42 protein-coding genes and 1 pseudogene (1 of these 43 cut by a window edge) are annotated in these 46439 nt (G+C 68.1%); 21 read left to right on the top strand and 22 right to left on the bottom strand.

Annotated features, from left to right (window positions below):
* Positions 1-55 precede the first annotated feature (55 nt).
* Positions 56-664, bottom strand: a pseudogene (locus SBI80_RS25990) (LLM class F420-dependent oxidoreductase); the annotation flags it as partial.
* Positions 661-1059, bottom strand: coding sequence for an amidohydrolase family protein (locus SBI80_RS25985; RefSeq protein ID WP_318977797.1), 399 nt, complete (start codon positions 1057-1059; stop codon positions 661-663). The pseudogene SBI80_RS25990 and the gene SBI80_RS25985, both read right to left, overlap by 4 nt.
* Positions 1060-1461: 402 nt before the next feature.
* Between SBI80_RS25985 and SBI80_RS25980 the strand changes: the two genes are divergently transcribed.
* From SBI80_RS25980 to SBI80_RS25970, 3 genes are read left to right on the top strand one after another with little or no spacing between them, the layout of a single operon-like run.
* Positions 1462-2931 (top strand): MFS transporter, encoded by a 1470-nt coding sequence (locus SBI80_RS25980; protein WP_318977795.1) that lies wholly within the window; start codon positions 1462-1464, stop codon positions 2929-2931.
* Positions 2928-3572, top strand: a complete 645-nt coding sequence (locus tag SBI80_RS25975; RefSeq protein ID WP_318977794.1) for a cysteine hydrolase family protein — start codon at positions 2928-2930, stop codon at positions 3570-3572. Before SBI80_RS25980 ends, SBI80_RS25975 begins: the two co-directional genes overlap by 4 nt.
* Positions 3569-4291 carry a cysteine hydrolase family protein gene (locus SBI80_RS25970; protein WP_318977793.1) on the top strand — a complete coding sequence of 241 codons (723 nt, stop codon included), beginning with the start codon at positions 3569-3571 and terminating at the stop codon, positions 4289-4291. Before SBI80_RS25975 ends, SBI80_RS25970 begins: the two co-directional genes overlap by 4 nt.
* A 27-nt stretch (positions 4292-4318) precedes the next feature.
* On the opposite strand, the gene SBI80_RS25965 is transcribed toward SBI80_RS25970, so the two are convergent.
* Both SBI80_RS25965 and SBI80_RS25960 read right to left on the bottom strand, forming a co-directional pair.
* Complete coding sequence (locus SBI80_RS25965) at positions 4319-4756, bottom strand: MarR family winged helix-turn-helix transcriptional regulator (protein WP_318977792.1); 438 nt, start codon at positions 4754-4756, stop codon at positions 4319-4321.
* A 537-nt stretch (positions 4757-5293) separates the two neighbouring features.
* A complete protein-coding gene (locus SBI80_RS25960) occupies positions 5294-5665 on the bottom strand; it encodes a winged helix-turn-helix transcriptional regulator (RefSeq protein WP_318977790.1) in 372 nt (123 codons plus the stop codon).
* Between the two features lie 154 nt (positions 5666-5819).
* Between SBI80_RS25960 and SBI80_RS25955 the strand changes: the two genes are divergently transcribed.
* On the top strand, positions 5820-6782 hold the full coding sequence (locus SBI80_RS25955; protein WP_318977789.1) for an NmrA family NAD(P)-binding protein: 963 nt from the start codon (positions 5820-5822) through the stop codon (positions 6780-6782).
* Positions 6782-7762 (top strand): NmrA family NAD(P)-binding protein, encoded by a 981-nt coding sequence (locus SBI80_RS25950; protein WP_318977811.1) that lies wholly within the window; start codon positions 6782-6784, stop codon positions 7760-7762. The genes SBI80_RS25955 and SBI80_RS25950 overlap by 1 nt, the downstream gene beginning before the upstream one ends.
* Positions 7763-8294: 532 nt before the next feature.
* Here the strand turns inward: SBI80_RS25950 and SBI80_RS25945 are convergent.
* Positions 8295-8576, bottom strand: coding sequence for a winged helix-turn-helix transcriptional regulator (locus SBI80_RS25945; protein ID WP_318977787.1), 282 nt, complete (start codon positions 8574-8576; stop codon positions 8295-8297).
* Here SBI80_RS25945 and SBI80_RS25940 point away from each other — a divergent pair.
* On the top strand, positions 8563-9987 hold the full coding sequence (locus SBI80_RS25940; RefSeq protein ID WP_318977785.1) for an amidohydrolase family protein: 1425 nt from the start codon (positions 8563-8565) through the stop codon (positions 9985-9987). The genes SBI80_RS25945 and SBI80_RS25940 overlap by 14 nt on opposite strands.
* Positions 9988-10068: 81 nt before the next feature.
* Here SBI80_RS25940 and SBI80_RS25935 read toward each other — a convergent pair whose 3' ends face one another.
* Positions 10069-11058 (bottom strand): LysR family transcriptional regulator, encoded by a 990-nt coding sequence (locus tag SBI80_RS25935; RefSeq protein WP_318977784.1) that lies wholly within the window; start codon positions 11056-11058, stop codon positions 10069-10071.
* On the opposite strand from SBI80_RS25935, the gene SBI80_RS25930 reads away from it, so the two are divergent.
* Positions 11033-12967, top strand: a complete 1935-nt coding sequence (locus SBI80_RS25930; RefSeq protein WP_318977782.1) for an SDR family NAD(P)-dependent oxidoreductase — start codon at positions 11033-11035, stop codon at positions 12965-12967. The genes SBI80_RS25935 and SBI80_RS25930 overlap by 26 nt on opposite strands.
* A gap of 13 nt (positions 12968-12980) precedes the next feature.
* A complete protein-coding gene (locus SBI80_RS25925; RefSeq protein WP_318977780.1) occupies positions 12981-13745 on the top strand; it encodes an SDR family oxidoreductase in 765 nt (254 codons plus the stop codon).
* 90 nt (positions 13746-13835) lie between these two features.
* Here SBI80_RS25925 and SBI80_RS25920 read toward each other — a convergent pair whose 3' ends face one another.
* The gene (locus SBI80_RS25920; protein WP_318977778.1) at positions 13836-14495 is read right to left on the bottom strand and encodes a TetR/AcrR family transcriptional regulator; all 660 of its coding nucleotides are present in this window, start codon (positions 14493-14495) and stop codon (positions 13836-13838) included.
* 202 nt (positions 14496-14697) lie between these two features.
* Here SBI80_RS25920 and SBI80_RS25915 point away from each other — a divergent pair, with 202 nt between their 5' ends.
* Entirely contained in the window at positions 14698-15123 is a 426-nt protein-coding gene (locus SBI80_RS25915) for an MmpS family transport accessory protein (RefSeq protein WP_318977776.1), read from the top strand.
* Complete coding sequence (locus tag SBI80_RS25910) at positions 15120-18035, top strand: MMPL/RND family transporter (RefSeq protein ID WP_318977775.1); 2916 nt, start codon at positions 15120-15122, stop codon at positions 18033-18035. Before SBI80_RS25915 ends, SBI80_RS25910 begins: the two co-directional genes overlap by 4 nt.
* Here SBI80_RS25910 and SBI80_RS25905 read toward each other — a convergent pair.
* Both SBI80_RS25905 and tap read right to left on the bottom strand, forming a co-directional pair.
* Positions 18032-19396 (bottom strand): FAD-binding oxidoreductase, encoded by a 1365-nt coding sequence (locus tag SBI80_RS25905; RefSeq protein WP_318977774.1) that lies wholly within the window; start codon positions 19394-19396, stop codon positions 18032-18034. The two genes, SBI80_RS25910 and SBI80_RS25905, sit on opposite strands and share 4 nt — an antisense overlap.
* A gap of 43 nt (positions 19397-19439) precedes the next feature.
* Complete coding sequence (gene tap / locus SBI80_RS25900; protein ID WP_318977773.1) at positions 19440-20699, bottom strand: multidrug efflux MFS transporter Tap; 1260 nt, start codon at positions 20697-20699, stop codon at positions 19440-19442.
* 71 nt (positions 20700-20770) lie between these two features.
* Between tap and SBI80_RS25895 the strand changes: the two genes are divergently transcribed.
* Positions 20771-21598 (top strand): uracil-DNA glycosylase, encoded by an 828-nt coding sequence (locus SBI80_RS25895; protein ID WP_318977771.1) that lies wholly within the window; start codon positions 20771-20773, stop codon positions 21596-21598.
* Between the two features lie 75 nt (positions 21599-21673).
* Positions 21674-22726 carry an LLM class flavin-dependent oxidoreductase gene (locus tag SBI80_RS25890; protein WP_318977810.1) on the top strand — a complete coding sequence of 351 codons (1053 nt, stop codon included), beginning with the start codon at positions 21674-21676 and terminating at the stop codon, positions 22724-22726.
* Here SBI80_RS25890 and SBI80_RS25885 read toward each other — a convergent pair.
* Positions 22723-23169: a nitroreductase family deazaflavin-dependent oxidoreductase gene (locus SBI80_RS25885; protein WP_318977769.1), complete on the bottom strand. Its 447-nt coding sequence runs from the start codon at positions 23167-23169 to the stop codon at positions 22723-22725. The genes SBI80_RS25890 and SBI80_RS25885 overlap by 4 nt on opposite strands.
* A gap of 156 nt (positions 23170-23325) precedes the next feature.
* On the opposite strand from SBI80_RS25885, the gene SBI80_RS25880 reads away from it, so the two are divergent.
* Positions 23326-24285: an amidohydrolase family protein gene (locus SBI80_RS25880; protein WP_318977767.1), complete on the top strand. Its 960-nt coding sequence runs from the start codon at positions 23326-23328 to the stop codon at positions 24283-24285.
* 31 nt (positions 24286-24316) lie between these two features.
* On the opposite strand, the gene SBI80_RS25875 is transcribed toward SBI80_RS25880, so the two are convergent.
* Together SBI80_RS25875 and SBI80_RS25870 are read right to left on the bottom strand one after the other, a co-directional pair.
* Entirely contained in the window at positions 24317-24742 is a 426-nt protein-coding gene (locus tag SBI80_RS25875) for an HIT family protein (protein ID WP_318977765.1), read from the bottom strand.
* 21 nt (positions 24743-24763) lie between these two features.
* Positions 24764-25231 carry a VOC family protein gene (locus tag SBI80_RS25870; RefSeq protein ID WP_318977763.1) on the bottom strand — a complete coding sequence of 156 codons (468 nt, stop codon included), beginning with the start codon at positions 25229-25231 and terminating at the stop codon, positions 24764-24766.
* 27 nt (positions 25232-25258) lie between these two features.
* Between SBI80_RS25870 and SBI80_RS25865 the strand changes: the two genes are divergently transcribed.
* Positions 25259-26086, top strand: a complete 828-nt coding sequence (locus tag SBI80_RS25865; protein WP_318977762.1) for an AraC family transcriptional regulator — start codon at positions 25259-25261, stop codon at positions 26084-26086.
* Positions 26087-26104: 18 nt separating this feature from the next.
* Positions 26105-27493, top strand: coding sequence for an amidase (locus SBI80_RS25860; protein WP_318977760.1), 1389 nt, complete (start codon positions 26105-26107; stop codon positions 27491-27493).
* Here the strand turns inward: SBI80_RS25860 and SBI80_RS25855 are convergent, their stop codons facing one another.
* Positions 27494-27976: a DNA-deoxyinosine glycosylase gene (locus tag SBI80_RS25855; RefSeq protein ID WP_318977758.1), complete on the bottom strand. Its 483-nt coding sequence runs from the start codon at positions 27974-27976 to the stop codon at positions 27494-27496.
* A gap of 39 nt (positions 27977-28015) precedes the next feature.
* Between SBI80_RS25855 and SBI80_RS25850 the strand changes: the two genes are divergently transcribed.
* A complete protein-coding gene (locus SBI80_RS25850) occupies positions 28016-29155 on the top strand; it encodes an adenylate/guanylate cyclase domain-containing protein (RefSeq protein ID WP_318977756.1) in 1140 nt (379 codons plus the stop codon).
* Between the two features lie 45 nt (positions 29156-29200).
* On the opposite strand, the gene SBI80_RS25845 is transcribed toward SBI80_RS25850, so the two are convergent.
* Genes SBI80_RS25845 through SBI80_RS25830 form a run of 4 tightly spaced genes read right to left on the bottom strand, consistent with a single transcriptional unit; the run spans position 29201 to position 34054 of the window.
* On the bottom strand, positions 29201-31339 hold the full coding sequence (locus tag SBI80_RS25845) for a heavy metal translocating P-type ATPase (protein WP_318977754.1): 2139 nt from the start codon (positions 31337-31339) through the stop codon (positions 29201-29203).
* A complete protein-coding gene (locus SBI80_RS25840) occupies positions 31336-31539 on the bottom strand; it encodes a cation transporter (protein WP_318977752.1) in 204 nt (67 codons plus the stop codon). The genes SBI80_RS25845 and SBI80_RS25840 overlap by 4 nt, the downstream gene beginning before the upstream one ends.
* A 38-nt stretch (positions 31540-31577) precedes the next feature.
* On the bottom strand, positions 31578-33173 hold the full coding sequence (locus tag SBI80_RS25835; RefSeq protein ID WP_318977750.1) for a class I adenylate-forming enzyme family protein: 1596 nt from the start codon (positions 33171-33173) through the stop codon (positions 31578-31580).
* 5 nt (positions 33174-33178) lie between these two features.
* Positions 33179-34054, bottom strand: coding sequence for an AIM24 family protein (locus SBI80_RS25830; RefSeq protein WP_318977748.1), 876 nt, complete (start codon positions 34052-34054; stop codon positions 33179-33181).
* 134 nt (positions 34055-34188) lie between these two features.
* Between SBI80_RS25830 and SBI80_RS25825 the strand changes: the two genes are divergently transcribed.
* On the top strand, positions 34189-34743 hold the full coding sequence (locus SBI80_RS25825; protein ID WP_318977746.1) for an ATP-binding transcription factor AbmR: 555 nt from the start codon (positions 34189-34191) through the stop codon (positions 34741-34743).
* A gap of 19 nt (positions 34744-34762) precedes the next feature.
* On the opposite strand, the gene SBI80_RS25820 is transcribed toward SBI80_RS25825, so the two are convergent.
* Positions 34763-36664, bottom strand: coding sequence for an ABC transporter ATP-binding protein (locus SBI80_RS25820; protein WP_318977745.1), 1902 nt, complete (start codon positions 36662-36664; stop codon positions 34763-34765).
* Positions 36661-38397 (bottom strand): ABC transporter ATP-binding protein, encoded by a 1737-nt coding sequence (locus SBI80_RS25815; protein ID WP_318977743.1) that lies wholly within the window; start codon positions 38395-38397, stop codon positions 36661-36663. The genes SBI80_RS25820 and SBI80_RS25815 overlap by 4 nt, the downstream gene beginning before the upstream one ends.
* Before the next feature lie 130 nt (positions 38398-38527).
* Between SBI80_RS25815 and SBI80_RS25810 the strand changes: the two genes are divergently transcribed.
* Positions 38528-39103: a DUF3558 domain-containing protein gene (locus SBI80_RS25810; protein WP_318977808.1), complete on the top strand. Its 576-nt coding sequence runs from the start codon at positions 38528-38530 to the stop codon at positions 39101-39103.
* A gap of 62 nt (positions 39104-39165) precedes the next feature.
* The gene (locus SBI80_RS25805; RefSeq protein ID WP_318977807.1) at positions 39166-39663 is read left to right on the top strand and encodes a DUF3558 domain-containing protein; all 498 of its coding nucleotides are present in this window, start codon (positions 39166-39168) and stop codon (positions 39661-39663) included.
* Here SBI80_RS25805 and SBI80_RS25800 read toward each other — a convergent pair whose 3' ends face one another.
* Positions 39664-40170, bottom strand: coding sequence for a SixA phosphatase family protein (locus tag SBI80_RS25800; RefSeq protein WP_318977742.1), 507 nt, complete (start codon positions 40168-40170; stop codon positions 39664-39666).
* A gap of 140 nt (positions 40171-40310) precedes the next feature.
* Between SBI80_RS25800 and SBI80_RS25795 the strand changes: the two genes are divergently transcribed.
* Entirely contained in the window at positions 40311-41465 is a 1155-nt protein-coding gene (locus SBI80_RS25795; protein WP_318977741.1) for a metallophosphoesterase family protein, read from the top strand.
* Positions 41462-44080: an AAA family ATPase gene (locus SBI80_RS25790; RefSeq protein WP_318977740.1), complete on the top strand. Its 2619-nt coding sequence runs from the start codon at positions 41462-41464 to the stop codon at positions 44078-44080. Before SBI80_RS25795 ends, SBI80_RS25790 begins: the two co-directional genes overlap by 4 nt.
* On the opposite strand, the gene SBI80_RS25785 is transcribed toward SBI80_RS25790, so the two are convergent.
* Positions 44077-45438, bottom strand: coding sequence for an LLM class flavin-dependent oxidoreductase (locus SBI80_RS25785; RefSeq protein WP_318977739.1), 1362 nt, complete (start codon positions 45436-45438; stop codon positions 44077-44079). The two genes, SBI80_RS25790 and SBI80_RS25785, sit on opposite strands and share 4 nt — an antisense overlap.
* 68 nt (positions 45439-45506) lie before the next feature.
* Positions 45507-46439: the 3' portion of an acyl-CoA dehydrogenase family protein gene (locus SBI80_RS25780; RefSeq protein WP_318977737.1), read on the bottom strand. 291 nt of this gene lie beyond the right edge of the window; the window shows 933 of its 1224 coding nt (coding positions 292-1224); its start codon lies off the right edge, out of view; its stop codon occupies positions 45507-45509.

The following is a 46439-nucleotide window of genomic DNA, read 5'->3' as shown; positions in this document are numbered from 1 at the left end:
GGTCCATCTCTACAATCACCATCGACCCCACACCGGCATCGGCGGCAAGTCACCCATCGAACGCCTCAGCGTTCACAACCTGCCCGTGAAGAACAACTAGGCGCAGCGTCTTCTTTTCGCCGTCACCGCCGATGATGACCGGTGGGTGCCGGATGGGTTGGGGTTGGCAGATCGTCTCGGCCAGCTGGTAGTGCTTGCCGCTGTACGGCCCGTCGTCCTGGCTCCACATCTGTGCGCAGATCTGCAGCGTTTCTTCGAGCATTTCGAAGCGCTGCGCCAAGGAGGGGTAGGGGATGCCCAGACCCCGATGTTCGCGCTCGTACCATGCGGCGCCGATACCGAGCATGGATCGCCCCTGGGACAGCACGTCCAGGGTGGCTACGGTCTTGGCCAGTATGCCTGGGTAACGGTAGGTGACTCCGGTGACCAGCAAGCTCAGGTCGATCGTTTGTGTCTGTCCGGCAAGGAAACCCAGTGAGGTGTATCCCTCCAGGAATGGGTTCTGTGCTGGGGCGTCCACGGCCTCCATCTGGAAGAAGTGGTCAGCCAATGTGATCAGCGATGCGCCGGCCTGTTCGGCGGTCCTGGCCACGGCGAGTAGCGTCGGGCCCAGTTTCTCGGGGGCGCCGGGCAGGAAGTCGACGAAGTGTATAGCTGTCTTCATTCGGTTTGGGTGTCCTTTCTTCGTGTCTGGTGGTTGTCGGCTTGGCGGACTGCCTCTTCCCCGGCCCGACCTCGTCCCCGTTCATGGGGCCGCGGGCGCGGGGGATCTGGGGACGCCCAGTTCAATAGCTTTCGGGCGGTGCGTCCGAGGATCCACTCCTTGTCGTCCTCGGACAGCGATGGGCAGTGGCGAATGCAGAACAGGCTCTCGGCCCAGTTCACCCGCGTGTGGGTGGCCGTGTAGTCACTGGCCCACATGACGCGGTGCGGACCGAAGGCGTCCACCGCGCGGCGAAGCGTGACGTCCAGATCGGGGAACGGGTGGGGCGCCGCCCCGTCGTGGTCGGCGCCCACGTATTCGTCGAACAGCAATCCGGTGATCCCCAAGGCGTCCATGATCGCGAGCGTGACGTCGGTACCAGCACGTTGGCGTGCACCTGCGTATCGACGACTTCCATACCTCGTACCCTCCATCGACTCGATGACACCGGACGCTAGCCTGCGCACGACCGATATTGACAACCTAGATTGCGCATTCTAAGTTGTCAATCACGAGGCTGCGGAAGGAGTCAGCCATGTTGGTTCGTTGCCGTGGCAGAGCGGTTTTGGCTGTCGCGGAACATGTTCGGACGCGGATGCCCGATGCAGTCACGGCGATGTTCGGAGTTTCCGGCAACGCGTGCGGTGTTGGATTCTGTCGAGACACGAGGCGACAACGGTCCGAGATGGACTGCACGTCGGGGCCGTGCGGCGTGCCGTCAACGGCCGGTGGACGCCGCGCGACTGGGCAGTCCGGCGATGAATGAATCGACGACCCAGGCCACGCGGGGTCAGTGGTCGGTTTCGGGGCGGTTTCGACGGCGCCTGCGCCTCGACGGCGGGTTCAATCCCAAGCTGATCGCGCCGCTGGTTACCGGCGCAGCATTGAATCCGATCAACTCCAGCGTGGTGGCGGTCGCGTTGGTGCCGATCGGGGTGGCCTTCGGTGAGCCGCCGTCGGCGACGGCGTGGTTGATCTCGGGGCTGTACTTGGCGACCGCGGTCGGCCAACCGGTCGTCGGCCGCTTGATCGATACCCATGGACCCCGGCGGTTGTTCCTGCCTGCGACCGCCCTGGTTGGGCTCGCGGGCGTCGTCGGCACCGTGGCCCCCAACTTGGCCGTCCTGGTGGTCGCCCGAACCCTTCTGGGGTTTGGCACCTGCGCAGGCTATCCGGCGGCGATGCGGCTGATCCGCGACGAGGCCGACCGGACCGGCAGGGACAGTCCCGCCACCGTGTTGACCATCCTGGCCATTGCCACCCAGACCGTCGCCGTGATCGGACCCGCGCTGGGTGGGCTGCTGATCGGGCTGGGCGGATGGCGAGCCACATTGGCGATCAACATCCCCCTGGCCGGCGTGGCCTTCATCCTCGGGTGGCGACGCTTCCCCAAGGATGAACCACGGCCCCCGGCGGTGGGCCGTCGGGCAGATATCGACGTCGTCGGGATGGTGCTCTTCGCTGGTGCACTGGTGGCGCTGCTGCTGATGATGATGAACCCGCGGGACGGCGCCTGGTACCTGATGGTGACCCTCGCGATCACCGCGGCCGGATTCGTGGTGTGGGAGCGTCGTTGCCGCGAACCCTTCATCGACCTGCGCGTGCTGGGCGGAAACCGGCCGTTACTGACCACTTACGCCCGCGCGCTACTGGCATATGTCGTGTCCTACAGCTTCCTCTACGGCGTCACGCAATGGCTGCAGGCCGGACGCGGGCTCACCGCCATCCAGGCCGGCATGGTGACGCTGCCGATCTTCGCGACTGGCCTGGTGGTCTCGGCCATCACCGGACGCCGCGAACGAATACGAGGCAAGCTCATCGTGGCGGCATTGGCACAGCTCCTCGCGTGTGTGTTGCTGCTGAGGCTGGACCCGCAGAGCCCGGTGTGGATGCTCGTCGCCGTCATGATGATCTTTGGCCTCCCCCAAGGGCTCAACAGCATTGCCCTTCAGAACGCGGTGTACCGGCAAGCGGCACCCGAGGACATCGGCGCCTCGGCCGGCTTGCTGCGGTCCTTTGGCTACCTCGGGGCCATCGCCGCCTCGGCTGCGCAGGCGGGCTTCTACGGCGACCGCGCCGATACCGACGGAATGCACCGCCTGGCAGTACTTCTCGTCGGAGCCAGCGCCGCGTTCCTTCTACTCAACGTCCTCGACCGCTCACTGACCCGTGGCCCTGGACCGGTCGCCGACAGCGAGTCGTCCAGATCAGCAGGGGTGACCCGGTGACCAACCCGATCCGCGTCGACCCCGCCCGAATGGCCTTGGTGGTCGTGGACTACCAGGTCGGTCATGTCGACCGCCTGCCGGCCGCGGGCTCGGCGCTCCCACGAGTTCAACGCGCGGTCGACGACGTTCGTATGAGAGGTGGGCAGGTTGCATGGGTTCGAATGGGGCTGGACGACAGGCAATTCGAGGCGATTCCAGCGACCAGCGTCCTGGCGGGCATGGTGACGCCCGCACGCCGCGACGAGCTGCACGCCAATTCTGCGGCCACCCGGATTCACGAAGCCCTCAGTCCACGCTCGTCTGACATCATCGTCCGCAAGATTCGCGTGGGAGCCTTCAGCACCACCGACCTGCACCAGCAGCTCAAAGCCCGGGGGATCACGATTCTCGTCTTGGCTGGCATCAGCACGAGCGGGGCGGTCCTGAGCACCGTGCGCGAAGCCATGGATCTCGACTACCGGGTCATCGTCGTCGGGGACGGCTGCGCCGACCACGACGCGACCGCACACGCCTTCCTCACTGGAGTCCTCTTCCCCCGACACGTCACCGTCATCGACGCCGCGCACCTGCGCGATCTGATGCCACCCCCAGACCCTGGACGTGGTTCCGCCGCCCGAGGTTGGACAGCGCCCGCACCATGACTGCGCTGACACGGGTCGTTCGCCGCAGCGTCCGCTACGGACTATTGGCCGTCCTGATCTCAGCGTGCGGCCACACCCCGACCCAATCACCGCCGCCTGCCCTGGCCACGGCGCCCGCAAGGTCCGCTTCACCCGGCATCCCGCTTGCCGTCGATCCCGAGCGCACCGCCCTGCTGGTGATGGACATGCAGCAGGCCATCACCGACATGGCCGGTGCGTCTGCCGAGGAGCCCTTGACGCGCACGGCCGAGGCGGAACGTTCCAGCCGCCGCGCCGGTGTCCGCGTCATCTTCGTTGCGACCGCCTTCACCCCCGGCCATCTCGACATCTCGCCCAACGACAAGGCCTTCGCGCGCTTCCGAGAAGGCAACGAGATGCTTATCGGCAGTCCCGAGACTCGGCTAGATCCCCAAATCGCACCTCTCGACGGTGAACCCGTCATCGTCAAACACGAGGTCGGCGCCTTCAGCGCACCCCCGCTGCAACAGGAGCTGCGAGCCCGCGGCATCGACACCCTGGTGCTGACCGGCATTGCGACCAGCGGCGTCGTAGTGGCGACGGCAGAGGCGGCCGCAGACCTCGACTACCGAGTGATCGTGTTGTCCGACTGCGTCGCCGATCCCGACCCGGAGGTGAATCGCGTCCTGCTGGACAAGGTTCTGCCCATCGAGGCCGACGTCGTGGACTCCACCAAATACGAGACGGCCTTGAACGCGTAGGGCCACACCGCGGGACGTTGGACCCGTCTAGAAGCGTGCACCCAGCCGTTCGATGAGTGGCGCAGCCCGTTGCAACGTCCGCAACTCGGCGACACTGAACTCCTGGGTGAGGATCTCGGCGAAGCGTTGGGCACGTGCATCGCGGTCACAGTGCACCCTCGCGGCACCTGCCGGGGTCAACGACATCACCTGGCGCCTGCCGTCGTTCGGATCGGACGCCCGCCGCAACAGGCCTCGTGACTCCAGCGACGCAAGCGTCACGCGCATTGCCTGCGGGCTGATCTGCTCGACCCGTGCCAATTCCGCCGCCGAGGTCGGGCCGCCACGGTCCAATCTCGCGAGCGCTACCCGCTCAGGCAACGTCAACTCACCGGCGGCCTGCAGGTGCTTGGCCCGGCGCGAGATCAGCGAGACTGCTTGATAGATCACCGCGGCGAGCGCGTCCACGTTCGGCTCAGTATCCACGATTGACAACCTAGATTGCCTGATTTCGAGCGTCAATGACGCCGACGAGGTGCGAGGAAACTACTTCAGGTCCCGCCGGATCCGTAGCACGTCTATTGCGGCGGATCACATTCCAGCAGGGTTTCGAGAGCCGCGAGCAGTCTGGCGGCATCGTCGCCGGGAAGTGTGTCCAGGCGACGCTGCAGCGAGGGTCGGATCTCACGACCGATCCGTTCGACCGCCGCGGCTCCGTTGGGTGTGAGCGTCAGGATGATCTTGCGGGAATCGACGGGGTCGGTGACGCGCGTGACGAGTCCAGCCTTCGCAAGGCCGGTGATCGTCCGGCTGGATGCGAGTGGAGGTCGCGTGACAAGTCCCCTGGCGAGCGCTTTCCTGAAGCAATTGCTCGAAGCGCGATGAAATCTCCGAGATCGAGCGTTGCGACTTCTCGCACCCGACGGGCGCCCGCCCGATGGATCACGCACTTGGCTCAGCGGAGACTCAGCGTGTTTCCCTTCCGCCGGCGTCCTGCGGCCATATGGCGGAAACCGTGACTGCTCAGAGGAACCCGCGGGTGTGCGGTATGTGGGCGACTCCCCATTGCGCCATCGATTCGAGGACTGGCACGAGGGCGCTGCCCTTGCTCGTTAGTTCGTAAGCGAACCGCTCGGGATGGTCTTGGTATTTCTCGCGGTTGAGTATCCCGGCCTCTTCGAGAAGGCGAAGCCGCGCGGCCAGGGTGTTGGTGGGGATGGATTCTTGCCCAACCATGGAGGCGAAGTCCTGAAACCGCAGCCTTCCGCGCAGCCACAGATCGCGCACGATGAGCAGCGACCAGCGGTCGCCGACGATGTCGAGGACACCGGCGATTGCGCACTCGGACCGCCTTGCATGCGGTTCATCTCGGGACCCCGGCCGCCTGGCAGACATACTTCAAGTTTACAAGTGAACTCGTCACAAGTACATTCACAGTGACTTGCGAACCACAAGTAACTGGCTGCGACACGGTGGACGCGGGCCGCGCGACACGCTGCGACGGCCCGCCTGGCCACATGTCGCCATGGATGGATAGGGAGTCGACACCGTGAGCGAGCAGGACGGTCAAAGCGACGTGATCTTGGTATTCGGCGCCACTGGCAGGGCCACGGGGACCGCCGCCGCCGTGGTCACGCTGCTGCGGGAGCGTGGCCGTCGGGTGCGCACGCTGGTTAGGCATGACGACGATCGTGCCCAATCATTGCGGGAGCAAGGCGCAGAGGTGGTCTTCGGAGACTTCGCCGACCGTCGCACCTTGGTTCCTGCGCTCGAGAACGTCGGCGCGGTGCAGTTCGCTCACCCGGTGGCCGCCGGCGTGATCGGTGCGGCAGCCAACCTCGTCTCGGCGATCCGGGAAGTCGGAAGCGACCCTCACGTCGTGGTCTGCTCGATGGGAACGGCGAGCGAGGCCGACAGCCCAAGCGGTTACGGGCGCGACCAGTACGTGGCCGATGAGCTGATCACCAGTGTGCTGCGCAGCGCGGTGGCCCTGAAGTTCGCCGCCCACTTCTATGAGATGGTCAACGTGTTCTTCGGCTCTGCGATCCGGGAGACGGGCGAGTTCGCCAGTTACCACGGTGACTCTCCCATCCAGTGGATGGCTGGAGGGGACGCCGCAGAAGTATGCGTTCGGGCCCTGATGGATCCGCAGCTCTTCGGCGACGAGCGCACCCCACTCATCCCCAGTGCCGAGCTCATGAGCCACGCCGAGGTCGCCGCCGTGATTGGACGTGAGACATGTCAGTCGATTAGCTATCAGCCGCTGTCAGAGGACGAATGGAACCAGCAGTTGGCGATTTTGGGCGAGGTCGCCGACACCACTACGGTGCAGCACTTGTCGGCGACGACCAAGATGTGGCGTGAGGATGGCGACAGGTTCCGAGCGATGGCCGAGACGGACCCCGACCGGCTGACCCACTTGCTCGGTCGGCCACCCATCCGTTTTGCCGATTTCATCCACGAGCATCGCAGCGACTTCTTGGCCACCGTGACGTCAAGCGGCCAGGCGTGATGACCCGGGAAGCAGCGGTCCTGGTCACCGGTGCCGGCGGAGACGTCGGCGCGGTAAGCCCACTGATCGTCGAAATGATGATTTCCAAGGGCTATCCGGTTCGGGCTTTCGTACGGCGTGATGACGAGCGCGCCGACTCGTTGCGCCGCATCGGCGCCGAGGTGTTCGTCGGCGATCTTCTCGACGTCGCCGACGTCAGCGCAGCCTTAGCTGGATGCCGCCGCGTGTATTTCAGCATGAGTTTGTCGCGCTACTACTCCGATGCGGTGATGCTGATGGCCGCCGCGGCGCGGGCACGAGGAGACATCGAAGTCTTCGTCAACATGTCCGAGTACGAGCAGGCGGTCATGACCTTCGATCTGATGACTGCCCCGCTCGCCCAGCGGCGACAAGCATTGGGCACCAACGTTACTCAATGGTCGCCGCAGCAGCGGGCCCACTGGGTCGCCGAACAAGTCCTCGACTGGTCGGGGTTGCCGGTCGTCAATGTTCGAGCCACCGTCTTCGTCGAGAATCCTCTCCTGTCGCGATTCCCAATGCAATCAATCGTCGACGACGGCGAGCTCCGCCTGCCCTTCGGGACGAAACGCATCGCGCCGATCGCGGGTTACGACGTCGCGGCCGTGTGCGCCAACATCCTCGCCGAACCGTCGGATCACGTTGCGCATTCGTATGCGCTCACTGGTGCGCATGCGATCGACATGTACCAACTGGCCGAGGACTACGCGGCGGTACTCGGGCGGCCCGTGGCCTACGCTTCGCAAGACGCCGACGACTGGATCGAAACACACATTCGCTCAACGCTTTACGAGGTAAATCCGCACGCAGCTGAACACCTCATCACCTTGGTGCACATGGTCGCCGACGGATTCTACGAGAACGCGACGGGTGAACTGGAGACATTGCTCGGCCGTCCCGCCAGAACGGTCCGATGGGCGCTTTCCACGCTGATGAGTCCACCGCCGCGAGAGTTGCGGTGACACAGTGAGTTCGAGGTACCCTGCCTCGACGCATGAACCAACTCGTCGGCATTGGGACCCCGAGACCAGTGCGTGTAAGGCGTTTCGGGGAAGGTGACAAGTCCCTGGCCACGCTGACACTGGTGGTGTCACTCAAGGGGGCCGGCTGCTGGAGGCCAGGTCCGAGCCCGCGGTCCGAGGCCGGGTGAATTTCCTCCCTACTCATCAAGATGTCGGTTGGGGAAACTCGCGCTGACCGCTCTCATCCTGGCTCGGGCGGTAATCCAAGCGCGGTCTTGCTTCCATTCACCTATCCGTTGTTCGTGACCAAGGTTCTCGATGACGTTGGCCTGTAATGATTCACCGGTAAGTGCCGCGGTGCTCTGCGTACATGAAAGAGCCAGGAGCAGTATGCAGACCCTGTACTGATTTGAGCCGATGACGCCCCGGACGCCTGAGCGACGTAGCAGCTGTCATGGCGGGCCTCGGCGTTACCGGCCCGTGAACAGCGAACTGCACCTAATGCACCGCGCGGTTGAGCGAGTAGGCCCCGTCAGCGCGCGGACGGGGGAATGGGTCGGCCGTCCGCGTCTGCCGGAGCGCCGGCCCACACCCGGAGCGCGTCCATGACCGGTCCGAGTCCTTTGCCGCGCTCGGTGAGTCGGTACGTCGCCGCAATTGGAGGGCCCGGATCGACGTCGCGCTGCACCAGTCCGACCGACTGGAGCTCGGTGAGCCGTTCGCTGAGGACACGCTTGGACAGAACGGGCAACGCGGCATGGAGTTCGTTGAAGCGAGCGGGGCGCTGCAGGAGCAGGTCGATGAGCAAGCCCATCCAGCGCTTACCCAGGACGCTGAAGGCGTCCTCGGTGTATCGGCACGACGTGAGCGGCGGTCGGACCTCTGCCATCGGGAAAGAATACCTGGCGCTATTTGCATACCAGGTAATATTTTGTAACCTAATGGGCGCGATTCGCCCGTGCCGGGTCGCGCGGCCTCGCCCGTCAACCGATTGGAGTACCACCGTGGCCGTCGTTCGTGAACGTGCCGCCGATGTCGATCTCGTCCTGCGCGGCGCGCACCTCTTCGACGGACTGCGCGTACACGACGGCCTTCGCGATGTCGCGATCGCCGGCGGCGGCATCGTGGAAGTCTCGCCAGAACCCCGGCGTGGCAACCGGATCATCGACGTTGCCGGTGGCTGGGTGCTGCCAGGGTTGATCGATACCCACGTACATCTCTACGACGTGCGGTCGATTACCGACGAGGGATCTCTGCGCGCTTTCCAGGAACATGATCTGCCCAGGCATCTCGATGATTTCCTGCAGCACGGCGTTACTACCGTCAAGTCTGTCGGTGATCCCACCGAGCACATCCTGCAGACACGAGCAGACCTGGCCGACGGCACGCTACAGGGGCCGAGGTTGCTCACCACCGGTTGCGGAATCACCGCAAGCGATGGGCACCCCGCCTCGACCGTGTTCGCCGAAAACCCCTGGGCGCGTGCACGGTTCACTGGTGAAGTTTCCAACCCCCAGGAGATGCGCGCCCTGGTACGCCGCCTTGCCGACCTGGGTGTCGATGCCATCAAGCTGCTCTCCGAAGGCGCGTGTGAGAGCCGCGGAGCATCGCCGTATGTCTGGCAGAACGTGGCCTTCGACCGTACTGTCGAGTTGGTCCGCCTTCCGCTGGAGCTCTTGCGGGCCGGGATCGAGACCGCGCACGAGCAGGGTCTGCGGGTGACGGTCCACACCACCCAGCAGGATGCCGCCAGGGAGGCGATCGACGCGGGTGCCGACGGCCTCGAGCACGGTGTCACCGTCGAGCCGGTCACCGATAGCGCGTTGTTCGACGTGATGCGTCTGGGTGACGTCACCTATACGCCGACGCTGTGGATCCACGACGCGATCCATCCCGCCGCCCGAGGGAATCTGAAGAAGGCCGGCGATGCGGGTGTGCGCTTGGCGCTGGGAAGTGATTCTTTCTGCGGACGTGGGCAGTTCGGCAAGAACACCCTCGACGAGGCCAAATTGATGGTGGCTGCCGGGCTTGATCCGATCCAGGTCCTGGTCGCGGGAACCAGTGCTGCGGCGCGGCACTGCGGGCGCCCTGATCTGGGTGTCATCGAGCCTGGCAGGCGCGCTGATCTCTTCGTGGTGGGGGCCGACCCCACCAAGGACATCCAGAACCTCCGCGGGCTGGCGTTGACCATCGTCGACGGGCGGATCACCGTCGACCGGCGGTAGACCGATGCATCTCTTCATGGGAAGGAGTGGACGACGATGAGCACCTGGCTCGTGCCCTCGAACCCCGCCGCGCGGCCTCGACTAGCCGGCAGCCGCCCGCACGACGTCGCGCAGCCAGGCGTGCCGATGATCGTTGTCCAAGACGCGGTTCCAGATCATGTGATACGGCAGGGTGGCGACTTCGGTAGGCGCGGGCTGCGCCCGCAGCGTGTGTGCACCGTTCCAACCCTCGCGCAGTCGAGCGGGAAGTGTTGCGATCAAATCGGTTCCGGGTAGTAGGGCCAGTGCCGACGAGTGGTACGGCACCGTGACGGCGGCGTTGCGCGGGCACCCCAGCGACGCCAGGGGACGGTCGACGGCGGTCTGCCGTCCATCCGCAGTGTCGATGACGATATGCGGGAACCGCAGATAGTCGTCGAGCGTGATGCTGGCGGCACCGTCGAGTGGGTGATCATGGGCCAGCACGCAGACGAAGTCCTCGACGAAGAGGGTTTCGGCCTGCAGATCCGGCGGTAGGTCCCCACCATACAGTCCGATATCAACTGCGCCACTGCGGATCTGCTCGATGACTCCGTCCAGCCGCAGATTGTGGAAGCGGACCGCTGTAGCGGGGGACTGGGTGCGCACCTGCAGGCAGATCGCGGGACCCAGCGTATGCACGGCGTAGTCACTACCGGCTACGTTGACCGGCGCGCTGGACTGACTTGGGTCGAAGTCGTTGGGCGACAACAGATGTTGTAACAGAGGGACGACCGTGGTGAGTTGGTCATAGATGTCCTCTGCCCGAGCCGTGAGCCGTGAGCCGTCCGGGTCGCGCACCAACAGCGGATCGTCGAGCACCCGGCGCAACCGTTGCAGCGCGCGGCTCATCGCCGGCTGGCTCAGGCCCACCCGCGCGGCGGCACGGGAGACCTGGCGTTCCTCGGGCAGGGCGACCAGCGGCGTGAGCAGATTCAGGTCCACTCTGTCGATATGCGTGGTGAGCATGTAGATCATCATAGATATGCATGTGACAGATGGTTGCTGGTCAGGCACGCTCATTCGCATGGACCATGACGTCGTCTTGATCACCGGAGCCTCCAGCGGTTTCGGCCAACTCATCGCGGAGGCACTCGCCCGGGCGGGACACACCGTGTACGCCTCCATGCGCGATGTCGCCGGCCGTAATGCGCCCCGTGCACGGGCCTACGCCGAGCTATCCCGCACCGAGGGCATCGATCTGCGCATCGTGGAGATGGATGTGCAATCCCAGGAGTCCGTCGACGCCGCGGTCGCGGAGATTCTGGCGGGCGGCGGGCGCATTGACGTCGTGGTCCACAACGCCGGCCACATGGTCTACGGCCCCGCCGAGGCCTTCACGCCCGAGCAGCTCGCGCAGCTGTACGACGTAAACGTGCTCGGCACCCAGCGCGTGAATCGGGCCGTACTGCCACATCTGCGCGCGCGCCGCCGCGGCCTGCTGGTGTGGGTATCCAGCAGCAGCTGTGCCGGTGGTACACCGCCGTATCTCGCGCCGTACTTCGCCGCCAAGAACGCCATGGATGCGCTCGCCGTCTCCTACGCCAGGGAACTGTCCCTGTGGGGTATCGAGACGACGATCATCGTGCCGGGCGCATTCACCTCGGGCACGAATCATTTCGCGCATGCGGGAGTCCCTGCTGATCGCGCCGTGGCAGCCGCCTATGAGGACGGACCCTATGCCGGCTTCGAGGCCCGGGTGCAGGAGGCATTCAACTCCATCGTGCCGACCGATGCCGACCCGGGTGCCGTCGCCTCCGCGGTGGCGGACGTGGTGGCCGCGCCGTTCGGCGCCCGGCCGTTCCGTGCACATCGACCCCAGCCAGGACGGTGCCGATGTCGGCTTTGCCGTGCTGGACCGGCTGAAGGCCGAGATGCTGCACCGCGTCGGCCTCGGCGAGCTACTCACCCCGGTGTCCCGGAGGGTCGACTGATGTCGCATCACCTCGACTCGCCGCTGGCGCGTCAGGATATCCGGCTCGACATCACCGACCTGTACCTGTTCGCCGGTCAGACCGGCACCGTCCTGGTGATCAACGTCTGCCACTCGTTCGGCGGTGACATCCCCGTCCCCGGATTCCACCCGGAGGGCCGCTACGAGTTCAAGGTCGACCTGGACGGCGACGCGGTCGAGGACCTCACCTACCGGGTGACCTTCGCTCCCGCGGAAGAACAAGGGCAGCAACGGTTCTCGGTGCAACGGCTGTCCGGCGCCGCCGCCACGGAGCCGGCGGCGACGGGGATCGAGTTGCTGCATGGGTGCACCGGGACCGCCGTCACCACGGCGGGCGGGGTTCGGGCGTGGGCCGGCCGGGCGGGCGATCCGTTCTGGATCGACGCAGACGTCCTGCACGCCGTTGGGCACGCGTTGCTAGACGGCACCACCATCGACGCCTGGTTGGGGGCGTCGGAGCGCCGCGCCAACCTGTTCGCCGGCGCGACGGTACATTCGCTCGTGCTCGAGCTACCCGATGCCGAGTTCACTCCGCGTCGTGCGGACAACCGGATCGGGATGTGGGCGGTGGCCACCCTGGCCACCGACGCCGGGGGCTGGCGCTCGATCAACCGAGTCGGGCTGCCGATGATCCACCCGCTGTTCACCCAGTACGACGAGCATCTCGGCGACGCCCTCAACGCGGGCGTCCCGCGCGACGACTACGCCACCTACGGTGAGCCGGTGGCAGCCCGGATCGCTGCCTGTGTCGGGGCGTACGGCACCGCGCACGACCCTGACCGGTACGGTGAAACCGTTGCGCGGCTGATCTTTCCGAATGTGCTGCCCTACACGGTGGGTACCGCCGCGGCGTTCGGCTTCGCGGGATTCAACGGTCGCTCGCTGATCGACAACGCTCCCGAGGTGATGTTCAGCCTCGCCTTCAACGCGCCCGTCACCGTCGGTGTGGGCGCCGAATCGGTGACGGCCAAGCCAACACCGGTGTTCCCGTATGTCCCAACCCTCTGAGGAGACAACCAACATGAAGATTTCCGGCAACACCGTCTTCATCCCTGGCGCCACCAGTGGTATCGGCCTGACCCTGGCACTCGCCCTGCGGGACAAGGGAAACAAGGTCATCGTCGGCGGACGCCGGCAAGAGCTGTTGGACCGGATCGTGGCCGAGCATCCCGACGTGTATGCGGTCCGGATCGACACCGCCGACCCGGACGACATCACCACCGTCGCCGCGCAGGTGTTGGCCGCGCATCCCGACCTGAACGTGTTGATCACCATGGCCGGTGTGATGAGCATCGAGGATTGGCACCACCCCGAGACCTTCCTGGCGTCGGCTGAATCGACCATCACCACCAACGTGCTCGGCCCGATCCGGCTGATCGCCGCGTTCATCGAGCACCTGCAGAAGCAGCCGGCGGCCACGGTGATGACCGTTTCCTCAGGGCTGGGGTTCACCCCGTTGCGGGTCACCCCCAGCTACAACGCTTCCAAGGCGGCGATCCACCTGCTGACCGAGACGTTGCGCCTGCAATTCGCCGGCTCGTCGGTGGAGTTCCAGGAACTCGAACCGCCCGCGGTGCGGACCGACTTGGTCCCCGGGCAGCGCGACAGCGAGTGGGCAATGCCGCTACAGGATTTCGTCGACGAGGTGGTGGACATCCTGGAGAACCAGCCCGATGCCAAGGAGATCCAGGTCGAGAACGTCAAGTTCTTGCGCTACTCGGAGGCACGCGGGGACTACGAGCACGCCGTCGCGGTGCTCAATTCGGCCGACCCGCACGGGAACTAGCTCATTCGTGGCAATGAGTGAAGTTCGCGCAACCACATGGGCCTAGTCTTGTCGTTTCGGCAATGACTTCGAGGATCCACGTCCGGATGGTCACCCCGCCGGGTGCCAGCCCTTCATCGCGGCATCCATTTGCTCGTCCTCGAGCGCGTCGACGGTGACCGGGTCTTGACCGGGGTGACAGCGCATGCCGTCGAGGAGCAGGGCCACGTAACGGCGCCAGAGATCGGATTTGACCTGACCGGCCCACTCGACGACGGAGCCGGCCAGCAGGCTCACTATTGGCATGTCGGTGGGGCCGATGCCGGGCCGCAGGTAGCCGTCGTTCCTGGCTCGCTCCACGAGTTTGGAGACGGACGGATCGAGCCGTAGCCGGGCGCACTCGACGCGGTAGCCGCCGTAGGCCTTGCTGTAGAGCATCTCGCGCAGGCCGCGGTCGGTGGCCGTCAGCTCACACGACTGCTCCACGAACCAGACGAAGCCGGCCCACGAATCATCGTGCTGCAGCGCGGTTTCGGCCAGTGCCGCGATCTGTTCGATGCCGTCCTCGAAGATCGCCTCGAGGAGCTCCTCCTTGGTGGCGAACCGCCGGTAGACGGTCCCGACCCCGACGTTGGCGTAGTGGGCGACGTCGTTGAGCGTTGCCTCGAGCCCACGCGCAGCGAAGAGCGAACGCGCGGCGGTGAGCACGCGCCGGCGATTGCGCTCCGCGTCCTTGCGGAGTGCTCGGCGGGGTGTCTCGCCCTCGGTCACGTCCAAGAGTCTAAGTGATCGCCGTCATAAGTGGATTGTGCTTATCCACTTATGCGTTTAGGTTGACTACCTACACGACCGGCTGTGGCTGGTCGGCGGGTCCACTCGGAAAGGCTCGACTCTTGATCGCCGTCACCGCGCGTCACTCGACGCTGGCCAACTCGCCTTCACGCTCTGCTGATACGCCGCTGGGGCGGCAACGATGATCGCCGTGCTGAAGCGCGTGTGGCTGCCCGTGTTGGTGGTCGTGGCGATTGCCGTTGGGGCCGTGAGCGTGTCGTACTTCCGCTCGGTGTTCGGCTCCAACGGGGCGGTGGTGACGCCGGTGGGTTCGGACACCGCCCAGAAGTTCAACCCGAAGGTCGTGACCTACGAGGTGTTCGGATCGGGGTCGACCGCGATCGTCAACTACGCCGACCTCAACGGATTGCCCCAGCGCACCGGTGAAGTCAGCCTGCCATGGTCGCTGACGCTCACGACGACGGTGCCGTCGGTCATGCCCAATCTGCTTGCCCAAGGCGACGGCCAATCGATCGGTTGCAGAGTCACCGTGGATCACGTGGTGAAGGACGAAAGGACGGCCGAGGGCGTGAATGCCGCGACGTACTGCCTGGTGAAGGCCGCATGAGCATCTTCAAACGGTCCGGTGCCGGTGACGCCGTCGACGACACCCCGACGGACGCCATTCCCACCGCGCGCCACGCCGCCCGCCCCGGGCTCCCACGCTTCATCCGAGCCTTCGCCATCCCCATCGTCCTGGTGTGGGTCGCGATCGTCGCGCTGCTGAACACCGCCGTGCCCCAGCTCGAAGAGGTGGGGAAGTTGCGGGCGGTGTCGATGAGTCCCAAGGACGCTCCGGCGCTGATCGCGACCAAACGCGTCGGTGAGGTGTTCGGCGAGTACAAGACCAACAGCTCGCTGATGATCGTCCTCGAGGGTGAGGACCCCCTCGGTGCGGATGCGCACGCCTTCTACGACGACATGGTGCGCAAGCTACGAGCCGACACCCAGCACGTGCAGCACGTCCAGGACTTCTGGGGTGACACCCTGACCGCGGCCGGCGCGCAGAGCATCGACGGCAAGGCCGCCTACGTCCAGGTGTACATTGCCGGTGACCAGGGCGAGGCGCTGGCCAACGAATCCGTGGAGGCCGTGCGGCACATCGTCGACGCCGAACCGGCACCCCCGGGCGTCAAGGCGTACGTGACGGGGCCGGCCGCGACGTCGACCGACCAGAACGCCGTCGGCGATGCCAGCATGAAGACGATCGAGGGCCTGACGTTCGCCGTCATCATCGTCATGCTCCTGCTCGTCTATCGCTCCGTCGTCACGGTGGTGATCACCATGTCGATGGTGGTGGTCGGGCTGCTCTCGGCCCGCGGCATCGTTGCGTTCCTCGGCTTCTACGACGTCTTCAAGCTGACGACGTTCGCGACGAACATGGTGGTGACCCTCGCCATAGCGGCGGCCACCGACTATGCGATCTTCCTGATCGGCCGCTACCAGGAGGCCAGGCGGTCTGGCGAGGATCGAGAGTCGGCCTACTACACCATGTTCCACGGCACGGCGCACGTGGTGCTCGCCTCGGGCATGACCATCGCCGGGGCGACGGCGTGCCTGCACTTCACTCGGTTGCCGTACTTCCAGACCATGGGCTTCCCGCTGGCGGTCGGCATGACGATCGTGGTGGCCGCCGCACTGACCCTCGGGCCCGCCGTCATCTCGCTGGTCACCCGGATCGGTCGCGTGCTGGAACCCAAGGGCAAGGCCAAGTCTCGCGGTTGGCGCCGCGTCGGCGCCGCCACCGTTCGCTGGCCTGGCGGGGTGTTGATCATCGCCGTCGTGCTCGCCCTCGTCGGCCTGCTGACGCTGCCCGGCTATCACACCACCTACAACGACCGCATCTTCCTGCCGGCCGACATCCCGGCCAACGTCGGCTATGCCGCAGCCAATCGCCACTTCTCCGAGGCCAAGATGAATCCGGAGCTGGTGATGGTGCAGGCCGACCACGATCTGCGCAATCCGGCCGACTTCCTGATCATCGACAAGATCGCCAAGGCGATGGTGCACGTGCACGGGATCGCTCAGGTGCAGACGATCACCCGTCCCGACGGCAAGCCGATCGAGCACGCCTCGCTGGCCTACAACGTCGGCCAGAGCGGCACCGGTCAGTTGATGAACAACGACTATCAGCAGACCGTCCTGGCGAATACCCTCAAGCAGGCCGATGAGATGCAGACCACGATCGACTCACAGCAGAAGCTGTACGAGATCACCCTGCAGCTGGCCGACGTCACCAGCAAGATGGCCGCCAAGATGAGCAAGACCTCGGACGACATCAAGGAGGTGCGCGACCACCTCGCCGACTTCGACGACTTCTTCCGGCCGATCCGCAACTACCTCTATTGGGAACCGCACTGCTACGACATCCCGATGTGCTTGTCGGTCCGGTCGGTCTTCGACTCCCTTGACGGCATCGCGAAGATGTCCGATGACTTCCAGGACATCGTGCCGGATCTCAACCGGATGGCCGAACTGACCCCGCAGATGGCGTCGGTGATGCCGGCGATGATCCAAACGATGAAGAACCAGAAGCAATATCTGCTGAACCAGTACCAGGCGCAGAAGGCCCAGCAGGATCAGAACATCGCCCTGCAGCAGGACTCGACGGCGATGGGTCAGGCCTTCGACGCCGCCAGGAACGACGACACCTTCTACCTGCCGCCGGAGGCGTTCCAGACCGCGGACTTCAAGCGAGGCATCAAGCTGTTCCTCTCGCCAGACGGCCACGCGGTCAGGTTCACGATCTTCCACCAGGGCGACCCGTTGACCGAGGAGGGGACCTCGCACATCGAGCCGCTCCGGGTCGCCGCCGCGGACGCCATCAAGGGCACCCCGCTGGAGGGTTCGACCGTGTACGTCGGCGGCAGCGCGGCCACCTATGTGGACATGCAGCAGGGGGCCGACTACGACCTGCTCATCGCGGCCGTCGCCGCGCTCATCCTGATCTTCCTGATCATGGTGCTGCTCACAAGGGCGGTGGTGGCCGCGGCCGTCATCGTCGGGACCGTGGTACTGAGTCTTGGTGCCTCCTTTGGCCTTTCGGTTCTACTGTGGCAGCACGTCATCGGAATACCGCTGCACTGGATGGTGCTGCCGATGTCGGTCATCGTGCTGCTGGCCGTCGGTGCCGACTACAACCTGCTGCTGGTGTCCCGGATGAAGGAGGAACTCCATGCCGGGCTGAACACCGGCATCATCCGGTCGATGGCGGGCACGGGTTCGGTGGTCACCTCGGCTGGCCTGGTGTTCGCGTTCACCATGATCGCGATGTCGGTGAGCCACCTGATCGTGATCGGTCAGGTCGGCACCACCATCGGCCTCGGGTTGCTCTTCGACACCCTGGTCGTGCGTTCGTTGATGACGCCGTCGTTGGCGGCGCTGCTCGGAAAGTGGTTCTGGTGGCCGCTGCACGTGCGCAAGCGCCCGTTGCCGCAGCCTTGGCCGAGTCGCGAACCCGCCGAGGCCCCGGCGAACTAGATTGCGGCGCCGGGGTTGAGGATGCCGTCGGGATCGAGGGCGTTCTTGATCCGCTGGTTGAGCGCCATCACGTCGGGGCCGAGGTAGCCCTCGAGCCAGGGCCGCTTGAGCCGGCCGACGCCGTGCTCACCGGTGATGGTGCCGCCCAGTCCGACGGCCAGATCCATGATCTCGCCGAATGCCGTCTGGGCGCGTTCGGCCTCCGCCTGGTCGGACGGGTCGAACACGATCAGCGGGTGGGTGTTGCCGTCGCCCGCATGAGCGATCACCGAGATCATCAGCGCGTGCTGCTCGGCGATCTTCTCGACACCGGCCACCAGGTCGGCGAGCGAGGGCAGCGGCACGCCAACGTCCTCCAGCAGCAGCGAGCCCTTGGCCTCCACTGCCGGGATGGCGAAACGCCGCGCGGCGACGAATGCCTCGCCCTCCTCGGGGTCAGAGGTCGAGAACACCTCGGTCGCACCGGCTTCGGTGAATACCCGGGCCATGTATTCGGCGTCCTCGGAGCCGGCCGGACCGCGGTCGTCGGAGGCCGCCACCATCATGGCCGCGGCGTTGCGGTCCAACCCCATCTTGAGCTTGTCCTCGACGGCGTTGATGGCGACGGAGTCCATGAACTCCAGCATCGAGGGCCGGATCTTGCCGGTGATCGTCACGACCGCGTCCGCGGCCGCCGCGACGTCGGCGAACGACGCGACCACCGTGCAGCCGCGGTGCTGGGCCGGAAGCAGTTTCAGCGTCACCTCGGTGACGATGCCGAGCGTGCCCTCGCTGCCGACGAACAACTTCGTCAGGCTGAGGCCGGCGACGTCCTTCAACCGGGGACCGCCCAGTCGGACCGCCGTGCCGTCGGCGAGGACCACCTGCAGGCCGAGCACGTAATCGGTTGTCACGCCGTACTTCACGCAGCACAGCCCGCCGGCGTTGGTCGCGATGTTGCCGCCGATGCTGCAGATCTCGTAGGACGACGGGTCCGGTGGATACCACAGTCTGTACTCGGCGACGGCCTTCTTCACCTCGGCATTGAACAGGCCCGGCTGCGTGACGGCGGTGCGGGTCACCGGATCGACGGTGATGTCGCGCATCCGCTCCGTCGACAGCACGATGCCGTCGCTCAGCGCCGTCGCCCCGCCGGAGAGCCCCGTCCCCGCGCCGCGCGGCACCACCGGGACGCGGTGTGCGGTGGCCCACCGCATGACGGCCTGCACCTCCTCGGTGCGGCGTGGCCGCACCACCGCGAGCGCGGCGCCGGCGTCGGGGTCGTGAGCTCGGTCCTGTCGGTAGGACGCGACGATGTCGGGATCGGTGACCACCGTGCCCTCGGGCAGCTCGGCGATGAGCGAGTCCAGCGGGGAGTCCATCACCCGATCGTAGGCGGTGAAACGACCGCCCTCGTGACTGCCGTCACCCGGTCGCGGCGTTCGGCGACGTCGCAGCGCCGTGCTCCGGTGCCGCGTCGAGGTGACGAAGGGCCGGCAGGAAGATGGCCACCGCGCCGAGCACCAGCATCGGCAGCGACAAGGCCAGGAACGTCGCGTGCAGGCCCGCGGCATCGGCGAGCGGACCCGCCACGATGAGGCCGAGGGGACCCGCCGCGTAGGCCAGTGATCCCATCACCCCGACCACCCGGCCGCGCAGGTGGGCGGGCGCGCGGGTCTGCATCACGTAGTTGTAGATCGGCGCCATCGGTCCATACACCAATCCGACGACGGCACTGAGCGCCAGGATCACCGGCAGCGGCGGCAGGAATGCGATGACGGTCATCGCCACGCCGAGCACCACCACCGCGGTGAGCATCACCGTGCGCCGGTTGGCGTACTTGGACAGCGCCGCGTAGCCGAGCGCACCGATGAGCCCGCCGACGCTCAGCGCCATCAGCACCCAGCCAAGCTGCGCTGGCTCGTTGCGGTCGGTGAAGTACTTCGGGAAGAGCACGCTCTCCATCGGCATGTACAGGCCCGTGGCGGCCAGGTCGACGAAGGCCAGCGTGCGCAGCACCGGCGTGCGCCACACGAACTTCAGTCCCTCCACGATGCCCGCCCACACCTGCGGAAGGTGGTCCCGGTTCGGCGTGCCCGCGCCCTCGAGCCGCAGCACCGCGACCGCCACGATCGACAACACGAACATCGCTGCGGTCACCCACATGGTGTCGATGCCGCCGAGGGTGGTGATCAACAGGCCGCCGATGCCCGGACCGACGATGTAGGCAAGGTTGAACACGGCCTCGTAGACGCCGTTGGCGTGATCGAGGGTCCACCCGGCGCGCTGGGACGCCTCCGGGAGCATGGTCTCGCGGGCCGTCATCCCGGCTGGATCGAAGAACGCGCCGAGTGCGGCCAGGCCCGCGAGGACCGCGACGTTGATGGCCTGCACGCCGAAGACCAGCGCGATCACCGGCACCGCCGCCACCGACAGCGCCGAGAGGGCATCGGAGATCATCGACACGCGGCGGCGCCCCAGATAGTCGACCGCCGCGCCGGCGATGAGCGTGGCCGCCAGCAACGGCAGCGTTCCCGCCATCGCCACGATCGAGGCGTCGACGGCAGAGCCGTTGCGCTGCAACACCAGCCACGGGAACGCGACCATGGAGATGCCGTTGCCCGCGCCCGCGGCCAGCGCCGCGAAGAAGATCAGGAACAGCGGGCCGTTCTTCGTGATGGTCATGGGTATCGGCTGGAATCTAACAGCGGCCATGCCCTCGCGCGAGCGAATTTCGGCCCGGGCACAGTGGGGGCATGACGCTGCCGCATCCGCACACGGGTGAACTCTTCGACTCGCCCGTGCCCCCGGGCTCGGGCTGGCCGGGAGACCCCGCACTGCCGGACACCCCGGTGGCGACGACGGCGGCCCGGGTACGGAACCTGGCAAGGCGGACGACGACCGTCGAGGACCTCGACGCCGAGATCAGCGTGTGCCGCGGCTGCAAGCGGTTGGTGGCATGGCGCGAGAAGGTGGCCGTCGAGAAGCGCCGGTCCTACGCCGGGGAACCCTACTGGGGGCGACCCGTACCCGGCTTCGGCTCGGCCACGCCTCGGATCCTGATCGTGGGTCTGGCGCCGGCGGCCAACGGCGCGAACCGAACCGGCCGGGTGTTCACCGGCGACCGCAGTGGCGACGTGTTGTTCGCGGCGCTGCACCGCGCGGGGCTGGCCAGCTCGCCCCGCAGCGTGGACGCGGCAGACGGGTTGGCGCTCATCGATACTCGCGTGGCGGCTGCGGTGCGATGCGCACCGCCGGACAACGCCCCGACCCCCGCCGAACGGGCGACGTGTGCGCCTTGGCTGGAGGCGGAGTGGCGCCTGGTCGCTCCCAGCGTGCGGGTGATCGTCGCGCTCGGCGGGTTCGCCTGGCGGGTGGCCATCGACATGGTGCGCGCGGGAGGTGGTTCCGTCGGCACGCCGCTGCCCAAGTTCGGTCACCTCGCGACCGCGACGCTGAGCACGGCGCACGGTCCGGTGACACTTCTGGGCTGCTATCACCCCAGCCAGCAGAACACCTTCACCGGCCGTCTCACCCCGGCAATGCTCGACGAGGTCTTCACCCTTGCGACGTCGGCGCGCTGAGCGGCTCACCGCCGGTGACTTCACGAAATCGTGGGGACGGGGAACGATCGGGCGGACTCGGTGGTTGAACCACACGTGCGCCTATCGGTATTGGACCTCGTCCCGGTCCGCAGTGACCAGACCAGCTCGGATGCCCTCGCGGCGACGGTGGGGCTCGCCAAGACCGCCGACGATCTGGGCTACACCCGCTTCTGGGTGGCCGAACACCACAACATGCCCGCCGTCGCGGCGACCAGCCCGCCGGTGGTGATCGCCTACCTCGCGGCCCAGACCACCCAGCTGCGGCTCGGGTCCGGCGGGGTGATGCTGCCCAACCACGCGCCGCTGGCCGTCGCCGAGCAGTTCGCGCTGCTCGAGGCCGCCGCGCCGGGTCGCATCGACCTTGGCATCGGTCGCGCGCCGGGATCGGACCCGGTGACGTCGATGGCGTTGCGTGGCGCCGCGGGCCGCGACGACTCGGACATCGAGAACTTCCCGCAGTACCTCGACGACGTCGCCGCCCTGATGAGCACCACCGGGGTCAAGGTGTCGCTGCGTGGCCGCAGCCTGCTCGACCAGAACTACGTGCTCAAGGCGACGCCCGCGGCCGCCGGTGAACCGCGGCTGTGGCTGCTCGGCTCGTCGATGTACTCCGCGCACCTGGCCGCCGCGAAGGGGCTGCCGTACGTGTTCGCTCACCACTTCGCCGGGCAGGGCACCGAGGAGGCGCTGGCCACCTACCGTTCGGAATTTCGCCCCAGTGACGTCGCCGCCGAGCCCACCACCTTCATGACGGTCAACGCCTCCGTCGCGCCGACGCGCGAAGAGGCACTGGACCTGATGCTGCCGAACCTGCACATGATGGCGTTCCTGCGGACCGGTCAGCCGCTACGCGCGCTGGACCTGGTCGAGGACGCCAGGGTGCTGGAGCTGACCTACCAGCAGCAGGCCATCGTCGAGTCCGGGGTCGAGCGGGCCGTCGTCGGATCGCCGGCCGAGGCCGCCGACCAGGTCCGTGCCCTGGCCGCTCACTTCGACGTCGACGAGGTGATGATCAACCCCGTGGGGTCGGCCTTCCGCGGCGTCGATCCGCAGACCGCGCCCGCCCGCAATCAGACGCTCGAGCTGCTCGCCAAGGAGCTGCTCTAGGGCGTCAGTGCGATGATCGGAATCGGTCGCGTGGTGCGCTTCTGGTAGGCGTCGTAGCGGTTGGCGTTGTTGTCGTTGACCAGCTTCCACAACCGCGGGTACTCGGGATCGTCGGCGCCGATGATCCTGGCCGTGGCCGGCATCCGCTTGGGCCCGACGTTGATCTCGACCTGCGGGTTGGCCTTCAGGTTGTGGTACCACCCCGGCGCCTTGGGATCCCCGCCCTTGGAGGCGACGACCAGGTAGGCCCCGCCGTCGACGGCGTAGCTCAGGGTGTTGGTGCGCGCGATCCCGGTCTTGGCGCCGACGGTGTGCAGCAACAGGCTCGGTGGTGCACCGGGGATGTGATGCCCGATGCGGCCGCCGGTCTTCTGGTAGATCGCGTCGTGCACCCCTAGCAGGCGCATACCGATGTACTTCTCCCACAGGGGTACGCCGCTCATGTGCGCCAGTGTGCCACGGCCGGCCTCGGTGTCAGCCGAGCCACGACGTGGCCGGAAGTATGTGGCTGCCGACATTGTCGCTACGCAGCGCGCGCAAGCATGGTGGATTCGTCGCCGACGGCCGTCGCGCGGCGGTGATCAAGGAGGATCCTCGGCATGACATCTGGACCCATCGACGTTCACGCGCACTGGCTGCCCGAGGAGTTGTTCGGTCTACCGCCCGGCTCTCCGCTACCGCCCCTGCACGGCCGTGACGGCCAGCTGCACCTCGGCGAGTTGGCGCTGTCCATCGAGACCGCCGCGATGAGCGATCCGCAGCGGGTCCTCATCGACACCGACGCCGCCGGGCTGGGCGCCAGGGTTCTCTCGGCGCCGCCATTCGCCTTCCCGGTCGTGGACGACCCGGGGGTGGGTGACTACGTCGGCAGCTTCAACGACGCCCTCGCCGGGGTGTGCCGGGACAGCGGTGATCGGCTGCTGGGGCTTGGCCTGGTGTCGCTGCACGACGTCGACGCGGCACGCGAGCAGATGGCGCGGATCTCGGCCAGCGGAGTGCTGCGCGGCATCGCCGTGCCGCCGCTGCTCGGATCCACCTCGTTCGACGCGGCGCCGATGCGGGAGCTGCTGACCGTCGCCTCCGAGCGCAACCTCGCGGTGCTGGTGCACCCGATGCAGCTGCCGCGCCCGGAATGGGCGTCGCACTACCTGACCAACCTGATCGGCAACCCCGTCGAAACCACCACGGCCGCAGCGGCTCTGGTGCTCGGAGGCGTGCTCGACGAACTGCCCGGCCTGCGGGTCTGCCTGCTGCACGGCGGTGGCTGCGCCCCGGCCCTGGTGGGGCGCTGGCAGCACGGCTGGCAGCAGCGTGCCGACGTGCGGGGCACGGGCACGCGGTCGCCGCGCGAGGCCTTCACCGACCTGTGGTTCGACACCCTCACCCACGACGGGCCGACGCTGGAGCTGCTGCGGGCGCAGACCGATCCGACACACCTGATGTGCGGCAGCGACTATCCGTTCGACATGGGCGTGGCCAAGCCGCTGGACCTGCCCCACTCCGTCGGCATCGACGATGCCACCCTGGAGCGCAACGCGCGGGCGTTCCTGGGCCTCTAGAGCGAGCCTCCGGCCCGGCGGTCCTGCGTGCCTAGGCGTCGAGTTCGGCCAGCGCGTCGCGCAGGATCAGGGCGGTGGCCTCGCGGTCCGGGTCACGCCGCACCACCAGGCCCTTGGCGAACGACAGCTTGTCGCCGACCTTGCGCGGGGTCACGTGCAGGTGGACGTGGAAGACGGTCTGAAATGCCGCCCGCCCGTCGTTGACGACCAGGTTGTTGCCGTCGGCGTGCAACTCGGACTGGCGGGCGGCCCTTGCGACGCGCTGGCCGATCCGCATCAGCCCCGCAACCGTGTCCGGCGGCGTATCCGTCAGGTCGACGGTGTGCGCCTTGGGGAGCACCAGCACGTGGCCCCGGACGATTGGCCGGTGGTCGAGGATGGCGAGGTGCTCGTCGTCTTCGTAGACGCGGATTGCCGGGGCCTCACCGGCGACGATGGCGCAGAACACGCAGGACACCAGACCACCGTAGTGGGAACGTCAGACGTTCTGGCCGGCCCATTCGGCGAGCCGGCGTTCACGTTCGGCGGCATCGACCTCCTCGACCCTGGTCATCACGGCCCAGCGTTGGCCGAAGGGGTCGACGATCGAGGCGAACCGGTCACCGGTGACGAACGTCGTCACCGGCTCCCTAATGGTGGCGCCCGCCTGTTCGGCGCGGGCCACCACGGCGTCGGCGTCGGCGCAGTACAAGACCATCGAGTGCGTCACCGACGCCGAACTCGACACCGCCTCGAGCCCGTGGTCGGGGTTGGGGTCGGACAGCTGCAGCCGCCCGTTGCCGAAGTCCAGCTCGGCGTGGGCGATCGCGCCGTCGGAGGTGGGCATCTTCTCCACCAGCGTCGCCCCGAACACCGAGACGTAGAACTCGATGGCCGCCGCGGCGCCGTCGACGACCAGGAAGGGGGTGAGGCTGGTGTAGCCCTCCGGAATGGGTGTGATGGTCATGTCTGGAAGTTTCGTAGGGTCGTCCGCATGGACGCTTGGAAGAACGCGTCACCGCAGGGCCCGCAGCTCGGCGTCGTGGGACGGGCCGCCGCCGCCGCGCAGTTCGACATGCACCGCTGGGCGCCGTCGGAGGACACCGCGCGCTGGGTCGAGCACCTGTGGACGGTGTCCTGGGATCTGCGCGGTCAGCCGCCGTTCACCAGCACCGTCATCACCTTCCCGAGCGTGCACCTCACCCACGAGTGGGGCGCCGATTCCCCGCGCCACGGCTGGCCGCTGCCCGCCACCCTGGTGCACGGCGTGGTCGAGCGGGTCTTCACCACCACGCTGCGAGAACGGGGCGCGGTGGTCGGAGCCCGCTTCCGGCCGGGTGGCTTCGCGGCGCGCTTCGATTGCGATGCAGGTGCGCTGACCGGTCGCGTGGTTTCCGCCATCGATGAATTGCACTGTCTTGAAACGCCTCTCGACGACGACGTGATGACGGCGGCGGGGCGGATGGACGAGGTGATCGCCGGCGGTGGCGAGCCGGACCCCACCTTCGTCGCGCTGACGGCGCTGCTGGACCGCCTCCGCGACGACGAGGGGATGCGTCGCGTCGGCCAGGTGATGGAGTACTCGCCGTGGAGCGCCAGGACAACGCAGCGGGTGTTCCGCCGCTACGTCGGCGTGCCGGTGAAGTGGGTACTCTGCCGCTACCGGTTGCAGCACGCGGCACTGGAGATCGAGACGGACCCGTCGGTCGACTTCGCAGATCTGGCCGTTCGGCACGGCTGGTACGACCAGCCGCACTTCATCAACGATTTTCGCAAGATGCTGGGATGCACCCCTGGCGAATACGCGACCAGGCACGGTTGAGTCACTACCGTTGGGTGCGTGGACCCTCGCGATCTCGCCTTCACCGGAGCGGCCGAGCAGGCGCGCCTGCTGGCGGACGGCACCGTCACTGCGCCCGCCCTGCTCGACGTATACCTCGACCGGATCGCGCGCCTGGACCGCGAATTGCGGTCCTATCGAGTGGTTCTCGCCGATTCGGCCCGGAAGGATGCGGCGGCCGCGCAGGACCGAATCGACGCGGGGGAACGGGCTCCGCTGCTGGGTGTTCCGGTGGCGATCAAGGACGACGTCGACGTCGCCGGCGAGGTCACGACGCAGGGCAGCAGCGCGCACGGCCCGGCTCCGGCGCAGGACTCCGAGGTGGTGCGCAGGCTGCGCGCGGCGGGTGCGGTGATCCTCGGCAAGACCTGCGTACCCGAGTTGATGATCTGGCCGTTCACCGAGACGCTGACGTTCGGCGCCACCCGCAACCCGTGGCACACCGACTTCACCCCCGGTGGCAGCAGCGGTGGCAGTGGTGCGGCCATGGCGGCCGGGCTGGCCGCGCTGGCGCTGGGATCCGACGGCATGGGTTCGATTCGGATTCCGGCGACGTGGAGTGGCCTGTTCGGGCTCAAGCCGCAACGGGACCGGGTGCCGCTGGCGCCGCACGACGGCGCCTGGTGCGGGTTGAGCGTCTACGGCCCGCTGGCCAGGACGGTGCAGGACGCGGCGCTGTTCCTCGACGCCACCGCGTCGTCGGCGCCCGATGGGGGTTTCGTGACGGCAGCGGGCCGGGATCCGGGGCGGCTGCGAATCGCGTTGAGCACCAAGGTGCCTCCACCGTTGATGGCACGGGTGGGAAGGGTGCAGCGCGACGCCGTACGGCAGGCGGGTGCGCTCCTGCGCGAGCTCGGACACGTCGTCGTCGAGCGTGATCCCGACTATCCGCCGGGTGCGGTGTTCACCCAGGCGCTGCCGCGGTACTTCCGCGGCGTCCACGACGCGGCGGCGGCACTGCCACGGCCCGAACGGCTGGAGCGGCGGACCCGTGCGTTCGCCAGGGTCGGTGGCCTGGTGTCACCGCGGCGGGTGGCGGCGATGCGGGCCGCCGAAGCCGAGCTCACCGCGCGGGTCACCACGATCTTCGACGACGTCGACCTGGTGCTGACGCCAGGAACCGCCACCGGGCCCTCCCGGGTCGGCGCCTACCAGCGCCGCGGTGCGATCTCGACGCTTGCCCTGGTCGCGGCCCGGGTGCCGTTCCAGGCAATGTTCAACGTGACGGGTCAACCAGCCGCCGTGGTGCCATGGGGTCTGGACGGCGACGGCATTCCTACGTCGATCCAGTTGGTGGGAAGGCCCTTCGACGAGGCGACGCTGCTCGCGCTGGGGGCGCAGCTCGAGGCGGCAAGGCCGTGGCTCGGGCGTAGGCCGTCGGTCAGCTGACTAGAGCAGCGCCCGCCATTGGGTCAGCTTGTCCGCCAACGACATCGGCAGCGCACCGCTGCTGGAGGGCAGTCGCGTGCTGGGCAGCTCGGTCGTGACGTGTCGCTGGAGCAGCTCGTAGGCCGTCGACCCATTGACGAAGATCCGCTCGATGCCGGGATTTTGGGCTAGGAAGGCATCGAAGTCATTGACCACCAACGTCTTCCGATCGATCTTGGCGTCCAGGCTGCCCGCCCTGCGGCAGCTGTGCACGACGTCCCACAGCGCGACGCCGTGACCGGTGAGCGCGGTGATGCGGTGCTCGTAGGGCAACTCGGCGTCGACGCCGAACAGCGCGGCCATCAGCGGCCAGAACTGATTGCGCCGGTTGGCGTAGTACTGGCCCGCCGTCAGCGATCGCTCGCTGGGGAACGATCCGAGCAGCAGTACGCGCGCCCCGTCGGCGATCACGGGGGCCAGGCCTTCACGCATCGGTTCGGTCATCGCAGCGAATCCTCTCAGATCCTCCGATACGTTGACACGGTGGGAGAAGTCGTCGACATCGAAGCGTCGGGCCTGCTGGACGGTCTCGACGGCACGGCGCGGACCGAGCGCATGGAACTCGTCGAGTGGCTGCTGGCCGAGGGTTTCACCGTCGAGCAAATTCGCGAATCCTTCGCACCCATGCTCCTGGCCACCCGCCGCGCCATGGGTGACGATGGAACGCTGGTGTCGGCGCGCCAGATCTGCGAGGAGTCCGGGCTCGACCTCGCCCTGCTCGAGCGCATGATGCGTGCGGTGGGGTTGCCCAGGGTCGACGATCCCGATGCCGCCTCCATCCTGAAGTCCGACGGCAGGGCCGTCGCCAACGCCACGAAGTTCCTCGAGCTGGGCATCAACCCCGACCAGCTGGTGCTGGTGCTGCAGGTGCTGGCGGAGGGTTTGACGCGGACGGCCGACGTCATGCGCTACGCCGCGCTGGCCGCGGTGCTGGAACCCGGTGCCACCGAACTGGACACCGCCAAGGCCTCAGAGGCGTTGGTCGAGATGGTCGCGCCACTGCTGGGGCCGATGGTCGAAGACGTGTTGCGCATGCAGTTGATGCACACCATGGAGGCCGAGGCGGTGACCACGACCGAACGCGCCGAAGGACAGCCCCTTCCCGGTGCGCGGCTCGTCACGATCGCGTTCGCCGACCTCGTCGGGTTCACCCGCCTGGGCGAGGCCGTCCCGCCAGAGCATCTGGAGAAGCTGGCCCACCGGCTGGCCGACCTGGCGCGTGAGGTCGCGGTGCCGCCGGTCCGCTACGTCAAGAGCATCGGCGACGAGGTGATGCTGGTCAGCAGCGATCCCGCCGCGATCCTGAAGGCGGTGCTGGATCTGGTCGACGCCACCGAGGCCGACGAGGACTTCCCCCGGTTGCGGGCGGGTCTCGCGACGGGGATGGCGGTCAGCCGCGCCGGTGACTGGTTCGGCGGGGCGGTGAACCTGGCGAGCCGGGTCACCGGTGCCGCGCGCCCCGGCGCGATCCTAGTCGCCGAATCCACCAGGGATGCCGTCGGTGACGCCGACGAGGTGTCGTGGTCGTTCGCCGGAGCGCGTCGGCTGAAGAACATCAGCGACGAGGTGAAGTTGTTCCGGGCCCGCCGCGCCGGCCCTACTTCCGTGAGCGTGCGTGGCTGAGGGTCGACACGCCGCGAGACTTCGAACTTCGCGCACGCTCGTCGACTAGCGCGACGGGGTGAACCGCCGCAGCCGCAGGCTGTTGCTCACCACGAAGACCGAGCTGAACGCCATTGCCGCGCTGGCGATCATCGGGTTCAGCAGGCCGACCGCGGCCAACGGGATGGCCGCGACGTTGTACGCGAACGCCCAGAACAGGTTGCCCTTGATGGTGCGCAACGTGGCGCGCGAGAGCCGGATCGCATCGGCGGCGGCCCGCAGGTCGCCCGTGACCAGCGTGAGGTCGGATGCCTCGATGGCGACGTCGGTGCCCGTTCCCATCGCCAGCCCCAGATCGGCCTGGGCCAGTGCCGCCGCGTCGTTCACACCGTCGCCGACCATCGCGACCACCCTGCCCTCGGACTGCAGCCGCTTGACGTGGTCGACCTTTTCCGCGGGAAGCACCTCGGCGACCACCGATGGAATACCGACCTGGCGGGCCACCGCCGCGGCCGCCCGCTGGTTGTCACCGGTCAGCAGCACCGGTGTCAGGCCAAGGCCGGTCAAGAGCCGGATCGCTTCTGCCGCAGTGTCCTTCACCGTATCTGCGACGACGACGACGGCCCGGATCGCACCGTCGACGGACACCCACACCGGGGTCTGGCCGAGTGCCTCCGCCTGCTCGGCAGCCTCGAGCAGCTCCGCGTCCGGCGGCAGCAGGCCGTGCTCGTCACGCAGCCAGGCGAGGCGTCCGACGATCACGGCGTGGCCCTCGACAGTGCCGGCGACGCCCGCGCCGCCATGGTTGACGAAGTCGGCGACCGGCGGCAGCGCTCCCGCGGCGGCGACTCGACCGGCGACCGCCCTGGCGATGGGATGCTCCGAGGCGTTCTCGAGAGCGCCTGCGAGGCGGATGGATTCGTCGTCGCCGGCGACGGAGAGCACGGCCATGCGGCCGGTGGTCACGGTGCCGGTCTTGTCGAGTACCACGGTGTCGACGCGGCGGGTCGACTCAAGGACCTGCGGGCCCTTGATCAGGATGCCGAGTTGGGCCCCACGGCCGGTACCCACCAGCAGCGCCGTCGGCGTCGCGAGGCCAAGGGCACACGGGCACGCGATGATCAGGACCGCGACGGCCGCGGTGAGCGCCGCGGTCGCGGATCCGCCTGCGATCAGCCAACCCGCGAAAGTCATTGCGGCCGCCGCGATGACGACGGGAACGAAGACGGCCGAGACGCGATCGGCCAGCCGCTGCACCTCGGCCTTGCCGCTCTGCGCCTCCTCGACCAGGCGCGCCATCTGCGCGAGTTGCGTGTCGGCGCCGACTCGGGTGGCGCGCACGTGCAGCACGCCGCCGACGTTCACCGTCGCGCCGACCACCTCGTCACCCACGCCGACCTCGACGGGCACCGGCTCACCGGTCAGCATCGAGGCATCGACGGCCGAGGCGCCCTCGACGACGACGCCGTCGACGGCCACCTTCTCACCGGGGCGCACCACGAAGACGTCGCCGACGACGATCCGGTCGGTGGGGATGCGCTCCTCGCCGGCGTCACGCAGCACGGCCACGTCCTTCGCGCCCATGTCGAGCAGCGTCCGCAGTGCCGTGCCGGATTGCCTCTTGGCGCGCGCCTCGAAGTAGCGCCCCGCGAGGATGAAGGTGGTGACGACCGCGGCGACCTCGAGATAGAGGTGCTGATGCCGTTCACCGGTGAGAACCTGCGCGGCCGACCACAGATACGACGCGAGGACGCCGACCGACACCAGTGTGTCCATGGTCGCGGCGCCGTGGCGCAGATTCGTGACCGCCGCCCGATGGAACGGCCAGGCACCCCAGGTGACGACGGGCGTGGTCAGCGCCAGCGCCACCCATTGCCAGCCGCCGAACTGCCACGCGGAGATCATCGACACCGCGAGCACCGGCAGGCTCAGCGCGGCGGACACGGCGAGTCTGCGCCGATGGCCGTCGTCAGGCGCGGTGTTCCTGGCGTCCTCGGGTCGGTGCACGGTCGCGCCGTAACCGGTGGCCGCCACGGCCGCCACCAGCTGGTCGGGAGTGACGGTGTCGGTGAAGTCCACCGAGGCCGACTCGGTGGCGAAGTTCACCGTGGCGTGCACGCCGTCGATGCGGTTGAGCCGCTTCTCGATGCGCGCGGCGCAGGACGCGCACGTCATCCCGTCGAGGGACAGGGTGACGGTGCTCATGTCGACGCGGTGACGTCGTACCCGGCGTCCTCGATGGCCGCTGCGACCGCCGAGGCGTCCGGGGTGCCCTCGACGCGCACCGTGCCGGCCGCAAGCGCCACGTCGACGCTGGTCACTCCGGGCAGGGGAGCGACGGCGGAGGTGATCGAGGCGACGCAGTGCTCGCAGCTCATGCCATGGACTTCCAACATCACGCTCATGCTCGCCACTATATACCCGTAGGGGGTATGGGTAGCCGTTAGTCACCCATGTCGAACGCCGTTGCCAGGGACTTCTTGTCGACCTTCTCACCGGCCAGCGTGGGCAGCGGGTCGGCCCGAATCTGCCAGCGGGTCGGGATCGCGAAGTACGACAGCACGCCCGTCACGTGCGCGGTTAGTTCGTCCGCCGTCGGTGGCGGCGCGTCGGCCTGGTGCACCACCACCGCGGCCAGCTCCTCGCCGAGGTCGGGGTGGGGAAGGCCGATCGCGGCCACCTCGACGACCGCCGGATGGGTAGCGATCGCGGCTTCGACGTGCGGGCAGGCGATGTTCTCCCCGCCGCGAATGACGACGTCCTTGCTGCGGCCGTCGATGTAGAGGTAGCCGTCCTCGGTCAGATGGCCGAGATCCCCGGAGTGCAGCCACCCATCGGCGTCTACCGTCTCGGCGTTGACCGCCTGCGCGACGCCGACGTAGCCGTTCATCACCGTCGGCGAGCGGGCGAGCACCTCGCCAACGCCGTCGTCGTCGGGGTCGGCGATCCTGATCTCGACGACGGGATAGGGCCGGCCGACGGTCCCGGGGTGCCGGCTCAGGTCGCGTGCGTCGGCGACGGTGAGGAACCCGCCCGCCTCGGTCATTCCCCAGGTGTTGCTGAGTCCGCGCTCGCGCAGCCTCGGCAACTTGGCGCGGATCCGGTCCAGCAGCGCCGGGGTGACGGGCGCCCCGCCCAGCGGCCACGACTTCAGGCTGGAGAGGTCGAAGGACTCGAAGTCGGGATGCTCCAGCACGCGGATCGCCATGGCGGGTACCGCACCCCAGACCTGGATGCCCTCCCGTTCGATCATCGCGAGGATCCGGCCTGCGTCGAAGCGGCCCTCGGCGATCACGATCTTGCCGCCGGTCAGGAAGTGGGTCAGCAGGCTCGACAGGCCGCCGACGTGGAACATCGGCGTGGTCGCCAGGCTGACGACCTGCGTGGAGTTCGCGTCGAGCAGGTGGGGTAGCCGGCCCGCGCGCTGCACGATGTCGTGCTGATTGCAGATCACCGAGCGACGAGACAACTCAACGGCTTTCGGCATGCCCGAGCTGCCCGAGGTGAACAGGATCAGCGCGGCGTCGTCGGCATCGGAGACGTGGTCGGACGCGAAGGCGCCGTCCTCGGTGGCGTCGTCGGTTGCGTCGAACGCCTCGCGCAGGTCACCGAGGGGAGCGCACGGCACGTCGATCGCCAGGTCGGTGTCGGTCAGCACGTGCCGCGGCGCGAGAATCGCGATCGCGTGGTCGATTTCGGCCCGGCTCCACCAGCGGTTGGCCAGTACCGGCACGGCGCCGGCCAGCCACAGACCCCACAGCGCCAGCACCCACTCGGGACTGTTGTAGCCGAAGACCAGCACCCGATCACCCGGACGGATGCCGAGGCCCCGCAACTGGGCCTGCGTCGCCCGGGCGGCGATGCGGAAGTGGGCGAAGGAGATTCGGCGGTCACCGTGGACGAGGAACGTTCGATCCGTCCAGGTCGTGGTGCCGGCGAGCAGGTCCTCGAACGTCGATGGCCCCTGTTCGTAGACGAGCCCGGGGTGACCGCGGTAGACACCCTCGCGGACCTCGGTGCCCCACACGGGTCGTGGCATGGCGGTCACTGCGCCGGCAGCTGGATGCCCTCCGACGGCTGGACGATGACGAAGCCCTGGCCGTAGAAGGAGACCTGCAGTGCCTCGCCCGATCCGCGCCCGATCAGCGCACCCGCCTTGAAGCTCGCCTTGAGCTGGGTCTGGAGATTGGCCGACCACGCCACCACGGCGTTGGTGTCGGCGAAGGTGGGGGCCGCGCCGGCGTCGAGCACCACCGGCGGGCCGTCGGTCGTCAGTGCCACCCACCCGGTGCCCCGCAGCGTCGTGTTGAACAACCCGCCCGTCGCGATGCTGCCGCCCTTCACGCGCTCGATGTTCCAGTCCAGGCTCGCGGAGAACGCAAGCACGTTCTTGCCGCTGATCGACAGTCCCGAGTTGGTCAGGTTCAGTAGGTGTACGTCATGGGCCTTTTCGGCCAGGAACACGTCGCCCTGGCCTTGGCATCGCATCAGCGGCAGACCCTCTCCGGTGAGCGCCTTCTTGAGGAACTTGCCCGCGCCGCCGCCCTCGAAGGCGAAGTCGACGTTGCCCTGGTAGGCCACCATCGAGCCCTGTCTGGCCATGAACGGCTCACCGAGGCGTACGCGCAGCAGCTTGGCGTTCTGGTTGGCGATCGGGGTGGACTCCTTCTCGCTGAAGCGCCCGTCCACCAGATCGCCGGTGATGCCCGCGAAGCCGTCACCCGTCGGCTGGCCGGCGTCGTGCACCGTCGCCTGGGGGGACTGCTGCTGCGGTGTGGGCGCGGGTGCCGCACCCAGCGGGGCCGTGGCGAGCTGGCCCTGGTGGGATACCTGGTCGGACCAGCCCTGGCCGTCCCACCAGCGGTAGTCGAAGCGTCCCTCGGGGTCGGGCTGCCAGCTGCCAGGGTTGGGTCCGGTCACCGTCTCGCTCCTCGGCTCGAATTGCCATGTGCTCCAACCCGACCCTAGGCCAACGCTAGGAGTGCACGGCCGGGCCGCGTTCGCTCGTGGAGAATTTCGCCCCGGTATCGCTGTAACAACGTAATCATGTAATCATGAAACAACATCACCGCGGCCGCTCCGGCGGCTGGCATCAGTCTCAGCAACCCGACGCGACCGACGCGCCGGAGTGGATCGCCGGACGCCTGCCCGAGGGCTGGTTCGCCGGGGACCCGACCGTCGTCGTCGATCGCGAGGAGATCACCGTCATCGGGCGCCTCCCAGAACCCGACGGCCAGGAGAGCGACGCCCGCGCCTCGGGTCGGGCGGCGCGCTTCCGCGAGGAGACCCGCGGCGAGCGGATGCGCATCGCCGACGAGGCCGAGCACCGCTACGGGCGCAAGGTCGCCTGGGGTGTCGAAGTCGGGTCGGGGGAGAACTCCGAGCGAATCCTGTTCACGCACATCGCCGTTCCGGTGATGACGCGCCTTCGCCAGCCCGAGCGGCAGGTGCTCGACACCCTCGTCGACGCGGGTGTGGCGCGGTCGCGCTCCGATGCGCTGGTGTGGTCGGTCCGGCTGGTCGGTCAGCACACCGACGAATGGCTGGGAAAGTTGCGCGACGCCATGGCCAAGGTCGACGATCTGCGCGCCGAGGGCCCAGAGCTATAACCCCTCCTCGCGAGGGAGGTCAGGCTTGGGTCATCGACCAGTACTCGCCGCGGCGGGCCAGTAGTTCGTCGTGACTGCCCCGCTCGACGATCCGCCCCGCCTCCATCACCAGGATCACGTCGGCGTCGCGGATCGTCGAAAGCCGGTGCGCGATGATGAAACTCGTTCGGTCGCGGCGCAACTCGGCGGTGGCCTGCTGAATCGACAGCTCGGTGCGGGTGTCGACCGAACTGGTCGCCTCGTCGAGGATCAGCAGGCTCGGCTGCGCCAGGATCGCCCGCGCGATCGTGATCAGCTGTTTCTCGCCGGCGCTGACGTTGCCGCCGTCGTCGGTGATCCGGGTCTGAAAACCGTTGGGCAGGGAGTGTACGAAGCGGTCGACGTGGGCCGCCCTGGCTGCCTCCAGCACCTGCGCCTCGTCGGCGTCCGGGCGCCCGTAGGCGATGTTGTCGTAGATCGTGCCGCCGAAGAGCCAGGTGTCCTGCAGCACCATGCCGATGCTGGAGCGCAACGCGTGCCGGCTCATCGCCGTGACGTCGACCCCGTCGATGAGGATGCGGCCGGAGTCCACCTCGTAGAAGCGCATCAGCAGATTCACCAGCGTGGTCTTTCCGGCACCGGTCGGGCCGACGATCGCGACGGTGCTGCCGGGCTCGGCGACCAGCGATAGGTCCTCGATGATCGGGGTGCCGGGCCGATAGGCGAAGTCGACGTGCTGGAACTCGACGCGGCCCGGCCCGCGGCGCTCGGCAGCCGAGTCCGGCGGGTCGGCGGTTTGCTCCTCGGTGTCGAGGAAGTCGAAGACCCGTTCCGCACTGGCGATTCCGGACTGCAGGGTGTTGTACATCGATGCCACCTGGGTCAGCGGCTGATTGAACTGGCGGACGTACTGGATGAAGGCCTGGATGCTGCCGAGGGTGATCTGGCCGGTCGCCACCTGCAAGCCACCGACCACGGCGACGCCCACGTAGCTCAGGTTGCCGACGAACGTGGTCGCCGGTGACACGAGGCCGGACAGGAACTGCGCCCCGAAGCTGGCGCGGTACAGGTCGTCGTTGAGCTCGCGGAACCTCTCCTCGGCCAGCGCCCGGTGCCCGAAGGTCTTGACGACGGTGAAGCCGCTGTAGGTCTCCTCGACGTGGGCGTTGAGGCGTCCGGTGTTGCGCCACTGCGCGACGAACTGGTCGCGGCTGCGCCGCGCGATCGTGCGGGTGGCCCACAGCGACAACGGCACCGTCAGCACCGTGATCAGCGCCAACAGCGGTGAGATCGTCAGCATCATCACCAGCACCGCGACGACGGTCAGCACCGAGGTGATCAGCTGGCTGATCGTCATCGACAACGACGACTGGACGTTGTCGACGTCGTTGGTGACGCGGCTGAGCACCTCACCGCGTTGCCGGGAGTCGAAGTAGGACAAGGGCAGTCGGTGGATCTTGTCCTCGACGTCGGAGCGAAGGGCGACCATCGTGCGCTGAATGATGACGTTGAGCAACCGGGCCTGCACCCAACCCATGAGGGCAGCAAGCAGATAGATCGCGAGCGCCAGCAGCAGCGTGCGGCCGACGGCAGCGAAGTCGACACCCTGCCCGGGCGTTACGTTCATGCCCGACAGCAGGTCGGCGAAGGTGCCGTCCCCGCGTGCCCTGGCTGCCTCGATCGCCTGCGCCTTGGTGAGCCCGGCGGGCAGCTGCCTGCCGATGACACCGCTGAACAGCAGATCGGTGGCATGCCCGAGGACCAGCGGGCCGATTACCCCGATGGCGATGCCGACGATCCCGAGCCCTAGCACCACGATCGTCGGGACCCGTTGCGGGGTCAGCCGTCTCGCCAACCGAAGGGCTGATCCCGTGAAGTCCTTGGATCGTTCGGTGGGGGCGGTCACCGCGGCGCTGAACCGCCCTGGCGCCGGTCGGGTCATCGGGGTTCTCCCACCGCGACGGCCTGGGAGTCGGCGAACTCCGCATAGACCGGGCAGTCGGCGAGCAGGGCCGCGTGCGTCCCGACGCCCACCACCGAGCCGTCGTCGATGACGACGATCTGGTCGGCCGCCAGCACCGTCGAGATGCGTTGCGAGACGATGATCGTCGTCGCCTCGGCCGAGACCTCGGCCAGCGCGGCCCGCACGCGCGCGTCGGTGTGGACGTCGAGTGCGGAGAAGGCGTCGTCGAAGAGGTAGATCAGCGGGCGCCGGATCACGGCGCGGGCGATCGCAAGGCGTTGGCGCTGACCGCCGGAGAAGTTCATGCCTCCCTGCGCGACACGCATCTGCAACCCGTCGGGGTGCGCCGAGACGAAGGCGTCGGCCGAGGCCAGTCGCAGCGCCTCCCACATCTCGTCGTCGGTCGCGTCGGCCTTGCCGTAGCGCAGGTTCTCCTCGACGGTGCCCGAGAACAGGTAGCCGCGCTGGGGCACCAACCCGATCGTCGACCACAGTGCCTCAACGTCGTGCTCCCTGACGTCGACGCCGTCGACTCTGATCGACCCCTCGGTCACGTCGAACAGCCGGCAGATCAACGAGACGAGCGTCGACTTGCCCGATCCGGTGGATCCCACCACCGCGGTGGTCGTGCCTGGCCGGGCAGTAAGCGAGATACCCTGCAGCACGGGCCGTTCGGCACCCGGATAGCTGAAGGCGGCGCCGTCGATCTCGACGAGGCCCGCCACGGCGGCCGGCCGGGTCGGCGTCGCCGGGCTGGTGATCGCGGGCGTCGTCGACAGCACCTCGGTGATCCGCTCGGCGCACACCGAGGCCCGCGGCAGCATCACCAGCAGGATCGTCGCCATCAGCACGGCCATCAGGATCTGCATGAAGTAGGACAGGAACGCGATCAGCGAACCGACCTGCATCTCACCGGAGTCGATGCGCATGCCACCGAACCAGATCAGCGCCACACTGGACACGTTGATCACCAGCGTGGTGACGGGCAGCATCAGCGCTTGCAACCGCCCGACCGTCATCGCCGTGTCCGCCAGCGCCTGGTTGGCCTCGCCGAACCTCGCCCGCTCGAAGGGTTCCCTCGCGAACGCGCGGATGACGCGAATGCCCGACAGTTGCTCGCGCATCACCCGGTTGATGCCGTCGATCAGCCGCTGCATGGCGCGGAAGATGGGCAGCAGCCGTGACACCAACCAGTAGTTGGCGAGGCCCAGCAGCGGCACGCTGATCATCAGCAGCCAGGACAACCCGGCGTTCTGGTGAATCGCCATCACGATGCCGCCGATGCACATGATCGGCGCGGCGATCAGCATGGTGCAGGTCATCTGCAGCAACACCTGGATCTGCTGCACGTCGTTGGTGGTGCGCGTCAGCAGCGTCGGTGCACCGAACCGGGCGGTCTCCTCGGCGGACAGACCGGTCACGTGGTGGAACATCGCCGAGCGCAGATCGCGGCCGAAGCCCATGCCGACCCGCGAGCCGAAGTAGACGGCGCCTACGGCGCAGACGACCTGCAGGGCCGTGACGCCGAGCATGATGCCGCCGAGTTCGACGATGGTGCCGGTGTCACCCTTGGCAACGCCGTCGTCGATGATCGCCGCGTTGATGGTCGGCAGGTACAGCGAGGCCAGTGTGCTGACGACCTGGAAGGCAGCGACGACGGAGATGAGCCCGCGGTACGGCCCCGCATACCGTCGCAGCAGGCGCAGGAGCATTCAGCAACTGTCGCACACCGCGCCCGGCCGCATCCGGTCTGCCCGGACCCGTGGACTTCCTTAGAAAACTCCTGGTCAATCGGCATGTCGGTGGTTGTGCCCGGAGGCTGCCGCTACAGTGTCGGGCGTGATGGGAAGACCCGGCCACCGCAGCGGCGGACGCAACGCGAAGGCGCTGGCCGTGCTGGCTGCGGCCGTCGTGCCACTGTTTGCAGCGTGCTCCGGTGGTTCCGATCAGCCCACCAGCTCTGGCGGGCCGGCGGCCCCCGCGGGGCCCGCCGCGGCCAAGCATGGTCCGATGTTTCCCGAGTGCGGAGGCATCACCGACCAGACGATGGCCCAGCTGACCAAGATCAACGGGCTCGTCAACACCGCGAAGACGTCGGTCGGCTGCCAGTGGCTGCTCGGCGGCGGGATCCTCGGGCCGCATTTCTCCTTCAACTGGTACCGGGGCAGCCCGATCGGTCGTGAGCGCAAGACCGAGGAACTGTCGCGCACCAGCGTGGAGGACATCAACATCGAAGGACACGACGGCTTCATCGCGTTGAACGACGATCCGCAGCTCGGCCCCAGCCTCTGCGAGATCGGCATCCAGTTCGACGACGACTTCATCGAGTGGTCGATCAGCTTCTCCGAGAAGCCCTACCCCGATGCCTGCGGTGTCGCCAAGGAACTCGCCCGCCAGTCGATCGTGAACTCGAAGTGAGTACCCGCAGCGGGTTCCGCCGGGCGCTGACCGCTCTGTTGGCCGTGCTGGCCACGGTGACGATGCTGGTCGGTTGTTCGCGCGACGTTTCGGGCCAGGCCGTCAAGGCCGGCGCCGGGGGCAGCACGCCCCGCAACGACAACTCGGCGAAGACCTACCCCAACCTGCTCAAGGAGTGCGACGTCCTGACCCAGGACGTGCTGGCCAAGACCGTTGGCGCCGATCCGCTCGACATCCAGAGCACCTTCGTCGGCGCGCTGTGCCGGTGGCAGGCGCTCAACCCGTCGGGTCTGATCGACATCACCAGGTTCTGGTTCGAGCAGGGCAGCCTGGACAACGAGAAGAGCGTGGCGAGCTTCCTGAAGTATCAGGTCGACAGCCGCTCGATCGCCGGAGTGCAGTCGATCGTGATGAAGCCCAACGACGCCAGCGGAGCGTGCGGGGTGGCCAGTGACGCCGCCGGCGTGGTCGGCTGGTGGGTCAACCCGCAGACGCCAGGCATCGACTCGTGCGGGATGGCGATCAAGTTGATGGAGCTGACGCTCAACACCAACAACTAGCTAGCGAGGCACGTGGAAGGCGGTCAGCGTCGCCGAGTGCGGCTCCAGCCGGCTCCACGGCTGGCTCACCCGCAGGACGGTGACCGCGGACGTCGGGTACTTCGCCGAGATTCGTTCGGCCGCTTCCATGTCCCCGTGGTCCGGGTCGGCCAGGGTGAGCGCCAGCATCGACGTGGTGGGTTCGTGGCCGACCACCAGCAGCGTGGTGACGTCGTCGGGCACGGTGTTGACGAGCCGGATGACGGTGCCCGGCGTGCTGTCGTAGAGGTCGTCGTCGTAGCGCACGTCGGCGTCGATGCCCGTGCGCGCCAGCGTCTGACGGGTGCGCGTGGCCGACGAGCACAGCACGGCGTCGACGGCCGGGGCGTTCGCCCTGATCCAGTCGCCGGCCAGGGCTGCCTCCCTGACACCGCGCGCAGCCAGGGGCCGGTCGTGGTCACCGACGCCGTCGGGATAGTCGGACTTGGCGTGCCGCATCAGCAGCAGGGTGCGTTCGGGTGCGCTCACCGCCACCACGGTAATCGCACGGTGACGGGGGTCGGTGGCCCACATGCCGACCGAGGTCCGATGACTTGTCGGGCCGCGGACCTACACTCGCCATGCCCGTCGAACGACGGACCGCCACAGCACAGCCGAGAGGGGTTCGGATGCGTTTCCTGCACACTGCCGACTGGCAGCTCGGAATGACCCGGCACTTCCTCAACGGCGAGGCGCAGCCGCGGTATTCGGCTGCGCGCCGTGACGCCGTGGCGGAGTTGGGCACGGTCGCCGCGCGGACGGGCGCGGAGTTCGTCGTCGTCGCCGGTGACGTGTTCGAGCACAACCAGCTCGCCCCCCGCGACGTCAGCCTGTCGCTGGAGGCCATGCGGGGCATCGGCGTGCCGGTGTATCTGCTTCCGGGCAACCACGATCCACTGGACGCGTCCTCGGTCTACACCAGCGCACTGTTCGTCGCGGAGAAGCCGGAGAACGTCGTCGTGCTCGACCGTGCCGGGACACACGAGGTGCGTCCAGGCCTCGAGATCGTCGCCGCGCCCTGGCGTTCCAAGAAGCCAACCACCGACCTGCTGGGTGAGGTGCTCGACGGGCTCGCCCCGGCCGAGGGCGTAACCCGCATCGTCGTCGGACACGGTGGTGTCGACATGTTCGAGCCGGACCGGGACAAGCCATCGCTGATTCGGCTGGCCACCGTGGAGGCCGCGCTCGCCAAGGGTGCGGTGCACTACGTTGCGTTGGGCGACAAGCATTCTCGTACCGAGGTGGGTACGACGGGCCGGGTCTGGTATTCCGGTTCGCCCGAGGTCACCAACTATGACCACATCGAACCCGACCCGGGGCACGTCCTGCTGGTCGACGTCGACGAACGCGATCCGTCGCGGCCCGTGCACGTCGAGGGGCTTCGGATCGGGCGCTGGCGGTTCATCACGCTGCGCCACGGCGTGGACTCGGGACGTGACGTCGTCGACCTGGACATCAACCTCGACCAGCTCCCGGACAAGGAGCGCACCGTCGTGCAGCTCGCGTTGACCGGCACGCTGACGGTGACCGACAAGGCGGCGCTCGACGCTTGTCTCGACAAGTACGCCCGGCTGTTCGCCGCCCTCGGCACCTGGGATCGGGAGACCGACGTGGCGGTGATGCCCGCCGACGGTGAGTTCGACGATCTGGGCATCGGTGGCTTCGCGGCCACCGCCGTCGACGAGTTGGTGGCGACCGCGAGGTCCGACGGCGGTCGAGCCGAGGACGCCAGGGCGGCCCTGGCGCTGGTGCTGCGACTGGTGGACCGGGGGAGGGTGGCGTGAAGCTTCATCGCCTCGTCCTGCGGAACTACCGCGGAATCGCGTTCCGCGACATCGAGTTTCCCGAGCGCGGAGTCGTCGTCGTCTCCGGTGCCAACGAGATCGGCAAGTCCTCGATGATCGAGGCGCTCGACCTGCTCATGGAGGCCAAGGACCGCTCGACCAAGAAGGAGGTCAAGCAGGTCAAGCCGACGCACGCAGACGAGGGCGCCGAGATCACCGCCGTCATCTCGTCGGGTCCGTATCGATTCGAGTACTTCAAGCGCTTTCACAAGAAGCCCGAGACGCGGTTGGTAGTGCTGGCGCCCGGGCGTGAGCAGCTCACCGGTGACGAGGCGCACGACCGGGTGCAGGCGATCCTCGCCGAGACCGTCGATACCGATCTGTGGCGGGCCCAGCGCGTCCTGCAGTCGGCGTCGACGGCCAGTGTCGATCTGTCGGGGTGCGATGCGCTGGCCCGCGCGCTCGACGTCGCCGCCGGGCAGGCCGACACGCTGTCGGGTGCCGAGCCCCTGCTGGTCGACCGGATCGACGCGGAGTTTCGGCAGTACTTCACGGCCACGGGCCGGCCCACGGGCCAGTGGGCGGCGGCGGTCGCGCGGCTGCGGGAAACCGAGCAGCGCGTCGCGAGCTGCCAGGCAGCAGTCGACGAGGTCGACGAGGCAGTGGTGCGGCATGGTGCGCTCACCGGCGAGTTGGCCCGCCTGGCTGGTGAGCGCGCGGCGGCCGTCGCGCGCCTGAAGGTCGCTCAGACCGGCGCCGATGCGGTCAAGCGGCTCGAGGAGCGGCTCGCGCAGGCCCGCGCCCTTGTCGAACCGGCCGAGATGGCCAGGGCCGCAAGCGATGCCGCGGTCGCCGAGCGTCGCCGGTTGCGCGCCGATCTGGCCGAGCGTGGCGTTGCCATCACCGCGCTGGAGGCGGCCGTGCAGACCGCGGCCGTCGAGCAGGCCACCGCGGCCGAGGTCGCCACGGCCGCAAGCGAAGCGGCCGATTGCGCACGACTGGCCGCCGAGGACTGCCAGGCCAGGGTGGAGGCCGCCCGCGCCACGCTGGATCGGGTCGCCCGCCGCGACGAGGTCACGCGGCTCACGGTCAGACTCGTCAAGATCGATGCGGTCGAGGGGCAGCTGGTCGACGTCGAGGCCGAGCTCGCTCAGATCACCATGACCGACGAGGTGATGCGCGACGTCGAACTGGCCGCGCTGGCCACCGAGCGGGCCGCCGCCAAGGCCGAATTGGCCTCGGCCCTCGTCGCATTCGAGGCCGTCGCGCCGGTCGAAGCACTGGTGGACGGGCAACGGATCCAGTTGACGCCCGGGGAGCCGTGGTCGCAGCACGTCACGACCGCCACCGAGATCGAGGTGCCGGGAGTGTTGACGGTGCGGGTGGTGCCCGGCGCGCCGGCCGCCGACTCACAGGACCAACTGGACCGAGCCCGCCAGATGCTCGCCGAGCTGCTCGCGGAGGCCGGGGTCGACGACGTCGCGGCCGCCAGGGCGCTCGACGCCAGGCGGCGGGAGCTGTCGGCGTCGCGGGATCGGTTGCACGCCACGCTCGATGCACTCGTCGGTGACGAGCGCATCGGTGCCCTGCGGGCCAGGCTGATCGACCTGGAGTCCGCGTCGGCCGCCGATCCCGGGGAGGACGCCGACGCCGACGCGGCGCGCGCCGAGCTCGCCGGCGCCACCGACGACCACCGCCGGGCCCGGGCCGAACGCGACGCGCTGCGCGAGGCCGCCACGCGAGCAGGCGCCCGTGCGACGGAGCTGGCCGGCACCGTGACGGTTCTGCAGGCGAAGTTGGGGGCGGCCCGCGATGAGGTCGCCGCGGCAACCGAACGCCTGGTGCAGCAACGGGATTCGACGTCCGACGATGAGCTCGGCATCCAGGCAGAGGCCGCCGCCGAGCGCGCACGAACCGTGATGGCCCAGGTGCTCGCCATCGAGGCCGAGCTCGAGGCGGCCGGGCCGACCGCCGTCGCCGCCGAGCTGACGGAGGCCCGGCGGCTGGCAGAAGCCGTGGGGGAGCGCCACGACGAGATCGGCGGTCAGCTACGCGAGGTCACCGCCCAGCTGCGGGTGTACGGGTCGGAGGGCCGTCAGGGGCGGCTCGACGAGGCCCGCACCGAATACGAGCATGCCGCCGCGGAGCATGACCGGGTGCAGCGCCGCGCCGGCGCCGTCGAGTTGCTGCAGACCGTGATGGCCCGCCACCGCGACCAGTCGCGACTGCGCTACGTCGACCCGTTCCGTGCGGAGGTACAACGCCTGGGGCGCATCGTCTTCGGGACCGACTTCGAGGTCGAGATCGACGGCGATCTGCGCATCCTCAACCGCACGCTGCACGGTTGCACGGTGCCGTTCGAGTCGCTGTCGGGCGGCGCCAAGGAACAGCTGGGCATCGTCGCCCGGCTGGCCAGTGCGGCGCTGGTCGCCAAGGAGGACGGTGTCCCGGTGGTCATCGACGATGCACTGGGCTTCAGCGATCCCGACCGGCTGGCCAGGATGGGCGAGGTGTTCGACGCGGTCGGCGGTGACGGCCAGGTCATCGTCCTGACGTGCAGTCCCGACCGCTACGCCGGCATCGCCGACGCTCGGCACCTGGCGTTGCGCGGTTAGCTCGCCACCGAGACGTCGGCGCGGCGCGGTGAATCGAACGTGGCGGCCGGCAGACCGAGGTGGTCGCGAAGCGTATCGCCGGTGTACTCGGTGCGAAATAGGCCGCGCCGCTGCAGTTCTGGCACCACGGAGTCGACGAAGTCGTTGAACGTGCCCGGTGACTGGGCCGCCGAGACCATGAAGCCGTCGGCCTCGCCCGCGGTGAACGACGCCTCGATCTGATCGGCCACCTGGGTGGCGGTCCCGACGAACTGCGGCAGCAACACACCTTGGGCGTACCACTTGCCGACGTCGCGCAGCGTGAGGTTGTCGCGGTTGGCCACTCGGCGCGCGGTGTCGAAGAGTCCCTGGGTTCCGGTCACCGCGACGTCCTCGACGGGGGCGTCGAGGTCGTAGCGCGAGAAGTCGTGATCGGTGTGCACCGACAGCGTGATCAGCCCGGAGATCGGGTCGGCCAACTCGTTGTGGAACGCCTGCTTCTCCCTGGCGATCGACTCGGTCTCGCCGATGAAGGGAATGAACGCCGGGAAGATCAGTACACCGTCGGGGTCGCGGCCGTAGTTCACCGCGCGGCTCTTGATGTCGTCGTAGTAGGCGCGCCGGCCCTCGGGCGTCGGGTCGATCTCGAAGATCGCCTCGGCCCACCTAGCCGCGAAGTCCCGGCCGGTGTTCGACGAGCCTGCCTGGATCAGCACCGGACGCCCCTGCGGAGAGTGCGGCACGTTCAGCGGTCCGCGGGTGCGGAAGTACTCGCCGTCGTGGGCCACCGCCCGGACCTTGTCGGGATCGGCGAACACCCCGCTGGCCTTGTCGAGCACCAGCGCATCCGGATCCCAGCTGGACCAGAGTTCCAGCGCGGTGCGGACGAACTCCTCGGCCCGCTCGTAGCGGTATTCGTGGCCGAGATGGTCGTCGTGGCCGAAGTTCTGCGCCTCGCTCTGGGTCAGCGAGGTGACGATGTTCCAGGCCACCCGGCCGCGGCTGACGTGGTCCAGGCTGGCGAAGATGCGCGCCAACTCATAGGGGTGAAAGTACGTGGCGGACTTGGTGATTGCCACCCCCAGCTTGGAGGTCACCGCGGCGATGCTGGCCGCCACGATCGACGGGTCGAGCGTGGCGGTGGCCTGCGTCCCGCGCCGCAGCGGCTCGGTGATGTCCTCCCCGTAGCGGGCCGGGGCGGCCAGCAGGTCGGCGAAGAACACGAAGTCGAACTTGCCGCGCTCGAGGATGCGACCGAGGCGGTGGTAGTACTCCGGCGTGGTGAATGCAGTGTCGCTGCCCGGGTGTCGCCAGGCGGCGTGCGAATGCGTGACCTGGGAGGCGATCTGGAAGCCGCCGAGATGGAGTTGGCGCGTCATGGTTCTCGTTTCCCGCGATTCGTGCACACGCCGTTGCGTTCACCGCAACGGCGTGTGCACGAATCGCGTCAGAAGTAGGCGTTCGCGGGGAGTGGGGTGTCGTGCAGCAGGTTCTTGCCGATTGCAACCGCCTTGTATGCCACCGGGTTGTGCAGGGTGATGGTGCGGATGTTGCGCCAGTGCCGGTCCAGGCCGCGTTGCCGGCTGGCCGCGCTCGCGCCGCCGAGCTCGAGCAACCGGGTCGCGGCCTCGGGGGCGATGGCGTCCAGGTGCACCTTGACCTTCGCGACCCTGAGCTGGGCCTCCTCGGCCAGCCTCGCGTCCGGGTTGCCGTCGGGGGTGGACGCGGCAGAGGTGGTGGCGGCGCCAATCGCCGCGGCGGCATCGAGGACGGCAGCCCTTGCGACGTAGGCGGTGCTGGTGAGCTCGCCGAGCAACCGCTGCAGCAGCGGGTCGTCGGTGGGACGTTCGGTGGGCGCGTGGCTGAAGCTGCGGTCGCGGGAGCGCAGCAACGTCACGCCGTCGTCGACGACGGCGGCGAGGATGCCCGCCACCACTGCGTGGATGAACAGCTGCAGCGAGGCGTACTGGACCGTCGGGACGGGAGCCGCGTCGTACGGCGAGTCGGACAGGATCTCGTCGGCGGTGAGCGCGACGTCCTTGAACTTCGTGGTGCCGGTACCCGTGCGACGCTGGCCGAAGCCGTCCCAGTCGTCGATCAACTTGACGCCGGTACGGTCGGCCGGCACCACGACGGTGGCCACGGAGTCGTGGTCGGTGGTGGCGGTCACGGTCAGGTAGTCGGAGAACAGCGTGCCGGTGCTGTAGAACTTCTCGCCGCTGAGGCGGAATCCCCCCGACGGGTCGGGCAGCAGCCGGGTGTTGAACACCAGGCTGCCCACGGCGTTGGAGCCCTTCTCGCTGAACGCGTTGCCGAAGAGCTTGCCGTCGGCGATCTTGCGCAACCACTGGGTCGACGACGGGTCGGCCGACGTGCGCAA

Source organism: Mycolicibacterium sichuanense (assembly GCF_033741125.1).
Classification (GTDB): Bacteria; Actinomycetota; Actinomycetes; order Mycobacteriales; family Mycobacteriaceae; genus Mycobacterium.
This window is presented reverse-complemented; position numbering and strand designations above follow the sequence as displayed.

Coding starts and splice junctions, on each gene's coding strand:
- SBI80_RS25985 (WP_318977797.1), bottom strand. CDS start 1,059: ATGGACGCCTTGGGGATCACCGGATTGCTGTTCGACGAATACGTGGGC.
- SBI80_RS25980 (WP_318977795.1), top strand. CDS start 1,462: ATGAATGAATCGACGACCCAGGCCACGCGGGGTCAGTGGTCGGTTTCG.
- SBI80_RS25970 (WP_318977793.1), top strand. CDS start 3,569: ATGACTGCGCTGACACGGGTCGTTCGCCGCAGCGTCCGCTACGGACTA.
- SBI80_RS25960 (WP_318977790.1), bottom strand. CDS start 5,665: ATGTCTGCCAGGCGGCCGGGGTCCCGAGATGAACCGCATGCAAGGCGG.
- SBI80_RS25950 (WP_318977811.1), top strand. CDS start 6,782: ATGACCCGGGAAGCAGCGGTCCTGGTCACCGGTGCCGGCGGAGACGTC.
- SBI80_RS25940 (WP_318977785.1), top strand. CDS start 8,563: ATGAGCAAGCCCATCCAGCGCTTACCCAGGACGCTGAAGGCGTCCTCG.
- SBI80_RS25945 (WP_318977787.1), bottom strand. CDS start 8,576: ATGGGCTTGCTCATCGACCTGCTCCTGCAGCGCCCCGCTCGCTTCAAC.
- SBI80_RS25930 (WP_318977782.1), top strand. CDS start 11,033: ATGGACCATGACGTCGTCTTGATCACCGGAGCCTCCAGCGGTTTCGGC.
- SBI80_RS25925 (WP_318977780.1), top strand. CDS start 12,981: ATGAAGATTTCCGGCAACACCGTCTTCATCCCTGGCGCCACCAGTGGT.
- SBI80_RS25915 (WP_318977776.1), top strand. CDS start 14,698: ATGATCGCCGTGCTGAAGCGCGTGTGGCTGCCCGTGTTGGTGGTCGTG.
- SBI80_RS25910 (WP_318977775.1), top strand. CDS start 15,120: ATGAGCATCTTCAAACGGTCCGGTGCCGGTGACGCCGTCGACGACACC.
- SBI80_RS25905 (WP_318977774.1), bottom strand. CDS start 19,396: ATGGACTCCCCGCTGGACTCGCTCATCGCCGAGCTGCCCGAGGGCACG.
- tap (WP_318977773.1), bottom strand. CDS start 20,699: ATGACCATCACGAAGAACGGCCCGCTGTTCCTGATCTTCTTCGCGGCG.
- SBI80_RS25895 (WP_318977771.1), top strand. CDS start 20,771: ATGACGCTGCCGCATCCGCACACGGGTGAACTCTTCGACTCGCCCGTG.
- SBI80_RS25885 (WP_318977769.1), bottom strand. CDS start 23,169: ATGAGCGGCGTACCCCTGTGGGAGAAGTACATCGGTATGCGCCTGCTA.
- SBI80_RS25880 (WP_318977767.1), top strand. CDS start 23,326: ATGACATCTGGACCCATCGACGTTCACGCGCACTGGCTGCCCGAGGAG.
- SBI80_RS25870 (WP_318977763.1), bottom strand. CDS start 25,231: ATGACCATCACACCCATTCCGGAGGGCTACACCAGCCTCACCCCCTTC.
- SBI80_RS25865 (WP_318977762.1), top strand. CDS start 25,259: ATGGACGCTTGGAAGAACGCGTCACCGCAGGGCCCGCAGCTCGGCGTC.
- SBI80_RS25855 (WP_318977758.1), bottom strand. CDS start 27,976: ATGACCGAACCGATGCGTGAAGGCCTGGCCCCCGTGATCGCCGACGGG.
- SBI80_RS25845 (WP_318977754.1), bottom strand. CDS start 31,339: ATGAGCACCGTCACCCTGTCCCTCGACGGGATGACGTGCGCGTCCTGC.
- SBI80_RS25840 (WP_318977752.1), bottom strand. CDS start 31,539: ATGAGCGTGATGTTGGAAGTCCATGGCATGAGCTGCGAGCACTGCGTC.
- SBI80_RS25835 (WP_318977750.1), bottom strand. CDS start 33,173: ATGCCACGACCCGTGTGGGGCACCGAGGTCCGCGAGGGTGTCTACCGC.
- SBI80_RS25825 (WP_318977746.1), top strand. CDS start 34,189: ATGAAACAACATCACCGCGGCCGCTCCGGCGGCTGGCATCAGTCTCAG.
- SBI80_RS25820 (WP_318977745.1), bottom strand. CDS start 36,664: ATGACCCGACCGGCGCCAGGGCGGTTCAGCGCCGCGGTGACCGCCCCC.
- SBI80_RS25815 (WP_318977743.1), bottom strand. CDS start 38,397: ATGCTCCTGCGCCTGCTGCGACGGTATGCGGGGCCGTACCGCGGGCTC.
- SBI80_RS25810 (WP_318977808.1), top strand. CDS start 38,528: ATGGGAAGACCCGGCCACCGCAGCGGCGGACGCAACGCGAAGGCGCTG.
- SBI80_RS25805 (WP_318977807.1), top strand. CDS start 39,166: ATGCTGGTCGGTTGTTCGCGCGACGTTTCGGGCCAGGCCGTCAAGGCC.
- SBI80_RS25795 (WP_318977741.1), top strand. CDS start 40,311: ATGCGTTTCCTGCACACTGCCGACTGGCAGCTCGGAATGACCCGGCAC.
- SBI80_RS25785 (WP_318977739.1), bottom strand. CDS start 45,438: ATGACGCGCCAACTCCATCTCGGCGGCTTCCAGATCGCCTCCCAGGTC.